The organism is Streptomyces sp. NPDC048643 (assembly GCF_040650615.1).
Lineage (GTDB): Bacteria > Actinomycetota > Actinomycetes > Streptomycetales > Streptomycetaceae > Streptomyces.
The window spans coordinates 14,086-71,756 of sequence record NZ_JBEZHO010000031.1 but is presented as its reverse complement, the minus strand read 5'-3'; the positions used below and the strand labels follow the sequence as shown (position 1 = coordinate 71,756).

The 57,671-nt window shown below is 72.7% G+C and carries 34 protein-coding genes (1 of these 34 running past the window's edge); 10 read left to right on the top strand and 24 right to left on the bottom strand.

Annotation, left to right across the window (positions count from 1 at the left end; all coding sequences use genetic code 11):
- The 4 genes in view from AB0C62_RS26945 to AB0C62_RS26930 are tightly spaced (at most 53 nt apart) and all read right to left on the bottom strand, a layout consistent with a single transcriptional unit that may run on beyond the window.
- Positions 1 to 2,785 carry the 5' portion of a type I polyketide synthase gene (locus tag AB0C62_RS26945; protein WP_362977333.1) on the bottom strand. It extends 365 nt beyond the left edge of the window, so the window shows 2,785 of its 3,150 coding nt (coding positions 1-2,785); its start codon is at positions 2,783 to 2,785; its stop codon lies beyond the left edge, outside the window.
- A gap of 53 nt (positions 2,786 to 2,838) precedes the next feature.
- On the bottom strand, positions 2,839 to 3,576 hold the full coding sequence (locus tag AB0C62_RS26940) for an alpha/beta fold hydrolase (protein ID WP_362977331.1): 738 nt from the start codon (positions 3,574 to 3,576) through the stop codon (positions 2,839 to 2,841).
- Entirely contained in the window at positions 3,573 to 4,823 is a 1,251-nt protein-coding gene (locus AB0C62_RS26935; protein WP_362977329.1) for a cytochrome P450, read from the bottom strand. The genes AB0C62_RS26940 and AB0C62_RS26935 overlap by 4 nt, the downstream gene beginning before the upstream one ends.
- Positions 4,820 to 5,134: a phosphopantetheine-binding protein gene (locus tag AB0C62_RS26930; protein WP_362977327.1), complete on the bottom strand. Its 315-nt coding sequence runs from the start codon at positions 5,132 to 5,134 to the stop codon at positions 4,820 to 4,822. The genes AB0C62_RS26935 and AB0C62_RS26930 overlap by 4 nt, the downstream gene beginning before the upstream one ends.
- A 436-nt stretch (positions 5,135 to 5,570) precedes the next feature.
- On the opposite strand from AB0C62_RS26930, the gene AB0C62_RS26925 reads away from it, so the two are divergent.
- On the top strand, positions 5,571 to 7,082 hold the full coding sequence (locus AB0C62_RS26925; protein ID WP_362977325.1) for an FAD-dependent monooxygenase: 1,512 nt from the start codon (positions 5,571 to 5,573) through the stop codon (positions 7,080 to 7,082).
- An 87-nt stretch (positions 7,083 to 7,169) separates the two neighbouring features.
- On the opposite strand, the gene AB0C62_RS26920 is transcribed toward AB0C62_RS26925, so the two are convergent.
- From AB0C62_RS26920 to AB0C62_RS26905, 4 genes are all read right to left on the bottom strand, one after another.
- A complete protein-coding gene (locus AB0C62_RS26920) occupies positions 7,170 to 7,373 on the bottom strand; it encodes a helix-turn-helix transcriptional regulator (RefSeq protein WP_362977355.1) in 204 nt (67 codons plus the stop codon).
- A 23-nt stretch (positions 7,374 to 7,396) separates the two neighbouring features.
- On the bottom strand, positions 7,397 to 7,969 hold the full coding sequence (locus AB0C62_RS26915; protein WP_362977323.1) for a Uma2 family endonuclease: 573 nt from the start codon (positions 7,967 to 7,969) through the stop codon (positions 7,397 to 7,399).
- A gap of 190 nt (positions 7,970 to 8,159) precedes the next feature.
- A complete protein-coding gene (locus AB0C62_RS26910; RefSeq protein WP_362977321.1) occupies positions 8,160 to 8,900 on the bottom strand; it encodes an alpha/beta fold hydrolase in 741 nt (246 codons plus the stop codon).
- A gap of 70 nt (positions 8,901 to 8,970) precedes the next feature.
- On the bottom strand, positions 8,971 to 12,864 hold the full coding sequence (locus tag AB0C62_RS26905; RefSeq protein WP_362977320.1) for an amino acid adenylation domain-containing protein: 3,894 nt from the start codon (positions 12,862 to 12,864) through the stop codon (positions 8,971 to 8,973).
- A gap of 152 nt (positions 12,865 to 13,016) precedes the next feature.
- On the opposite strand from AB0C62_RS26905, the gene AB0C62_RS26900 reads away from it, so the two are divergent.
- Positions 13,017 to 14,210: an RNA-guided endonuclease TnpB family protein gene (locus tag AB0C62_RS26900; RefSeq protein ID WP_362977319.1), complete on the top strand. Its 1,194-nt coding sequence runs from the start codon at positions 13,017 to 13,019 to the stop codon at positions 14,208 to 14,210.
- A 38-nt stretch (positions 14,211 to 14,248) separates the two neighbouring features.
- Here AB0C62_RS26900 and AB0C62_RS26895 read toward each other — a convergent pair whose 3' ends face one another.
- From AB0C62_RS26895 to AB0C62_RS26860, 8 genes are all read right to left on the bottom strand, one after another.
- Positions 14,249 to 22,006: an amino acid adenylation domain-containing protein gene (locus AB0C62_RS26895; RefSeq protein ID WP_362977317.1), complete on the bottom strand. Its 7,758-nt coding sequence runs from the start codon at positions 22,004 to 22,006 to the stop codon at positions 14,249 to 14,251.
- Positions 22,007 to 22,009: 3 nt separating this feature from the next.
- Positions 22,010 to 29,803 carry an amino acid adenylation domain-containing protein gene (locus AB0C62_RS26890; protein ID WP_362977315.1) on the bottom strand — a complete coding sequence of 2,598 codons (7,794 nt, stop codon included), beginning with the start codon at positions 29,801 to 29,803 and terminating at the stop codon, positions 22,010 to 22,012.
- Positions 29,804 to 29,848: 45 nt separating this feature from the next.
- Positions 29,849 to 31,036, bottom strand: coding sequence for an NAD(P)/FAD-dependent oxidoreductase (locus AB0C62_RS26885; protein WP_362977313.1), 1,188 nt, complete (start codon positions 31,034 to 31,036; stop codon positions 29,849 to 29,851).
- Positions 31,037 to 31,326: 290 nt separating this feature from the next.
- Positions 31,327 to 31,557, bottom strand: a complete 231-nt coding sequence (locus tag AB0C62_RS26880; RefSeq protein WP_362977311.1) for a phosphopantetheine-binding protein — start codon at positions 31,555 to 31,557, stop codon at positions 31,327 to 31,329.
- A gap of 38 nt (positions 31,558 to 31,595) precedes the next feature.
- Complete coding sequence (locus tag AB0C62_RS26875) at positions 31,596 to 33,182, bottom strand: amino acid adenylation domain-containing protein (RefSeq protein ID WP_362977309.1); 1,587 nt, start codon at positions 33,180 to 33,182, stop codon at positions 31,596 to 31,598.
- A 93-nt stretch (positions 33,183 to 33,275) separates the two neighbouring features.
- Positions 33,276 to 33,914, bottom strand: a complete 639-nt coding sequence (locus AB0C62_RS26870) for an LmbU family transcriptional regulator (RefSeq protein WP_362977307.1) — start codon at positions 33,912 to 33,914, stop codon at positions 33,276 to 33,278.
- A 305-nt stretch (positions 33,915 to 34,219) separates the two neighbouring features.
- Positions 34,220 to 34,435, bottom strand: coding sequence for an MbtH family protein (locus tag AB0C62_RS26865; protein ID WP_362977305.1), 216 nt, complete (start codon positions 34,433 to 34,435; stop codon positions 34,220 to 34,222).
- A gap of 1,244 nt (positions 34,436 to 35,679) precedes the next feature.
- Entirely contained in the window at positions 35,680 to 35,844 is a 165-nt protein-coding gene (locus AB0C62_RS26860) for a hypothetical protein (RefSeq protein ID WP_355879803.1), read from the bottom strand.
- Between the two features lie 719 nt (positions 35,845 to 36,563).
- Between AB0C62_RS26860 and AB0C62_RS26855 the strand changes: the two genes are divergently transcribed.
- From AB0C62_RS26855 to AB0C62_RS26840, 4 genes are all read left to right on the top strand, one after another.
- Positions 36,564 to 37,307, top strand: coding sequence for an alpha/beta fold hydrolase (locus AB0C62_RS26855; protein WP_362977303.1), 744 nt, complete (start codon positions 36,564 to 36,566; stop codon positions 37,305 to 37,307).
- 126 nt (positions 37,308 to 37,433) lie between these two features.
- Positions 37,434 to 38,615, top strand: coding sequence for a serine hydrolase domain-containing protein (locus AB0C62_RS26850; protein ID WP_362977301.1), 1,182 nt, complete (start codon positions 37,434 to 37,436; stop codon positions 38,613 to 38,615).
- A gap of 222 nt (positions 38,616 to 38,837) precedes the next feature.
- Positions 38,838 to 39,743, top strand: coding sequence for an LmbU family transcriptional regulator (locus AB0C62_RS26845; RefSeq protein WP_362977299.1), 906 nt, complete (start codon positions 38,838 to 38,840; stop codon positions 39,741 to 39,743).
- A 268-nt stretch (positions 39,744 to 40,011) separates the two neighbouring features.
- Positions 40,012 to 41,169 carry a transposase gene (locus AB0C62_RS26840; protein ID WP_362977297.1) on the top strand — a complete coding sequence of 386 codons (1,158 nt, stop codon included), beginning with the start codon at positions 40,012 to 40,014 and terminating at the stop codon, positions 41,167 to 41,169.
- 73 nt (positions 41,170 to 41,242) lie between these two features.
- On the opposite strand, the gene AB0C62_RS26835 is transcribed toward AB0C62_RS26840, so the two are convergent.
- Entirely contained in the window at positions 41,243 to 41,893 is a 651-nt protein-coding gene (locus AB0C62_RS26835) for an FMN-binding negative transcriptional regulator (protein WP_362977295.1), read from the bottom strand.
- A 343-nt stretch (positions 41,894 to 42,236) separates the two neighbouring features.
- Here AB0C62_RS26835 and AB0C62_RS26830 point away from each other — a divergent pair, with 343 nt between their 5' ends.
- The 3 genes from AB0C62_RS26830 (at position 42,237) to AB0C62_RS26820 (ending at position 46,149) form a co-directional block, all read left to right on the top strand.
- Positions 42,237 to 43,589, top strand: coding sequence for a lysine N(6)-hydroxylase/L-ornithine N(5)-oxygenase family protein (locus AB0C62_RS26830; protein ID WP_362977293.1), 1,353 nt, complete (start codon positions 42,237 to 42,239; stop codon positions 43,587 to 43,589).
- Between the two features lie 737 nt (positions 43,590 to 44,326).
- Positions 44,327 to 45,235: an acetylglutamate kinase gene (gene argB, locus AB0C62_RS26825; protein ID WP_362977291.1), complete on the top strand. Its 909-nt coding sequence runs from the start codon at positions 44,327 to 44,329 to the stop codon at positions 45,233 to 45,235.
- A gap of 113 nt (positions 45,236 to 45,348) precedes the next feature.
- Complete coding sequence (locus AB0C62_RS26820) at positions 45,349 to 46,149, top strand: hypothetical protein (protein WP_362977288.1); 801 nt, start codon at positions 45,349 to 45,351, stop codon at positions 46,147 to 46,149.
- 91 nt (positions 46,150 to 46,240) lie between these two features.
- Here AB0C62_RS26820 and ddaH read toward each other — a convergent pair whose 3' ends face one another.
- From ddaH to AB0C62_RS26785, 7 genes are all read right to left on the bottom strand, one after another.
- Positions 46,241 to 47,089, bottom strand: coding sequence for a dimethylargininase (gene ddaH / locus AB0C62_RS26815; protein ID WP_362977286.1), 849 nt, complete (start codon positions 47,087 to 47,089; stop codon positions 46,241 to 46,243).
- Positions 47,090 to 47,489: 400 nt separating this feature from the next.
- The gene (locus AB0C62_RS26810; protein ID WP_362977284.1) at positions 47,490 to 48,335 is read right to left on the bottom strand and encodes a 4'-phosphopantetheinyl transferase superfamily protein; all 846 of its coding nucleotides are present in this window, start codon (positions 48,333 to 48,335) and stop codon (positions 47,490 to 47,492) included.
- The gene (locus AB0C62_RS26805; protein WP_362977282.1) at positions 48,335 to 50,665 is read right to left on the bottom strand and encodes a polyketide synthase; all 2,331 of its coding nucleotides are present in this window, start codon (positions 50,663 to 50,665) and stop codon (positions 48,335 to 48,337) included. The genes AB0C62_RS26810 and AB0C62_RS26805 overlap by 1 nt, the downstream gene beginning before the upstream one ends.
- A gap of 11 nt (positions 50,666 to 50,676) precedes the next feature.
- Positions 50,677 to 51,426: an acyl carrier protein gene (locus AB0C62_RS26800; RefSeq protein ID WP_362977280.1), complete on the bottom strand. Its 750-nt coding sequence runs from the start codon at positions 51,424 to 51,426 to the stop codon at positions 50,677 to 50,679.
- Between the two features lie 884 nt (positions 51,427 to 52,310).
- Entirely contained in the window at positions 52,311 to 52,646 is a 336-nt protein-coding gene (locus tag AB0C62_RS26795) for a hypothetical protein (protein WP_362977278.1), read from the bottom strand.
- A 213-nt stretch (positions 52,647 to 52,859) separates the two neighbouring features.
- Positions 52,860 to 54,950 carry a condensation domain-containing protein gene (locus AB0C62_RS26790; RefSeq protein ID WP_362977276.1) on the bottom strand — a complete coding sequence of 697 codons (2,091 nt, stop codon included), beginning with the start codon at positions 54,948 to 54,950 and terminating at the stop codon, positions 52,860 to 52,862.
- A gap of 713 nt (positions 54,951 to 55,663) precedes the next feature.
- Entirely contained in the window at positions 55,664 to 56,125 is a 462-nt protein-coding gene (locus tag AB0C62_RS26785; RefSeq protein ID WP_362977274.1) for a nuclear transport factor 2 family protein, read from the bottom strand.
- Positions 56,126 to 56,296: 171 nt separating this feature from the next.
- Here AB0C62_RS26785 and AB0C62_RS26780 point away from each other — a divergent pair, with 171 nt between their 5' ends.
- On the top strand, positions 56,297 to 57,472 hold the full coding sequence (locus tag AB0C62_RS26780) for an SRPBCC family protein (protein WP_362977272.1): 1,176 nt from the start codon (positions 56,297 to 56,299) through the stop codon (positions 57,470 to 57,472).
- Positions 57,473 to 57,671: the final 199 nt, after the last annotated feature.

The window sequence follows — 57,671 nt, the reverse complement described above, 5'->3', positions numbered from 1 at the left end:
CCGTCTCGGCGCACACCAGGGCCAGTACCGCTGCCTGCGAGGTGAAATCCGCGGTCCTGGTGTCCGGGGCGGGTGTGGCGGCCGCCGGGGTGTCGGGGCCGTCGGGGGCGGTCAGCCAGTACCGGCGGCGCTGGAAGGGGTAGGAGGGCAGGGGGACGGTGTGCGGGCGGTGGGCGGTGAACGCGGGTGTCCAGTTCACCGGCACGCCCCGCACGTGCAGTTCGGCCAGTGCGGCCAGTACCTTGCCGGCGCTGCCGTCGCGGCGGTGCAGGGTGCTCGCCAGCAGCGGCGGGGCGGCCAGCGTGTCCGCGGCCTCCTCCATCGCCACCTGGAGCACGGGGTGCGGGCTGACCTCGACGAACACCCCGCCGCTTTCGCGCATCAGGGTGTCGACGACGTCGCCGAAGCGGACCTGCGAGCGCAGGTTGTCGTACCAGTAGGAGCCGTCCAGGGCGCGGGTGTCCAGGGCGGTCGCGGTGACCGTGGAGTGGAACGTCACCGCGGACTCGCGCGGGGTGATGCCCGCGGTGTCGGCGAGGAGCCGCTCCCGGATGCGTTCGACGTGGTGGGAGTGGGAGGCGTAGTCGACCTTGACCCGCCTCACCCGGACCCCGTCGGCGGCGGCCGCGGCGGCGAACTCGTCGAGTGCCTCGTCGTCCCCGGAGATCACCACGGACGCGGGCCCGTTGACGGCGGCCGTCGACAGCCGCCCCGGCCACTGTTCCAGCCGTTTTTGGACCCAGGTCCGGGGTGCGGCGACCGCGCTCATCCCGCCGAGTCCGGCCAGCGCCTTCAGGGCCTGGCTGCGCAGGGCGACGACGCGCGCCGCGTCCTCCAGGGTGAGGGCGCCCGACACGCAGGCCGCGGCGATCTCGCCCTGCGAGTGCCCCACCACGGCGTCGGGGACCACGCCGAGGGAGCGCCACAGTTCGGCCAGCGACACCATCATCGCGAACAGGGCCGGCTGGACGACGTCCACCCGTTCCAGCGAGGCGGCCGACGGCGCGCCGGTCACGACGTCCACCAGCGACCAGTCCACGAACGGTTCGAGGGCGCGGGCGCACGCGTCGATCGAGCGGGCGAAGACCTGTGACTGCGTGTAGAGCTGCCGGCCCATGCCGGGCCACTGGGATCCCTGGCCGGGGAAGACGAAGACGACCGGGCCCGTCGCGCCGGTGACCGTGCCGCGGACCGTGCGGGCCCCGTCGGCGCCGGAGGCGAGCAGGTCGAGGCCCTCCAGGGCTTCCTGGCGGCTCTCGCCCAGGACCACGGCGCGGTGCTCGAACGGCGAGCGGGTGCGGAGCAGGGAGTGGCCCACGTCGGCGGCGCTCAGCGAGGGGTCGGCGGCCACGTGGTCGCGCAGGCGGGCCGCCTGGTCGGCGAGGGCCTGCCGTGTGCGGGCGGACAGCACCCACGGGAGCGTCCCGAAGCCGCCCGCCGGGACCGTGTCCCCTTCGCTGGAAGGAAGTTGGGATGCGGGTAGGGGGGCGGGTGCGGGGGCCTGTTCGAGGATGACGTGGGCGTTGGTGCCGCCCATGCCGAACGCGGACACGCCGGCGCGGCGTGGCCGGCCGGGTGTGCTCGGCCAGGGCCGCGGCGCCGAGAGGACCTCGAAGTCGTCGTGGAAGTCGGGGATGGCGGGGTTGGGGGCGTGGAAGTTGAGGCTGGCCACCAGGTGGCCGCGTTCCACGCACAGTGCCGTCTTGACGAGGCCGGTGATGCCCGCGGCCGGCTCCAGGTGTCCGACGTTGGTCTTCACCGAGCCGACGACCAGGGGGCGGCTGCGGGCGCTGTGTTCGGACACCGCGCGCAGGCCGGCGATCTCGGCCGGGTCGCCGAGCCGGGTGCCGGTGCCGTGGGCCTCGACGTAGTCCACGCTGTCGAAGGGCAGGTCCGCGCGCCGCAGGGCGGCCCGGACGGCGGCGGCCTGCCCTTCGGGGCTGGGGTCGGGCATCCGGGTCGAGGCTCCGCCGCTGCCCACGCCCCAGCCGCGGACCACGGCGTGCACGGGGTCGCCGTCGGCGACGGCGAGGTCGAGGCGTTTGAGGACGACGAACGCGCCGCCCTCGCCGCGGGCGAAGCCGCTGGCCCGTTCGTCGAAGGTGAAGCAGCGGCCGTCGGGTGACAGGGCGCCCAGGTTGGCCAGGCCGAGTCCCGCCTGCGGGTCGACGATCAGGTGCACGCCGCCGGCGATCGCCATGTCGACGGCGCCGCCGGCGATCCGGTCGCACGCCAGGGCCAGCGACACCAGGGAGGAGGACTGGCCGGAGTCCGCGCAAAAGCTCATGCCGCGCACGTCGAACAGGCCGGAGATCCGGTTGGCGATCAGTGCGCCGCTCGAGCCGAGCGCGGCGTAGTGGTCTTCGCTGTCGGCGCCGGACAGGGTGCGCAGCAGTTCGTAGCCGGAGGGGGCGGTGCCCACGACGACGTCGATGTCGCGGCCGGCGAGCGTGTGGGCGGGGATGCGGGCGTCCTCGACGGCCTCCCAGGCCAGTTCGAGTCCCAGGCGCTGGGCGGGGTCCATGGCGGCGGCCTCGGCCGCGCCGGTGGTGAAGAAGTCGGTGTCGAAGCCGTCGACGGCGTCGAAGAACGAGCCCGCCGCGACGGTGGCGGCGTCCGGGTGGCCGGCGGGGAACGGGCGGGCGTCGGCCGCCCGCTGCGGGGGGAACGTTCCTAGGGTCGACTTCCCCTCGGTCAGAAGGCGCCAGAAGGCGTCCAGGCCGTTGACGCCGGGGAAGCGGCACGACATCCCGATGACGGCTATACCAGTGGCTGCGCCACTCATTCGAAATCCTTCCGGTTGCCTCGGCACACGGGCGCCGGGCCGCGGCGCGCTCATCACCCGCGGGCGAGCGTGGTGAGCAGTTCCTGCGGCGCGTCCATGAAGTCGTAGTGGCCGCCTTCGACGACCCGGATCTCGACGGAGTCGGCGTACCGGCGCCAGCCCTGGAGTTCTTCGAGGCTGACGTCGTCGTCCTCGCGCCAGTGCAGGACGACGACGGGGCAGTCGATGCGGGCGGGTTCGGTGCGCCGGTAGGCGCCGGCGGCGGCGTGGTCGCGCAGCAGCACGAACATGCCCATGTCGATCATGTCGGGGCGGGGTTCGATGCCCCGGCCGCGCAGGAACGTCTCCAGTTCGGTGCGCAGTTCGTCGTCGGTGAGGGAGAGCATCCGGTCGCGGGCGGCCTCGTGGGGGGCGGGCTGGCCCGACACGAACAGGCACTGCGGGGTGGGCAGGCCGAGTTCGGCGAGGAGCAGGACGCTCTCGTAGGCGGGCAGGGCGCCCGCGCAGTGCCCGAAGAACGCGAACGGGGTGTCCAGCAGGGGTGTGAGGGCGTCGACGAGGGTGGCGGCGAGGTTCTCGTAGGTGCCGTAGTGGGGGTGGGCCAGGCGGTTCTCGCGGCCGGGGAACTGCACCGGGCAGACCTCGGCGTCGCCGATGGTGGCCGGCCAGGCGCTGAAGGCGGAGGCCCCGGAGCCGGAGAAGGGGAAGCAGAACAGGCGGGCGGCGGCCCGGCCGGGTGCGGGGGGCCGCACGAACCACGGCGAGGGGGTGGTGGCGGGGGCGGCGGTCATGGGGTGGGCCGTTTCTGAGCGGCGATGGGCAGGTGGGTCATGCCGGCGATGAAGTAGGAGCGCAGGTGCTCCGGTTCGCCGGCGAGGTCGAGGGAGGCGAACCGCTGGAGGAGTTCCTCGAAGAAGACGCGCAGGGTCAGGCGGGCCAGCGGTGCGCCGATGCAGAAGTGCGGGCCGAAGCCGAAGGCGACCTGCCGTTTGGCGTTGGGGCGGGTGATGTCGAAGGTGTGCGGGTCGGGGAACTGGGAGGCGTCCCGGTTGGCCGATCCGATCCACGCGACGACGGCCGCGCCGGCCGGGATGACGCCGCCCGCGATGGGGACGTCGGTGACGGCGTAGCGCATGAAGTTGCAGGCGGCCGAGGTCCAGCGCAGGCCTTCCTCGACGAGGTTGGGGATCAGCGTCGGGTCGGCCTGGGCCTTGTCGAACTGTTCGGGCCGCTCGATGAGGGCCTGCACGGTGCCCGAGACGGTGTGCGGGGTCGTCACGTTGGCGCCGAGCAGGATGCTGTAGCCGTCGAGGGCGATCTCCTGGTCGGTCAGCGGTGCTCCGCCCGGGCGGACGCTCATCAGGTGGTGGAGCAGGCTGTCGTCCTCGTCGCCGGAGGCCCGGCGGTGTTTGACCCACTCGGTGACGTAGGTGACGAGTTCGTGGTGGGAGATGGCCAGGGTGGCGGCCTCGCTGCCCAGTTGGAAGTGCGGGTCCGAGGGTGCGGTGACCATCGCGGTCAGCTGGACGAGTTCGGCCCAGTCCTTGTCCGGGATGCCCAGCAGCGGGCCGGTGACGATCGCCGGGAGGAGCAGGGCGCGCTCCGCGAGGTCGAACGCCTCGCCGTCCAGGGCCGGTTCGAGGAAGCGCACCACCGTCCGGCGGATGGAGTCCTCCCAGGAGCGGACGGCGCGGGCGGTGAGCTTGGAGCCCAGCGGCCTGCGGACCTCGGTGTGCCGGGGCGGGTCGGTGGAGGTCAGCAGCACGCCGGCGGCGACGTCGTCCTGCCCGAGGTGGGTGGGCACGGTGCCGCGTTCGGAGGTGAACTCGCGGTGGTCGCCCAGGACGCGGCACACGTCCTCGTAGCGGGTGACCGACCAGAACTCCCGTCCGTCGGGCAGGACCTGGTGGTGCAGGGGCGCCTTGGCGCGCATCAGGTCCCAGACGGGGTGCGGGTCGCCTGCCGTGTAGAGGTCCAGGTCGAACAGGTCGACGGCATCGAGGTCGATGTCGTGCGCGGGACCCGGCGTCAGTCTCATGTGCGGGCCCTTTCCCGCTCGATCAGTTCGGCGACGCGGGCCGGGGTCTGGGCCAGGTAGAAGTCGCGTACGGACAGCTGGACGCCGTAGTCCTGCGCCACCCGTTCGATGATCTTGATTCCGGTCAGTGAGTTGCCGCCGAGGGCGAAGAAGTCGTCGTCCCGCCCCGCTTGGGGGCAGTTGAGGAGTTCCCCCCACAGCGCGGCGAGTTCGTCCACCAGCGGCACCGGGCCGCCCGAGGGCGCGTCCTGGCGTGGTGCGGTCTCGTCCTGTCCACCTCGCGGGTGGATCACCTGCGGCGCCGATTCCATGGCCAGTGTTTCCTTCCTCCGCCGATCGAAAGTGCCCGCTCGCGTCCTGCGGCCAATCCGTCGGGCCGTCGTCGTCCGCGCGGCCACCGGGGTCGGGTGTGCTGTCCCGCCGGCGAGACACGTTCGCCGCATGGCCGACTGGAGTGTCACCCGCCGGCGGCCCCGCCCACACCGGGTCCGGCAGCGCCCCGGTGGGGGCCGGCCGGTGGGGTTGAGGGTGGACGGGCGGGCCTGCACGCTGCCCCGCCCGTCCACCCCGCCGCTCCCGCGAGGGGGATGTCACGCGGCTCGGGTGTCCCGCCGGCGGGACGGCACAAGGGCGCCCGTTCCGCGCCCCGGGCGGGCGCGGGGCCGCGTTGACCGGCCGGTGGCGGGGGCGTGAACGTGAAGGCGACGCACCGACGTTGAAGGCCCGGCGGAATCGAGGGGGAACGACGTGACAGACACCGGCATGGACGCCGAGGTGGTGATCGCGGGCGCCGGGCCGACGGGCCTGATGCTCGCCTGCGAGCTGCGGCTGGCGGGCGTCGACGTGATGGTCCTCGAACGGCTCGCGGAGCGTACGGGCGAGTCACGGGCCGGCGGGATCCACTCGCGCACCCTGGAGGTGCTGGACCAACGCGGCGTCCTCGACCGGTTCCTGGCGGCCGGTGAACTGCAGCCGGTGGGCCACTTCTCCGGCCTCTACCTGGACTTCGAGGAGGCGGAGTCCCGCCACCCCTACCCGCTGATGATCCTGCAGTCCGTCATCGAACGGCTGCTGGAGGAGTGGGCGGGCGAACTCGGCGTGCGGGTGCTCCGGTCCGCCGAGGTCGGCGGGATCAGCCAGGACGAGAACGGCGTGAACGTCGCAGTGGGCCCGGCCGGCCCCGGACAGCGGACGCTGCGCGCCCGCTACCTGGTGGGCTGCGACGGCGGACGCAGCACCGTGCGCAAACGGGCGGGCATCGGCTTCCCCGGCACCGAGGCGACGATGACGGCGCTGATCGGCGACGTCGAACTGCCCGGCCTGCCCGAGGAGTACGTGTGGATCCGGCGCTGCGCGGGCGGCGACTTCTCGGCGATCGCCTTCGAGCCCGGCTGGTACCGGGTGATCACCTCCGAGTACGACCGGGTCGCCGACCGCGACGAGGCGCCCACCTTCGAGCAGCTGCGCGACTCGCTGGTACGGCTCGCGGGCACCGACTACGGCATGCACAGCCCGCGGTGGATCTCCCGGTTCAACGACGCCGCCCGCCAGGCCGACCGCTACCGCCAGGGCCGGGTGCTGCTCGCCGGGGACGCCGCGCACATCCACTTCCCCGCCGGCGGCCAGGGCCTGAACATGGGCGTGCAGGACGCGGTCAACCTGGGCTGGAAGCTGGCCTCGGTGGTCCGCGGCCGGGCTCCGGAGAGCCTGCTGGACAGCTATCACACCGAGCGTCACCCGGTCGCGGAGCGGGTGCTGAACAACACCCGGGCGCAGTCGGCGCTGGCCCGTCCCGGCCCCCAGTCGGACGCGCTGCGCGAGGTGTTCGGCCAGCTCATGGTCTTCGACGACGTCAACCGGCATCTGCGGCACATGCTCAGCGCGCTGGACATCCGCTACCCGGCCGACGACCGGCACCTGCTGTCGGGCCGCCGGGCCCCCGACGCCGACCTCAAGACGGCGGGCGGCATCACCGGCGTCAGCGAACTGCTGCACGCCGGCCGGCCCGTGCTGCTCGATCTGGGCGCGGGCGCCCAGGTGACGGCGGCCGCCGCCGGCTGGGCCGATCGCGTCGACGTCGTCGAGGCGGTCAGCGAGGACGAGCACTGGTTCGTGCCCGCCGCCGGTGAGATCCCCGCCCCCGCCGCCCTGCTGATCCGTCCCGACGGCCACGTCGCCTGGGCCACCACCAACAGCCCCGACATCGCCGCCCTGCGCCGGGCGCTCACCACCTGGTTCGGGCCGACCCTGCCCAGCTGAGACAGCGCCGAAAGCGATCGGTCCATGGGCCGCGGCCGGTCGTTTCCGAGCGCTTGGGTGGCGGCGGCTGTCAGGGCCCCGTCGTTCTCACGACGAGGATGGCGACTGCTCGGCACTGGAGGCGAAGGCCAATGTGAGCTGGCATCCCAGTGCCGAGGCAATGCGTTCCAGGAGTGCCAGCGTGGGCTGGCCACGGCCGGACTCGATGCGTGAGATGGCAGCCTGTCCGGTCCCTGCGAGCTCGGCCAGGCGTGCCTGTGACATGCCCCGCCGTCCACGCCAGTACCGCACCAGTTCACCGGTGTCGTTCACGGTCAGGAGTCCGCGCCGTAGCGCGGCAGAGCCGCGGTATCGATCGTCCAGTCACCGATGCTGATGACGTCCCCGAAGGCGTAGTGCTGCCTGTTTTCGTATGCGGGCACGCCGCTACGGCGGGTGGGCGCCCAGTGGTGGACTGCGGTGCCGTCCCGGGGATCGACGATCAGGTAGTGCGGCACGCCCATGGCCGGATAGTCCCGCAGTTTGGCCTCGTAGTCGTTGCCGGGATTCGAGGGCGAGACGATCTCGATCACCAGGTGAGTACGGCGAGGATCGATCGCGTCACCCTGCGCCGTAGCTTCTTCCTCGTCGACCACGACGAGGTCGGGGACCCGCAGCACCCCGAGCCCCGCGTCCTCCATATCGGTCTCGATCATGAGAACGAGCTCCGCCCCGAGCTGGGGCTCCAGTTTGGTGCGCAAGCGGTGTGCGACCAACTGGTGGCGCTTCTTCGGGCTCATCATCATCAAAAGCTGACCGTGACTGATCTCCGGCCAGGCCAACGGTTCGGGCTTGTCGAAGGCCTCACGGAACTCACGCAGATGACGATAGACATCCTGTTCGGTCACACTCCCACCGTACATGACGAAATCGTCATAGCCCCGACGGCGTTTGGGCTCTTCGGGACACCGCAGGATGCGGCAACGGGGAGGGGGCCGCAGCCTGTGTGCCCAACCGTTCGACGCCCCCATTTCTCTGTGATCCCAGCGCAGCGCGCCTGGACGGTCGTCCAGGCGCGCTCACACCGGCATCGTTCGCTCAAGATCTCCCGTCGCCGGCGGAGCGGGCCGCGATGGTGTCCAGGATGTCGCGGCCGTGGTCGACGAGGTACATGTGGTCGCCGGGGAGCTCCGCGTAGGTGAAGCCGGCGGTGGTGGCGTCCTGCCACTGGCGGGCCTCGGCCGCGGTGACCAGTCCGTCCCAGGCGCCGCGCAGGGAGCAGATCGGCACCGCGAGGGGGGTGTCGGTGGAGGGGACGTAGTTCTCGTGCATCTCGCAGTCGGCCTCCAGGACCGGCAGGATCAGCTCCCGCATCTCCGGGTGGTCCAGGGCCTCGTGGCGAAAGCCCGCGAACTCCTCGACGCGGGCGAGGAACTCCTCGTCGGGCAGGCCCGTCGCGCGGCGTTCGCGCTGGGTCCAGGGGCCCGGTGAGCCGCTGACGACCAGGCGCTCCACGTGTACGCCCCGGGTGGGGAGCAGGTGCGCGAGTTCGTAGGCGAGGACCGCGCCCAGGCTGTGTCCGAACAGCACGGTGGAGGTGCCTTCGCCGAGGTCGGCGACGATGTCGTCGATGGAGCCCTTGGCCGCCTCGACGACGTTGCGGTACGGCGTGTCCAGGATCCGCCGTTCCCGGCCGGGCAGTTCGACCGAGGTGACGCGCCACCGGCCGGCGGACAGTTCCCGCCAGGGGTGGAAGAACGAGGGTCCTGCTCCCGCGAACGGCACGCACAGCAGCGTGGTCTGCTCCGGGTCTTCCTGCGGTGTCCAAGGTCCGCTCACCGCGGCCCACCCCCATCCGTTCGGTGTGATCGTGTGTCGGTCCGGTGCCGGGCGCCGGACGGGCGGCCGGTCATGCCAGCCTGTCGCGGGCGATCTCGAAGAACTCGGCGACCGGCGCCGGCATGTGCATCTCGTGGTGCGAGGCGTTCATGGTGTGCACGTCCAGGGCGCCCAGGACGTAGGGCCGCCACAGGTGGGCGTAGGAGGTGTCCTCCTGGGCCGCGTTGAAATACAGCACGTCGCCGCGGTAGGCGGGCGATTCGAAGTCCATCATCAGGGCGGCGTTGTTGGCGAGGACCTTCGCCATGGTGTCCAGGAAGCCCTGCCGGCCGCCCAGGCGGATGTACTGGCTGAAGTCGTCCTCGAGTTCGGCCCGGTAGTCGGCGGAGTCCTTGCCGGCGTGGACCTCGCGGAATCCGTGGCCGCCGGGCTGGGCGTCCAGGATCGCCACCAGGGCGACCTGGTGTCCGAGCCGGTCCAGGGCGTCGGCGACGGCCTGGACGACCGTGCCGCCGTAGGACCAGCCGATGAGGTTGAAGGGGCCTTCGGGCTGGGTGCGGAGGATCTGGGTGACGTAGTCGTCGATCATCTCCTTCGCCGAGGAGGCGAGGGTGTCCACGCCGTCGGAGCCGCGGGACTGCAGGGCGTAGGCGGGCCGGTCCTGCAGGTGCGTGACGAAGCTGTAGTAGGCCCAGCCCAGGCCGCCGCCGCCGTGGAAGAACCACACCGGCTTCTTGCCGGTGCCGGGGTCGCTGTTCAGGGGGAGCACGACCGCGAAGGAGTCGGCGTCGTCGGCGGGGACACCGCCGGCGAGCATCAGCGCGGCCAGTTCGGCGACCGTGGGGTACTTGATGATCGTCCTGATGGGGATGTCGATGCCGAACTCGCCGCGGACGCGGACGCTGAGCCGGGTGGCCAGCAGCGAGTGCCCGCCGAGCGCGAAGAACCCGTCGTCGACGCCGACCTCCTCCAGGCCGAGCAGCTCACCGAACAGGGCGCACAGCCGCTCCTCGTAGGAGTTGCGCGGTTTGCCGCCGGTCGCGGCGGCGGCCGTGTCCTCGGCGGGCAGGGCGCGCCGGTCGAGTTTGCCGTTGGAGGTGAGCGGGATGTGTTCCAGGGTGATCAGGGTGGCGGGGACCATGTAGTCGGGCAGGCGTTCGCGCAGGTGGCCGGCGAGTGCGGCGGTGTCCGGGGCGGTGCCGGGTTCGGGGACGACGTAGCCGATCAGGCGTTTGTCGCCGTCGCCGTTCTCGCGGACCAGGACGGCCGCCTCGGCGACGTCGGGGTGGCCGGCCAGGGCGTGTTCGATCTCGCCGAGTTCGATGCGGAATCCGCGGATCTTCACCTGGGAGTCGGCGCGTCCGACGTACTCGAGCTGTCCGTGCCGGCTGAGGCGGACGAGGTCGCCGCTGCGGTACATGCGCTCGCCGGGCGTGCCGAAGGGGCAGGCGACGAAGCGGGCGGCGGTCAGGCCGGGGCGGCCGTGGTAGCCGCGGGCCAGTCCGTAGCCGGCGACGTACAGTTCGCCGGTCACGCCGGCGGGCACCGGTTTGAGGTTGTGGTCCAGGACGTGGGCGGCGAGGCCGGGGATCGCCGGGCCGATGACGCTGGCGCGGTAGCGGGCGGCGGCGTGCTCGTCGAGGTCGATGCGGGTGACGTGCACGGTGGTCTCGGTGATGCCGTACATGTTCACCAGGACCGGCGCGTCGCCGTCGTGGCGTTCGTACCAGTCGTTCAGGCGGTTCAGGTCCAGGGCCTCGCCGCCGAACACCACGTAGCGCAGGGCCAGTTCGCGGTCCGGGTGCTGGGCGTCGGCCTGGATGAGCTGGTAGAAGGCGGAGGGGGTCTGGTTGAGGACGGTGACCTGTTCGCGGGCCAGGAGCCGCAGGAAGTCCTCCGGGGAGCGGGAGACGTCGTAGGGGACGACGACCAGGCGGCCGCCGTGCAGCAGCGGGCCCCACAGTTCCCACACGGAGAAGTCGAACGCGTAGGAGTGGAAGAGGGTCCACACGTCGTCGGCGCCGAAGGCGAAGTCCTGGGCGGCGGTGAAGAGTCCGACGACGTTGCGGTGCGGGACGAGGACGCCCTTGGGGCGGCCGGTCGACCCAGAGGTGTAGATCACGTACGCGGGGTGGTCGGGGTGCAGCGGGCTGCGGCGTTCGGCGTCGGTGAGGTTGCCGGCGTCGCTGTCCGCGGTGGTGGGGGTGCCGCTCTCGTCGAGGTGCAGGCGGGGCAGGTGGGGGGCGAGGTCCTGGACGGCGGCGGTGCCGGTGGTGGTCAGCAGGAGGACGGGGGCGGCGTCCTGGATGAGGTAGGCGATGCGGTCGGCCGGGGAGTCGGGGTCGATGGGCAGGTAGGCGCCGCCGGCCTTGAGGACGGCGAGGATCGCGACGACGAGGTCGGCGGAACGCTCCAGGCAGATGCCGACCAGGGACTCGGGGCCCACGCCCTGGATGAGGAGGTGGCGGGCGAGGCGGTTGGCGCGGGCGTTGGCCTCGCCGTAGGTGAGGATGGTGTCCTCGCAGACCACCGCGACGCTGTCGCTGTGCCGGGCCGCCTGACGTTCGAAGAGGGCGACCAGGGTGGTGTCCTCGATCGGGGCGCCCGCGGTGGTGGCGTCGGTGAGGCGCTGGTGTTCGCCGGCGCTGAGGACGTCGATGTCACTGACGCGCAGGGACGGATCGGCGGCGAACTGTTCCAGGACGCGGGTGAGGCGGGCGGAGATCTCCTGGGCCGTCTCACGGTCGAAGAGGTCGGTGGCGTACTGCAGGTCGCCGCACAGTGCTCCGGCCTCGTCCATGGTGAGGAAGAAGGTGAGGTCGACCATGGCGGTCTCGGGGATGGCCTGTTCGAAGCGGACGTCGAGGCCGTCGAGTTCGAAGCCGGGCTTCTCGTAGCTCTGCCAGGAGAAGATCACCTGGAAGAGCGGCTGGTAGGCGGCGGAGCGTTCGGGGTTGATGGCCTCGACGATCGCGTCGAAGGGCACGTCCTGGTGCTCGTAGGCGGCCAGTGCCTTGTCGCGTACCTGGGCCAGCAGGCTGGTGAAGGCGGGGTTGTCGGACAGGTCGGCGCGCAGGACCTGGGTGTTGACGAAGCAGCCGATCAGGTCGGCCAGGGCTTCGTCGGTGCGGCCGGCGATCGGGGAGCCGATCGTCACGTCGTCGCCGCCGCCGAGTTTGCCGAGCAGGACGGCCAGGGCGGCCTGCAGGAGCATCGACATGCTGGTGCCGCGCTCCTTGGCGAGCGTCTGCAGGACGGTGGTCGTGGCGGTGTCGACGTGCAGGGGGACGGTGTCGCCGTGCGAGCCGGCCTCGGCGGGCCGGGGCCGGTCCAGGGGCAGGTTCAGCGGCTGCGGCACGCCGGCGAGTTCCTTGCGCCAGTACTCGACCTGCGCCGCGGCGAGACTGCCCGCGTCCCCCGGCTCGCCCAGGACCTCGCGCTGCCACAGCGCGTAGTCCTTGTACTGCACAGGCAGCGGCTCCCAGTCGGGTGCGCCGCCCCGGGTGCGGGCGGTGTAGGCGGCGAACAGGTCGCGCATCATCGGGGCGCTGGAGCTGCCGTCGGAGGCGATGTGGTGGATGACCAGGACCAGGACGTGTTCGTTCGGGGAGCAGCGCAGGATGTCGGCGCGCCAGGGCAGTTCGGCGGTCAGCTCGAAGCGGTGCGCGACGGCCGCGTCGATGACCGCGGGCACGTCGGCGGGCGGCACGTCGCGCACCCGTACCTGCTGTGCGGTGTCCGCCGCGGCGACGAGGCGTGAGCAGGGTTCGCCGGCGTCGTCGAGGGCGTACAGGGTGCGCAGGATCTCGTGCCGTTCGGCCACGTCGCGCAGGGCGTCGGTGAGGGCGTCCTGGTCGAGGGGGCCGGTCAGTCTGAACGCCGCCGATATGTTGTAGGTCGCCGCTCCGCCCTCCAGTTGGTGCAGGAGCCACATGCGGCGTTGGGCGTATGACAGCGGGATCATCGGAACTCCTCCGTGGGCAGCCCGGCCTTCAGACCGGGAAGATAGCGGTCTCCTGCGGAGCAGGGTGTGGGCTGATGTGACGTCGAGGCGGAGTACAGCGCTCTGACCAGCGCGTTAGATTTCTTACAAACGGTGGCGCTAGTTTGTGAGCCGTGACCACTGTCGTGAAGCGGGCGTTCAAGTACCGCTTCTATCCCACCGATGCGCAGGCAGCCGAGTTGTCGCGCACGTTCGGGTGTGTACGGAAGGTCTACAACCTGGCGCTGGCCGCTCGGACGCAGGCGTGGGCGCGGCAGGAGCGGGTGAACTACAACCAGACCTCGGCGATGTTGACGCTCTGGAAGAAGTCGGAGGAACTGGCCTACCTGAACGAGGTGTCGTCGGTTCCGCTGCAGCAGGCACTGCGGCACCTGCAAGTGGCGTTCACCAACTTTTTCGGTAAGCGGGCGAAGTATCCAAGGTTCAAGTCCCGGAAGAGGTCGCGGAAGTCCGCCGAGTACACCACCAGCGCGTTCCGCTTCCGGGACGGCAGGCTGACGCTCGCGAAGATGCGTGAGCCGCTGGACATCGTCTGGTCCAGGGCGCTGCCCGCCGGCGTGTCCCCTTCGACGGTGACAGTCTCCCAGGATTCGGCCGGACGCTGGTTCGTCTCGATGCTGTGCGAGGATGCGTCCGTCCAGCCCCTGCCCGCCACGGACACGGCCGTGGGTATTGATGTCGGCCTGAACCACCTGCTGACTCTGTCGACCGGCGAGAAGATCACCAACCCCAGGCACGAGCGCCGCGACCGTGCCGCCCTGGCCAAAGCACAGCGCAGACTGGCAAAGAAGGCCCCCGGTGACGGCGCGAACCGGGTCAAAGCCCGCCGCAGAGTCGCGAAGATCCACGCCCGCATCACCGACCGCCGCCGTGACACCCTGCACAAACTGACCACTCGACTCGTACGTGAGAACCAAACGCTCGTGATCGAGGACCTGACCGTCCGCAACATGGTCAAAAACCGGAACCTGGCCCGAGCCATCTCGGACGCCGCATGGGCAGACTTCCGCGGCATGCTGGAGTACAAAGCCCACTGGTACGGACGCAAGGTGATCGCCGTCGACCGGTGGTTCCCCTCCTCTAAACTGTGCTCCCACTGCGGCACCCTCAAGAAGCGGATGCCGTTGCATGTCCGCACCTGGACCTGCGACTGCGGCACGACCCACGACCGGGACGTGAACGCGGCGAAGAACCTGCTGGCCGCCGGACTGGCGGTGACAGCCTGTGGAGCTGGTGTAAGACCTCAACGGAGCACTCCGGGCGGGCAGTCGGCGACGAAGCAGGAAACCCCACAGCGCGAGCCGTAGGACGCCCCTTCCCTGAGGAAGGGCGGGAAGTCAATGCTTCACTCCTTTGCGAACATCTGGCGCAGGCTGGGGCGGCGGGGGGCGGCCGATTCCTGCGACCACGTGGCGAGTTCGGCCACGGTGGGCAGGTCGAAGATCGTGCGGATGGGTATCTCGATGCCCATCTCCGCGCGGGCGCGGGCGATGAGGCGGGTGGCGAGCAGGGAGTGTCCGCCCCGTTCGAAGAAGCCGTCGTCGATGCCGACCCGGTCCAGGCCGAGGACTTCGGCGAACAGGGCGGCCAGGGTTTCCTCGCGGGGGGTGCGGGGGGCCCGGTAGGGGGCGCCGGTGTACTCCGGTTCGGGCAGGGCGGCCCGGTCGAGTTTGCCGTTGGGCATCAGCGGCAGCCGCGGGAGCAGGACGACGGCGGAGGGCACCATGTAGTCGGGCAGTTGCTGGGCGGCGAAGCGGCGGATCTCCTGGGCGGTGGTCTCCTGGGCGGGCACCACGTAGCCGATCAGGCGGGTGGCGGTGCCGGTGCCGCGGGTGATGACGGCGGCCTGGGCGAGGTGCGGGTGGGTGGTGAGGACGGCCTCGACCTCGCCGGGTTCGACGCGGAAGCCGCGCACCTTGACCTGGGCGTCGTCGCGGCCCGCGTACTCCAGCCGGCCCTCGCCGGTGAGGCGGGCCAGGTCGCCGGTGCGGTACATGCGGGCGCCGGGCGCGCCGTGGGGGTCGGGGACGAAGCGGGCGGCGGTCAGGGCGGGGCGGTCGTGGTAGCCGCGGCCGATGGTCCCGCCGACGTACAGTTCGCCGACCGCGCCGGGCGGGACCGGGATGAGGCCGGGGCCCAGGACGTAGGCGCGCATGTTGGCGAGCGGGGTGCCCAGCGGGACGCTGCCGCCCGCCCCTGTGTCCTGGGGGGTGTCGGCGGCGGTGTGGGTGGTGGCGTAGAACGTCTCGCTCTGCCCGTAGGCGTTGACGACGCGTACGCCGGGGAATGCCTGGCGGGTGCGTTCGACGAGGGCGGTGGGCAGGGCTTCGCCGGCGAAGACGACGCTTTCCACCTGGGTGCGGCCACTGATGTGGTCGAGGAGTTCGGCGAAGGCGGAGGGCACGGTGGAGATGACGCTGCCGCTCCACTGCTCGCGTTCGCCCAGGACCAGGACGTCGCGGACCAGTTCGACGGTGCCGCCGGTGGCGAGGGTGGTGAAGATCTCGAACGCCGAGACGTCGAAGTTGACCGACGCTCCCGCGAGGAGTCGTTTGCCCGGTCCGAGGTCCAGCCGGTCGGCGAGGTGCAGTACGCCGTTGACGACGCCCGCGTGGGTGATGGCGACGCCCTTGGGCCGGCCGGTGGAGCCGGAGGTGTACATCACGTACGCCAACTGCTGTGCCCGCACGTGGTGTTGGGGTGGTGCGGCGGAGGGGTCGGGCAGGGCGGGCAGGTCGAGGGTGTCGAGGAGGAGGGTGGGGGCGCTGTGGTCGGGCAGGAGGGCGGCGGTCGCGGTGTCGGTGAGGACGAGGGCGGGCCGGGCGTCGGTGAGGATGGCGGCGAGGCGGTGGCCGGGGTACTTGGGGTCGAGCGGCAGATAGGCGCCGCCCGCCTTCAGGACGGCGATCAGGGCGATGACCAGGTCCGCGGTGCGGGGCAGCGACAGGGCGACGAGTGACTCCGCTCCCACGCCGCGTGCGGCCAGGTGGTGGGCGAGGCGGTCGGCCCGGCTGTTCAGCTCCTGGTAGGTGAGCGTGGTGTCGTCGGTGACGAGGGCGCTCTCGTAGGGGGTGCGGGCCGTCTGCTGCTCGATCAGGGCGCCGATCGTGGTGTCGGGGGTCGGGGCGGCGGTGTCGTTGAAGTCGACGAGGAGCCGCTGGCGTTCGCCGCCGGTCAGGGTGTCGAGGCGGGCGGCGGGCAGGTCGGGGCTGTCCGCGAGCCGGGCCAGGACGCGCACCAGGCGGGCCGCGTAGTCCTCGACGGTGTCCCGGTCGAAGACGGAGCGCGCGTACTGCAGGGTGAGTTCGAGGCGGGGTTCGACCAGCGCCATCAGGGTGAGCGGGTAGTTGGTGCCGGTGGCGTGGTCCAGGCCGGTGACGGTGAGGCCGCCGGTGGCCTCGCCTGCGGCGCTCAGGCCCTGTTCGTCGACGGGGTAGGACTCGAAGACGACGAGGGTGTCGAAGAGGGCGGGCAGGCCGGTGGGCTGCTGGATGTCGGTGAGGCCCACATGGTGGTGGTCGGACAGGGCGGCCTGGCGGCTCTGCAGGCCGCTCAGGAGGTCGGCGAGGGTCTCGCCGGGGGCGTGCGCGACCCGGACCGGCAGGGTGTTGATGAACATGCCGACCATCGACTCGACGCCGGTGACCTGGGCCGGGCGGCCGGAGACGGTGGCGCCGAACACCACGTCCTGGCGTCCGGTGAGCCGGCCGATGAGCAGCGCCCAGGCGCCCTGGAGCAGGGTGTTGGCGGTGACGCCCAGGCGGGTGGCGCACCGGCCCAGTTCGTTCGCCAGCTCGGGCGGGAGCGGGACGTCGACCTCGTCGAGGCCCTGCTCTCCTGTGTCGCCGGCGCCGGGGGCCAGCAGGGTGGGTTCGCTCAGGCCGTCGAGTTCGCCGGCCCAGGCCCGCGCCGACTCCTGCTCGTCCCTGCGGGCGCGCCAGGACAGGTAGTCGCCGAAGTCGCGGGGGGCGGGCAGGGCGGCCGTGTCGCCGCCGGACGCGTACAGGAGCAGGAGGTCCTGCAGCAGCAGGGGGGTGGACCAGCCGTCGAACAGGGCGTGGTGGGCGGTCAGTACGAGTTCGGTGCGCCCGGGTTCCAGGTCGAGGAGGGCGATCCGCAGCAGGGGCGGTGTGGTGATGTCGAAGGGGGCGGCCCGGTCCTGGCGAAGGAAGTCCTCGAACGCGGCGGTGCGCCGGGTGGGAGGGTGGGCGGTGAGGTCGAGGTGCTGCCAGGGCAGGGGCACCGTCGTGGGGATCACCTGGAGCGGTTCGCCGTCGGCGCGGTCGACGAACGCGGCGCGCAGGCCGGTGTGGCGGTCCAGGAGGGCCTGTCCGGCCCGGCGCATGCGCTGCGGGTCGACGTCGCCGCTGAGGTGGAACACCAGTTGCATGCGGTAGGCGTCGAAGGTGGACGCTCCGGCGAGCAGGGTGTGGAAGAGCATTCCGGACTGGGCCGGGGTCACCGGCCACACCTGGGTCAGGGGGCCGAAGCGGTGTTCCCAGGTGTCGATCTCCGGCTGGGACACCTGGGCGAGGGGGACGTCGCTGGGGGTGAGGCCGCCGGCGCCGTCGGTGGTGGTGTGGTGGGCCAGGGCGGTCAGGGCCTTCACCCACAGGTCGGCGAGTTCGCCGACCTCCGTGCGGGTCAGGACGCCGGTGGCGAAGCCGAAGTAGGCGCTCAGTTCGTCGCCCTCGTCGGTGGTGGCGGCCACCGCGTTGATCTCCAGGGCGGACAGGACGGGCATGTCCGGGTCGGCGGCGGCGATCAGGTCCTGGTGGCCGGTGTCGGGGGTGAAGCCGGCGCCCCGCAGGTGTTCGGGCAGGTCGGCGGCGGAGGCGCGGCCCAGGTAGTTGAAGCCGATCTGCGGCTGGGGCAGGGCGGCCAGCACGGTGGCGGTGCGGGGGTTGAGGTGGCGCAGCAGGCCGTGGCCCAGGCCGTTGTCGGGGACCGCCCGCAGGTGTTCCTTGACGGCCTTGAGTGCTGATCCGGCGGCGGGGCCGCCGGCGAAGGCGTCCGCGAGGTCGAGGCCGGTCAGGTCCAGGCGGACCGGGTACATGGCGGTGAACCAGCCGATGGTGCCGGTCAGGTCGGCGCCGGGGACGAGGTGTTCCTCGCGGCCGTGGCCCTCCAGGCGGACCAGTGCCGGGGACGCGGGGGCGCCGCGGGTGGCGCGCCAGCGGGCGAGGGCGAGGGCGAGGCCGGTGAGCAGGGCGTCGTCGGCGCCGCCGCGGTACAGGGCGGGCAGGGTGGTCAGCAGGGTGTGGGTGATGTCGGCGGGCACGCGGACGCGGACGGTGTCGGTGGTGGCGGCGGTGTCCCTGGCGGGGTCGGTGCGGCGGCTTCCCAGGGGTGGTTCGCCGTCGCGGAGGATCTCCTGCCAGTGGGGCAGTTCCGCTTCCCGTTGGGGGGTGTTGGCCGTCTCGGCCAGGGCGTGGGCCCAGCGGCGCAGGGAGGTGGAGGCGGGGGCGGGCGGGGGTTCGAGGCCGTCGCGGACGTGCTGCCAGGCGTCGGCCAGGTCGGGGAGCAGGATCCGCCAGGACACGCCGTCGACGACGAGGTGGTGCAGCACGATGAGGAGCCGGCCGGGCCGGGTGTCGTCGGTGAGGTGCACGAACTGGGCCATCACGCCCGCCTCGGGGTCCAGGCGGGCGGCGGCGGCGTCGAGTTCGGCCTGCACGGTTGCCGGGTCGTGGAGCGTGCGGTGGAGCAGGTCGGCGGCGTCGATGCTGCCGGGCGGCTGCATGCGCAGGCCGGGCTGGAGGCGCACGAGGCGGGAGCGCAGCACGTCGTGGCGGTCCACCAGGGTCTGCAGGGTGGCGGTGAGCTGCCCGGGGGTGATGCCGTCGGGCAGGGTCAGCAGCGCGGACATGCAGAACCGGCCGGTGCCCGCGCCGAGGGCCAGGACGTGGGCGGCGGTCGGGGTCAGCGGGGCCCAGCCCACGCCGGCGCCGGGCAGTTCGGCCAGGACCGGCCGCTCCTGCACACCGCGGGCCTCGATCAGTTCGGCGAGCCGGGCGATGGTGCGGTGCTCGAAGATGTCGCGGGTGCTGATGTGCACGCCGCGTGCCGTGGCCCGGGCGACGACCTGGATGGAGCGGATGCTGTCGCCGCCGCTGGTGAAGAAGTCGTCGTCGATGCCGGCCTGCCGGTTGCCGAGGACGTCGGCGTACACCTCGGCCAGGACGTGTTCGGTCGCGGTGCGCGGTGCCCGGTGTGCTGCGGTGGTGAAGCGGGGTGCGGGCAGCGCGGCGCGGTCGAGTTTGCCGCTCGCGGTCAGCGGGAGGCGCGGAAGGACCACGAGGGCGGCGGGCACCATGTAGTCCGGCAGGTGCCGGGCGGCGAAGCGCCGCAGGTCGGCCTCGGTGATCGGCGGGGGTGGGGCGGCGCCGTCGGTGGTGGCCGGGGGTGCCAGGTGGGCGACCAGGCGGGGGCTGCCGGTGACGTCCTGGTGGACGGTGACGACGGCCTGGCCGACGGCGGGGTGGCGGGCCAGGACGCTCTCGATCTCGGTGGGTTCGACGCGGATGCCGTTGATCTTCACCTGGGTGTCGGCGCGGCCCGCGTAGACGAGGTGGCCGTCCCGGTCGAAGCGGGCCAGGTCGCCGGTGCGGTACATGCGCTCGCCGGGCGCGCCGTGGGGGTCGGGGACGAAGCGCTGTGCGGTTGCCGCCGCATTGTCGTGGTAGCCGCGGGCGAGGACTCCGGCGACGTGGAGTTCGCCGATCACGCCGGGCGGGACGGGGGTCAGGTCGGGGCCCAGGATGTGGGCGCGCATGTTGGCCAGGGGCCTGCCGATGGGCAGCGCGCCGGTGGGGGCGGCCTCGTCGGGGAGGGTGTGGGTGGTGGCGTAGAAGCTTTCGGTCTGGCCGTAGGCGTTGACGATCCGTACGCCGGGCAGCACGTCGTGGACCTTTTCCACCAGGTCGGCGGAGAGGGCTTCGCCGGCGAGGACGAGGGTGTCCACGGCGAGGCGGAGGCTGCCGGGGTGGTGGGTGATGTGGTCCAAGAGGGCGGAGAACACGGCGGGTACGGCGCTGATGGTGCTGCCCGACCAGGCGTCGCGTTCGGCGAGTTCGAGGACGTCGCGGACGATCTCGACGCTCGCTCCGGTGGTGAGGGCGGTGAAGATCTCGAACACGGAGACGTCGAAGTTCACCGAGGTCGCGGCGAGCATCCGCTGTCCGGGCTCGACGCCGGTGATGCGGCGCAGGTCGGCCACGCCGTTGACGACGCCGGCGTGGGTGACGGCGACGCCCTTGGGGGTGCCGGTCGAGCCGGAGGTGAACATCACGTAGGCGAGGTGGTCCGGCCGCACCCGCACGTCGGGACCGGCGGGGGCCGGGAGGTCGAGGTCGAGGTCGTCGAGGTGCAGGACGGGGGCGGCGGCGGGGACGGGGCCGGCGGCGGTGGCGCGGTCGGTGAGCAGGAGGGCCGGCCGGGCGGCGGTGAGCAGGAGGCTGGTGCGGGCGGCCGGGTGCTGGGGGTCGACGGGCAGGTAGGCGCCGCCGGCCTTGAGGACGGCCAGGAGGGCGACGACGAGGTCCGCGGTGCGGGGCAGGGCGACGGCGACCAGCACGTCGGGGCCCACCCCGTGCGCGCGCAGATGGGCGGCGAGGTGTGCGGCGCGGTCCTCCAGCTGCCGGTAGGTCAGGGTGGTGGTGCCGCAGACGACGGCGGTGGCGTCGGGGGTACGGGCGCTCTGGGCGGCGACGAGTTCGGGCAGCGTGGATGCGGTGAGGCCGGTCGTGGTGTCGTTGAGGTGGGCCTGGCTCTCGCGTTCGGTGTCGGTGCGCACGTCGAGGGCGGCGAGGGGGGCGTGGGGGGCGGCGACGACGTGGCGCAGGACGCGCACGAAGCGGTCGGCGATGGCGACGGCCGTGGTGTGGTCGAAGAGTTCGCTGGCGTACTCCAGGCGGCCGTAGGCGCCGCCCGAGGCGTCGGGGACGATGTTGAAGAACAGGTCGAACTTGGCGGCCTTGGTGTCGGCGGCGAGCGGGGTGGCGTTCAGGCCCGGCAGGTGGATCTGCGGCCACACGAACTGCCAGGCCAGCATGGTCTGGAACAGCGGCTGGTAGGAGGTGGCGCGGTCCTGGCCGAGGAGTTCCACCAGGCGTTCGAAGGGCAGGTCCTGGTTGTCGTAGGCGGCGAGCGCCTTCTCCCGTACCTGTTGGAGCAGGTCGGCGAAGGTGGGGGTGGTGGACAGGTCGGCGCGCAGCACCCAGGTGTTGACGAAGAAGCCGATGAGGTCGTCGAGTTGTTCGTCGGCGCGGCCCTCGATGGGGCTGCCGATCGTCACGTCCGCTCCCCCGCCGAGTTTGTGCAGGAGCAGGGTGAGGGCGGCCTGGGCGGCCATGGGGGCGGTGGCGCCGTGGTCGGCGGCCAGTTTCCCGATGCCGGTGAGGAGTTCGGGTTCCAGGGTGAAGGAGACGTGGCCGCCGTGGTGTCCGGGCATGGTGGGCCGGGGCCGGTCCAGCGGCAGCTGCACCGGCTGGACCACGCCGTCCAGTTCGTGTTGCCAGTAGTCGGTCTGTGCCGCGGCGACGGACTCCGGGTCGTCCTCGTCGCCGAGGAGCTGGCGCTGCCAGAGCGTGTAGTCCTTGTACTGGACCGGCAGGGGTGTCCAGTGCGGTGCGTGTCCCTGGCGGCGGGCGGTGTAGGCGGTGACCAGGTCGGTGAGGAAGGGGGCCATGGAGGCGCCGTCGACCGCGATGTGGTGGAAGACGAACGCGACGACGTGTTCCTGCGGGGAGAGCCTCAAGACGGTGGTGCGCAGCGGGAGTTCCGTGTCCAGGTGGAAGCCGTGGCGCAGGACCTCCTCCAGCCGGCCGTCCAGGTCCTGGGGGGTGGTGTCGGTGATGTGGAAGGGCAGGACGGCTTCGGCGGGGGGCAGGATCCGCTGGCCCGGTGTGCCGTCGGCGTCCTCCACGATCAGGGTGCGCAGGGTTTCGTGCCGGGTGGCGACGTCGGTGACGGCGGCGGCCAGTGCGGCGGTGTCCAGGGGGCCTTCCAGCCGGAGCGCGAAGGGGATGTTGTAGGTGGCGGAGGGGCCCTCCAGGCGGTGGAGGAACCACAGCCGGCGTTGGGCGAACGACAGCGGGATCATCGGCTACTCCTGCACAGTCATCTGGCGCAGCTGGGGGCGGTTCGCGCGGCGCGGGCGGCTCTGGTCGGGGGCGGTCAGTTCCTCGATCCGGACGGCCAGTTGGGCGACGGTCGGGTTGCGGAAGACCATCGTGACCTTGGAGTCGATGGCGAACTCCTTGCGGATGCGGCCGCTGAGGCGGGTGGCCAGCAGGGAGTGGCCGCCGCAGGCGAAGAAGTCGTCGTCGACGCCGATCTGTTCGCGGCCCAGGAGGTCGGCGAACAGCCGGCACAGGGTTTCCTCGCGCTCGTTGGCGGGTGCCCGTCCGCTCACCGCTTCGCCGTGGTCGGGGGCGGGCAGGGCGCCGCGGTCGAGTTTCCCGCTCGGTGAGGTGGGCAGGGCGGCGAGCGGCACGATGGCGGCCGGGACCATGTACTCGGGCAGGCGTTCGCGCAGCAGGGCGGTCAGGGCGGCGGTGTCCAGGGTGGTGGGGTCGGCCTTGCCTGCGGGTACCGCGTAGGCGACGAGGCGCTGGTCGCCCTCGCGGTCCTCGCGGACGATCGCGACGGCCTGGGCCACGGCGGGGTGTTCGGCCAGGACGTGTTCGATCTCGCCGAGCTCGATGCGGAATCCGCGGATCTTGACCTGGAAGTCGGTGCGCCCGATGTACTGCAGGCGGCCGTCCTCGCCCCAGCGGACCAGGTCGCCGGTGCGGTACATGCGCTCGCCGGGCGGGCCGAAGGGGCAGGCCACGAAGCGGGAGGCGGTCAGGTCGGGGCGGCTCTGGTAGCCGCGGGCCAGGCCGTCGCCGGCGATGTACAGCTCGCCCTGCACGCCGCGCGGGGCGGGGTCCAGGCGTGCGGTCAGGACGTAGAGGCGGGTGTTGCCGATGGGGGTGCCGATCGGCGGGACGCCGGTGTCGGGTTCGACGTGGGCGCTGGTGGACCAGATCGTCGTCTCGGTGGGGCCGTAGACGTTGGCGACGTCGGCGGCCTGGGCGGCCAGGGTGCGGGCGAGGCGGGGCGGCAGGGCTTCGCCGCCGACCAGGATGCGCAGGCCGCGGGCGGCGTCGGGTTCCTCCATGAGGAGGATCTGCCAGAAGGCGGGGGTGGCCTGGACGACGGTGACGTGGTGGTCGCGCATCGTCTTCAGGACGGCGGCGGGCTGGGCGATGGTGTCCTTGTCCGCGAGGACGATCGCCGCGCCGCGGATGAGCGGGAGGTACAGCTCGAGGCCGGCGATGTCGAAGGAGACGGTGGTCACGGCGAGGAGCCGGTCGGCGGGGGTGAGGGGGAAGCGGCGGGCCATGGTGGCCAGGAAGTTCGCGAGGCCGCGGTGGGTGACGGCGACGCCCTTGGGCTTGCCGGTCGAGCCGGAGGTGTAGATGACGTAGGCGCTCTGGTCGGGGTGGACGACCGTGCCCGGCGGGGTCGCCGGGTGGGCTGTCAGGTCGGCGGCGGCGAGGGTGTCGGCGTCCAGGACGAGGGCGGGTCGGGAGTCCTGGAGGATGTGGGCGATGCGTGAGGCCGGGTGGTCGGGGTCGACGGGCACGTAGGTGGCGCCGGTCTTCAGGACGGCCAGCAGGGCGATGACGAGGTCGGCGGTGCGGGGCAGCCGGACGGCGACCAGTTGTTCGGGTCCCACCCCGCGGCCGGTCAGCCAGTGCGCGAGCCGGTTGGTGTGTTCGTCGAGTTCGCGGTAGGTCAGCGACCGGTCCTGGGCGGTGAGGGCGAGCGCGTCGGGGGTGGCCTGCGCGTGCCGGGCCAGGGTGTCCACGAGGCCGGGTTCGAGGGTGGGTTCGCGGGTGTCGTTGACCTCGTCGAGCAGCCAGTGGCGTTCGGCCTCGCCGAGGACGTCGACGGCGTCGAGGCGGGTGTCCGGGTCGGCCAGGAGCTGGTCCAGGACGCGTACGAGGCGGGCGGCGATCTCCTCGGCGGCGGGGCGGTCGTAGAGGTTGTTCTGGTAGTCCAGGGAGAGCCGCAGGTAGGGGTCGGCGGAGTTGAGGGTGAGCGGGTAGTGGGAGCCGGCGAACGGGCGGATCCTGTCGATGGTGAAGCCGGCGGAGGTGTTCGCGTCGACGATGCCCTCACGGTCGATGGGGTAGTTCTCGAAGACGATGAGGGTGTCGAACAGGGCGGGCAGGGCGATGTCGCGCTGGATGTCGGCGAGGCCGTAGTGGTGGTGGTCCAGCAGGGCGGTCTGGCGGTCCTGGAGGTCGGTGATGGCCTCGCCCATGCTGCGTTCGGGCAGGCAGCGCACCCGGGTGGGCAGGGTGTTGATGAACAGGCCGACCATCTCGTCGGAGCCGGGCAGGTCGGCGGGGCGGCCGTTGACGGCGGCGCCGAACACCACGTCCTGCCGGCCGGTCAGCTGGGAGAGGAGGATCGCCCACGCGCCCTGCAGGAGGGTGTTGAGGGTGACGCCGAGTTGGGCGGCGCGGCGGGCCAGTTCGCGTCCCTTGTCGATCGACAGCGGCACCTCGACGCGTCCCAGGGCCGAGGAGGTGCCCTTCAGGGCGGCGTCGGGGGCGACCAGGGTCGGCTGGTCGAAGCCCTCCAGCTCGCTCTTCCAGCGTGCGGCGGAGGCCTGCTGGTCCTGCGCGGACAGCCAGGTCAGGTAGTCGCCGTAGCTGCGGGCCGCGGGGAGGTCCTCGGCGCTGGAGTACAGGCGGACCAGGTCGGTGATCACCATCGGTGAGGACCAGCCGTCGAAGAGGGTGTGGTGTGCGGTGACGATGAGTTTGGCCTGCTGGGGTCCGCAGGTGAGCAGGGCGAGGCGGATCAGCGGGGGCCGGGTGGGGTCGAGCTGGTCGGCCCGGTCGGCGGCCAGGGCCTGGTCCAGGGCGGTGTCCTGTGCGGCGGGGTCCTGTCCGCTCAGGTCGAGGTGGTGCCAGGGCAGGGTGACGTGGTCGGCGACGATCTGGACGGGCTCTCCGCTGTCGGCGGCCAGGAACGCGGAGCGCAGGTTGGGGTGGCGGTCCAGGAGTGCCTGGCCGGCGGCCCGCATGCGGACCGGGTCGACGTGTCCGCTCAGGTGCAGCACGAACTGCATGTGGTAGACGTCGAAGGAGCCGTCGGCAAGCGCTGCCTGGAACTGGATGCCGGACTGTCCCGGGGCCTGCGGCCACACCTCGCTGAGCGGGCCGTAGGTCTGCTCCCAGGCCTCGATCTCGTCCTGGCGGACGGTGACGAGCGGGGCGTCGGAGGGGGTCAGTCCGCCGGTGTCGGGGCGCTTGGCGTGCGCGGCCATGCCGTGCAGCACCCGTACCCACAGGTTCGCGAGTTCGGTGGTCCGCTCGCGGGTGAGGAGTCCGGTGGGGAACATGAACGCGGCCTGCAGCCGGGTGCCCTCGGGGGTGTCGGTGGCCAGGGAGTTGACCTCCAGGGCGGACAGGGCGGGCAGGTCCGGGTCGGGCTGCGGGATCAGGTCGGCGGACCAGGAGGCGGGCCCCCATCCGTCGGCGCGCAGGTGTTCGGGCACGTCGGCGGCGGAGATCCGGCCGAGGTAGTTGAAGCCGATCTGCGGGGCGGGGTATTCGGCGAGCTGGTCGGCGGTCTCCGGGTTGAGGTGGCGCAGCAGGCCGTAGCCCAGGCCCTTGTCGGGGACGGTGCGCAAGTGTTCCTTGACCCGCTTGATGGCCTGTCCGGCGGCCGGGCCGCCGGTCAGGGCGTCGGCGAGGTCCAGGCCGGCGACGTCGACGCGGGCCGGGTACATGCTGGTGAACCAGCCGATGGTGCGGGAGAGGTCGGCGCCGGGCACGACGTGGTCCTCGCGGCCGTGGCCCTCCATGCGCACCAGGGTGGGGTGGTCGGTGCCGCTCCAGCGGCCCACGGCCAGGGCGAGGGCGGCGAGCAGGACGTCGGTGCCGGTGGAGTTGAACGCGGCGGGCAGGGTGGTCAGGACCGCTTCGGTGACGTCGGCGGGCAGGTCGATGCGGACGGTGTCCAGGGTGGACATCACGTCGAGGGCCGGGTCGAAGGGGCGGCTGCCCAGTGGGGGGTTGGGTGCTTCGAGCAGGTCGCGCCAGTAGTCGAGTTCGGCTTCGCGCCGCGGCGAGAGGGCCTCGTCCTGGAGGGCTGCGGCCCAGCGGCGGGCGGAGGTGCCCACGGCGGGCAGGTCGGGTGGGGTGGCGGAGCGGACCTGCTGCCAGGCCTCGGCGAGGTCGGACATGAGGATGCGCCAGGAGACGCCGTCGACGACCAGGTGGTGCAGGACCACCAGGAGACGGCCCGTCCCGGTGGTGGGGGCGAACCAGACGAAGTCGGCCAGGGTGCCGGCCGTGGGGTTCAGGCGGCCGACCGCGTCGTCCAGTTCCTGTTTGGCCGCCCGGAGCAGGGGCTGATCCTCCCAGCGGCCGTCGCAGGCGACGCGGTGGATCAGGTCCTGGGCGCGGACGCTGCCGGGCGGTCGCACGAGCAGGGCGGGTTCGCCGGCTTCGTGGATGAGGCGGGCGCGCAGCAGGTCGTGGCGGTCGAGGACGGCGTCCAGGGTGGCGGCCAGGGTGGCGGCGTCGATCGTTTCGGGCAGGTCCAGGGCCATCGCCATGGCGAAGCGGTCGGTGCCGCCGCCGTGTTCGAAGACGTGCCGGGCGACCGGGGGCAGTGGCAGTGTGCCGATGCCGCCGCCGTCGAGTTCGGCCAGGACGGGGGTCTGCTCGCGGCGGGCGGAGGCCACTTCGGCGAGGCGGGCCGCGGTGCGGCACTCGAAGATCTCGCGGGTGGTCAGGTTCAGGCCGCGGGCGCGGGCGCGGGCCACCACCTGGATGGAGCGCAGGCTGTCGCCGCCGACGGCGAAGAAGTCGTCGTCGATGCCGACGCGTTCCACACCGAGGACGTCGGCGTAGGCGGCGGCGATGACGGTTTCGGCCTCGGTGCGCGGCCGGCGGTAGGTCTCGCCCTGGAACTCCGGTTCGGGCAGCGCGGTGCGGTCGAGTTTGCCGGTCGGTCCGAGCGGCAGGCGGCCCAGGGCGACGAACGCGGAGGGCACCATGTAGTCGGGCAGGCGGGCGGCGACGAACTTGCGCAGTTCGGCGGCCGAGGCGCCGGACTGCACGTCGACGTCGCCGATGCCGCCGTCTCCGTCGTCGCCGACGGCGCCTTCGCCGGTGTGCACCACGTAGGCGACGAGTTGGCGGCCGCCGGAGGGCACGGTGCGGCTGATGACGACGGCCTCGCTGATCCCGGGGTGCTGGGTGATGGCGGCTTCGACCTCGGCGGTCTCGATGCGGAATCCGCGTACCTTGACCTGGCCGTCGCCGCGGCCCACGCACTCCAGGTCGCCGTCAGCGTTCCAGCGGGCCAGGTCGCCGGTGCGGTACATGCGCTCGCCGGCGGGGCCGTACGGGTCGGCGACGTAGCGGTCGGCGGTCAGCGCGGGCCGGCCGTGGTAGCCGCGGCCCAGGCAGCTCCCGGCGACGTACAGTTCGCCGATCACTCCGGGCGGTACGGGGGCGAGGCCCGGGCCCAGCACGTAGGCGCGCATGGCGGGCAGCGGGGTGCCGATCGGGGTGACGTCGCCGTCGGGGAGGGTGTCGGTGGCGGGCAGGGCGAAGGTGGTGGCGTAGAAACTCTCGCTCTGTCCGTAGGAGTTGACGATTCTCACGCCGGGCAGCGCCTCGCGGACCTGGCGTACCAGGCGGGCGGGCAGGACGTCGCCGGCGAGGACGACGGTGTCCACGTCGGGTGCCTTGTGGAGGTGGCTGACCAGTTCGCCGAGCACGGAGGGGACGGCGCTGATGATGTGGCCGTCGACGTGGTCGCGTTCGGCCAGTACCAGTGCGCTGGGCACGAGTTCGGCGGTGGCGCCGGTGGTCAGGGCGGTCAGCAGCTCGAAGACGGAGACGTCGAAGTTGACGGAGGTGCCGGCGAGGATGCGGCGGCCGGGGCCGGCGTCCACGGTGCGGGCCAGTGCGCGGATGCCGTCGAGGACGCCCCGGTGGGTGATCGCGGCGCCCTTGGGCTTGCCGGTGGAGCCGGAGGTGTACATGACGTAGGCGAGGTTGGCGGGCCGCGGCACGGTCCTGGGGGCCCGCTCGCCGGCCGTGTCGGGGGTGTCCCGGTCGGTGCTCTCGTCGAGGAGCAGGGCCTGGACGGTGTTGGGGGGAAGGTCCTGCCAGGTGGCGGTGTCGGTGACCGCGAAGCGCGGGGCGGCTTCGTCGAGGACCGTCCGGGCGCGGGCGCTGAGGTACTGCGGGTCCATCGGTACGTAGCCGGCACCGGACTTGAGGATGCCGAGCAGGCCGGCGACGAGGTCCTCGGTGCGGGGCAGGGCGAGCAGGACGAGGTCCTCGGGGCCGGCGCCGCGGCGGGTGAGCTCGCGGGCGATGCGGGCGGCCCGTTCGTCGAGCTGGCGGTAGGTCAGGGTGCGGTCCTCGCACACGATCGCCGGGGCGTCGGGGGTGCGTTGCACCTGGGCCTCGAACAGGTCGGGGACCGTCTGTCCGGTGCTCCGGGTCGTGGTGGCGGGGGTGGTGAAGGTGAGGAGCCGGTCGCGTTCGGTGTCGTCGAGGACGTCGATGCTGCTGACGCCGCGTCCGGTGTCGGCGGTGAGCCGGCCCAGCACGCGCACGAAGCGGGCGGCGATGGCGCGGACGGTGTCCTGGTCGAAGAGGTCGGTGGCGTACTCCAGGCGCACCCCGGCGCCGCCCGAGCTGTCCGGGATCATGTTGAAGAACAGGTCGAACTTGGCGGTGCCGGTCTCCAGGGTCTGCGAGGTGACGTCCAGGCCGGCGAAGTGGAGCTCGCCCAGCGGCTCCTGCCAGGCGAGCATCACCTGGAAGAAGGGGTGGTAGGCGGTGGAGCGGTCGGGGTTGAGGCGTTCCACGAGCCGCTCGAAGGGCATGTCCTGGTTGTCGTAGGCGGCCAGCGCCCGCTCGCGTACGCGGTGCAGCAGCTGGAGGAAGGTCGGGTTGCCGGAGAGGTCGACGCGCAGCACCCAGGTGTTGACGAAGAAGCCGACGAGGTCGCGCAGATCCTCGTCGGTGCGGCCGGCGATCGGCGCGCCGAGGGGGATGTCGTCGCCGCAGCCGAGGTGGTGCAGGAGGACGGCGAGCGCGGACTGCATGACCATGGAGACGGTGATGTCATGCTCGGCGGCGAGTTTCTCCACGGCGCGCAGCAGGCCGGGTTCGACGGGGAACTCGACCAGGTCGCCGCGTGAGCTGACCGCACGCGGGCGGGGGTGGTCGGTGGGCAGGGCCAGCGGCTGTGCGAGGTCGGCCAGCGCCTGCCGCCAGTAGTCCAGTTGGCGGGCGGCGAGGCTGTCGGGGTCGGACTCCTGGCCCAGGACGTCCTGCTGCCACAGGGTGTAGTCCGCGTACTGCACCGGCAGCGGCTCCCATCGCGGCGCCTGGTTGTCGCGGCGGGCCGTGTAGGCGGCTGTGAGGTCGCGCAGCAGGGGGCCCAGGGACTCGCCGTCCAGGGCGATGTGGTGGACGACCAGGACCAGGGTGTGGTCGCGGGGTGCGCAGCGCAGCAGGACGGCCCGGATGGGTACGTCGGTGGCCAGGTCGAAGGTCTGCTTGGCCGCCTGGTCGACGGCCCTCTCCCGCGTCTGGGGGGTGACCTCGGTCAGGGGCAGGGTGACCTGTTCGTGTCCCTGGGGCAGGACCTGCTGGTGCGGGACGCCGTCGTCGTCCTCGACGATGACCGTGCGCAGCACTTCGTGCCGGTCGACGACGTCGTGGAGCGCTGCCCGCAGTGCGTGCACGTCCAGCTCGCCGGTCAGCCGCAGGGCGAACGCGCCGTTGTAGGTCGGCGAGGGGCCTTCGAAGCGGTCCACGAACCACAGCCGGCGCTGCGCGAACGACAACGGGATCATCTTGTCTCCAAATTCGGCGTTACCAGGGAGCGGGTCGTCAGGTCGTCAGCTCTGGTCGAGCAGGGTCAGCAGTTCGTCGTTGTAGAAGTCGTCGATGGAGCAGGCGCCCGACAGCGTGGAGAAGTAGCGGTCGATGTGCTGCTGGTGGCCGACGAGTTTGCGCAGCATGTCGGTGCGTGACTCGGGCTTGAGTTCGGCGACGTTCAGGGCGCCCTGGTAGTGGTTGAGGGCCTCGTCGCCCAGGCTGTTCTCGTAGCGGCGCAGCGCCGATTTGAGGGCGGTGTCCTCGTGGAGGTTCTGGCCGATGGTGTCGGTGAGGGTCTGGGCCTGGACGAAGGCTTCGGTGATGCCGCGGGCGGTGATGGAGTCCTTGTGGTTGACGGCGTCGCCGACCAGTACCCAGCCGGGGCCGTAGGCCTTGCGGAAGTAGTTGTCCTGGTGGCCGGTTCCGTAGAGCTGTTCGACGCGCTCACCGGACTGCATCCGTTCGTACAGTTCGGGGGCGGTGGTGCGGAAGGCGTCGAGGTAGGCGGGCTCCACGGCCTTGCGGACCTGGCCGAAGTCCTCCTGCGGGAAGTACGCCATGAGCAGGGTGAGGTCGTCGTTGGTGGGCAGGACGCCGATCCAGCGGCCGGTGCGCTCGTAGAGCTCGAAGTCGGAGGGGACGCCTGACCAGTAGCTGTAGTAGGTGCAGGTCATCCGCGGGTGTTCGATGACGTTGGGGGCGCCGGTCTTGCGGGCGACCAGGGAGCGCATGCCGTCCGCGCCGACGACCAGGCGGGCCTGTTCGGTGGTGACGGTGCCGGCGGGCGTGGTGTAGCGCACGCCGGTGACGCGGTCGCCGTCGAAGAGGAGGTCGTTGACGGCGCAGCCCTGCTGGAAGTCCACGCCGGCCGCGACCGCGCCGTCGGCGAGGATCGGGTCGAGGACGTAGCGGCGGGGGGCGTAGGTGGTGCGCAGGCCGTCGATGGGCAGGGAGAAGCCCTCGATGCGCACGCCGGGGCCCTCGTAGCGCTGGTGGGTGATCGGCTGGGCGCCCGAGTCGCGGATCTTGTCCAGCAGGCCCCACCGGTTGAGCAGGGCGATGCCCTGCTGGTGGATGTAGTGCGAGGAGAGGGTGTCCTGGGGGAAACGTGCCTTCTCCAGGAGCAGGACGCGATAGCCCTGCTGTGCGAAAAGCATGGCCGTCGGCGAACCCGCACAACGGGCACCTATGACAATCACGTCGTACATGGCGCCTCTCTTACCGGATGGTTTTTGGGCACGGTTCGGCCGCGGCCGAATGTGCCGGGGTGATGGGGGTGCGCTGTTCGCTGCGGCCGGCCGAAATGAAGGAAAGAAAGGGGGGCGGTGACCGTGGACGAATTCGAGGCTATCCGGCCCGGGTGGGCGGGATGAAGAGATCCTGCGGGCCGTGAAAGGGCTTCGGCGGGAGGGGAGTTGAAAGGAGTGCGGGTATGCCGGGGTGTCCCGCCGGCGGGACGGCCCCGGGCCTGCCGGGGCGCGTCGAGGGTGGTGGCGGTTTACGGGGCGAGGGCGGCCTGGGAGTCGATGTAGGCGGCGATCGACGCCACGGTCGGGTTGAGGAACATCTGGTCCATGGGGACTTCGGCGTCCAGTTCCTCGATGAATGCGCCCTGAATCCTGACCATGATCAGGGACTGGCCGCCCAGGGCGAAGAAGTCGTCGTCCGGCGTGATGTCCTCACGCTGGAGTTCCCGGCACCAGATGGCGCGGACGCGGTCGGCGGTCATCGCATTCCTCTCGGTTGTCGTCACGTCAAGGGGCCCGGTCATACCGCGGAGTTGCTGCCGGCGTACTGGGTGCGGCAGATGCCTGCCAGGGCGGCGCGGTCCACTTTTCCGTGCGGGCTCAGCGGAAGGCGCAGGATGTTCGTGAACCGGGAGGGCACCATGTTCCGCGGCAGGGTCCACAGCAGGCGGGTGCGCAGGTCGTCCTCGGCGAGGTCGTTGCCCGAGGGGACGACGAACGCGTTCAGTTCGGCTTCGCCGCCGTCGTTGTAGGTGACCACCACGGCTGCCTCGCGGACGCCGGCCAGCCGTCCCAGGGCGCGTTCGATGTCGGTGGGGTCGATCCGCATGCCCCGCACCTTGACCTGGGCGTCCATCCGTCCGGCGACGACGAGTTGGCCGTTGTCGTCGATCCGGCCGCGGTCTCCCGTGCGGTACAGGCGCAGCGGCGTCCCCTGGGCGTCGATGGTCGTGAACTTGGCGTTCTCGGGGCCGCTGCCGCCCAGGTAGCCCGCGCCGACGCCGGCCCCGGAGATGCAGATCTCGCCGTACTGGCCGGCCTCGACCTCGCGCAGTTCGGCGTCCAGGAGGTGGATGGCGGTGTTGTGGGCGGGCCGGCCGACCGGGGCGATGTCGTGCTCGCCGGGCCGGTAGTGGGCCAGGTCGTAGGAGGTGGCGACGTCGGTGCACTCGGCGACGCCGTACTGGTGCAGCAGGGTGCAGGTGGTGCCCGGGCGGCGCGCGAAGTGGGTGAGGCGTTCGCTCTTGAGGGCCTCACCGCCGAACAGGACGTAGTCGAGCCGGGCGAGCGCGTCGCCGCCGCGCGCGTTCTCCCAGTCGACCAGCAGGTACAGGGTGCTGGAGGCGCAGTGCACGACGCGGATGTCGTACTGGGTGAGCATGCGGTGGGCCAGCATGGCGTCGAAGTTGCGGCTGGCCATCAGGTGCTGGGTGGCGCCGCAGAACAGGGGTGTCATCAGGGCGCGTTGGGACAGGTCGAAGCCGAAGGCGGAGACGACCAGGTTGTGGGAGCCGCGGTGCAGGCCGTACTCGAGCTGGAGCCAGTTCATCAGGTTGAACCAGCCCTCGTGGCGGACCGCGGCCAGCTTGGGGGTGCCGGTCGAGCCGGAGGTGAACACCGCGTAGCAGAGGTCGTCGCCGGTGACGTCGACGTCGGGGGCGGTGGCCGGGAGGGTCGCGAGGTGGCCGGCGAGCTGTTCGAGGTCGATGACCTCGACGCCCGCGGACTCGACCATCGTGGACGTCGCCGGGGAGGCCACGATCAGGGCGAGGTCGGGTACCTGCCCGAGCAGCAGCTGCAGGCGGGCCGCGGGGTAGGCGGGGTCGAAGGGCACGTAGGCGGCGCCGGCCTTCAGGGTGCCGAGGATGGCGACGATCATGTCGATCGAGTAGTCGAGGCAGACGCCGACCTTCGCGCCGCGGCCGTGGCCGCGTGCGGTGAGCAGGTGCGCGAACCGGTTGGCCCGTGCGTCGAGTTCCGCGTACGTCACCTGCCGGCCGGACCACACGACGGCGAGGGCGTCGGGGGTGGCCCTGGCGTGCTCCTCGAACCGCCGGTGGACGACGGGCGAGGGCGGCAGCGCCACCCGCTTTCCCTGAAGGATCATCAACTGACTCCGATGTGTGAGGTGTCCGGTCGGGCGGGCCGCCGCGGCACCCGGGCAGAGGGTTCGCCCCGGGCGCACCGGGGCGGTGCGCTCTCAGGCGCTCTGGCGTTCGGCGCTCGCCAGCATCCGGGCCACCCACTTGTCGACGGGCAGTCCGTGCGCGGCGGCGGCCTTGGAGCAGTACTCCAGCTGGCCGGCGGACAGCTCGATGGTCAGCGTGGTGACCTTGCTTCCGCCCTGCCCGCCTTGCCCCGCGGTCTGCGGCGTGGCCGCGGCGGTGGCGTCCTGCCCGCCGTCGTCGGCGCTGTCGGGGAGCTCGGCCCGGTCGCTCTGCACGGCCAGGCTGGCGCGCACCGCGCGGCGCAGTTCGTTGCGCGACCACTTCTGCTGCTCCGCCTTGCGCAGCCAGTAGTCCTGCTCCGGCGGGGAGAGCCGGGTCACCTCGGCGTGGTGGGCGAAGCTGAGGCTGTCGCGCCGCCGGTCGTGCTCGAAACGGCGGGCCACCCAGGCGTAGTTGCGCAGGGTCTGGTAGTCGAGCCCGGTCCGCTCCACGGCCTCCTTGTAGCGCCGCCACCCGTAGGTGGACTCCCCGTAGATCAGCCAGTCGGCGAGCCACCAGGCCGAGGAGTTCACCAGCTCCCGCAGGTTGGCCCCGATCTGTTCCCAGGACCGCTCGGAGAGGTTCTGCGGGAAGACCATCCCCGACTTCTGCACCGTGGCGTGCGTCCCCACGAAGGACAGGACCACATCGCGCTGGGCCGGCTCCCCCGTGGTGTGCGGCCTCGGCTTGTACCTGCTCGCAGTTCTCGCAGCGCCCGTCACAACGTCATCTCCCAACTCGCAGTGTTCGCCCGGTCTTGGACCGATCCCCCGGGCGGGCCGGGCGGCGGTCGCTGCCGTCGGTCCGGGCCGGCCCGCTCGCATCGCTCGCGTGTGCCGGGACGCGGCCGTGCGGGCCGGCGTACCCGGGCACCGCGGGGCCCGTTACGGACCCCGCGGTCTGATGCTGCGTCAGCCCGGTTCGGTGGGTCCGGTGTTCAGTCCGCGGCCATCGCCTCGCGCAGGCTGCGCGGGCGCAGGTCGGTCCAGTTCGACTCGACGTACTCCAGGGCCTCGGCGCGGGCCGCCTCGCCGAAGACCACACGCCAGCCGGCGGGCACCTCGGCGAACGCCGGCCACAGGGAGTGCTGCTCCTCGTCGTTGACCACAACGTAGAAGCGGCCGTCCTCGTCATCGAAGGGGTTCGTGCTCAACTGGCACCGTCCTTAACCGTCATGAGGTGACTCGGGATGGGCTGTCCCCGGGCCGGGTGCGAGAGCGCACCGGGCGGGGTTCACCGGCCGGCGTTGTCCGGTCGACGGGACACCCGGGCGTCCGGTCGAGCGGACACCCGGCGTCGGTACGACCCCGGCGTTGCCACGACCGTATGGAGCGGGCCGCCGGCACGACAAGGGCCGCCGCCACGCCGCCCGCCCTGTCGGGGAAAGGGCCCGCACCCGGCCGGATCCTCTGTACCGGGCCGGGTTCCTGTGCCACGATGCGCGGCCGCCCCGAGCCGGGCGTGGTGACCGGAGCGCGGCTGGAGGCCGGGTTCAGATCGGCTTGACGAGGGGGCCGAACACGACGCGGGCGACGGGTGGTTCGCCAGCGTGCGGCCAGGTGTGTCCTGTGTCCCTCCGAGGGGTGTCCCCGGTGTTCCGTACGGGGGCGGGGGTTCGTGCGTGTGCCGCGCGCGGGCCGGGTGCCGGAGGGCGGAGGTGGGCTGCGCACGGGATGTGGGGCGCGCTGCTCGCGGTGGGGCCGGAGGCGGTGGCGGGCGGGCGGGAGCGCTGCATCCCTCAGGCAGCGGGCGGGCCACCGGTGCGGGTCCGCGGGGCGCGCTCCGACCCAGGAGCCCATTCGCCTGCTCGGGGCGTGACGTGACGCAGGCGGAGCCGGGTCGCCTCCGTGGCCGGCCGCGCCCAGCCCAGCCCTGAGCGGCGCGGGGCCGGTTGTGTTCGGGCAGCGGGCCGTCGGGCGCGAGGTGGGTCGGCTCGGGCGTACGGGGGCTCAGCAAACCGGAGTTGGTCGGGGTCGGGGGCCGGGCGGTGGTTCTGTGCCGGCGGGGCGCCTGCTCGCCCCGATCGGAGGGGGTGGCCGTTGCGCCGGGCGGAGTCACGTCGTGGCTGCCGGCCGGGCGCGGTGCGCGTGAGGGGCGGCCGGGCTCGCGGGTCGCTGCGGCCTGCGGGGCCTGGGTGTCCGCGCTGCGGTGTCACGCCGCAGGGTGCTCCGCGCCGCGCAGGCGGTGCTCGGAGCAGGGGCGGCGGCAGGGACGTACGGCTCCCGGCTGCGCGAGCGGAGCTGCGCCCCGCAGGCCGCACGGCCCCGCAGGCCGTGTGGCATGCGGGGCCGGGATGCCGGGGGCAGCTACGGCAGTCGGGGTGCCGCTGCGGCCAAGGGCGTCGCACCCCGCCCAGGGAAGGGAAGGAGACCTGGTGGACGGGGAGGCGATCGGAGGTCAGTCGATGCCGCGGACTATGTGCGGTTCGGCGGAGACCGCCGCCTCGTCGTCCGCTCCGGCGAGCCGCAGCGGCGGGGCGCCGGCCTGTGCCGTGCCGCCGACGTAACTGTGGGTGTGGGCGTGGCGCAGTGGCTGGTCGAGTTCTTGCCAGTCGTCGTTCACCGGTTCGTCCCTTCGCCGGACTTCGCTGTCCTGGGCGCAGATTGGCCGATCGGACACCACGGCGTCGAAGGGCGCTCGCGTTGTCTCGGGAGCGGCCCGGGACCGGGGCGGTGCCGCCGGTCCGTGACGTAGGGATGCGAGATCGTCTGCCTTGCGGTTCTGGAGCTGGGCGGGAGCGTACGGCAGCCAGGCCCGTGTGGCGTCCGCTCCGGTTCGAGCGGTGGTGGGGACCCCTGGCCTTGTGGGCGGGTCCGCAGGTGTCGTACGGGCCTGGCCGGCCGCGTCGCTGGTGCCAACGTCCGTCAATCTAGCGATGGTTCGTGCGGTGCCGGTCGAGTCCTGGTCGAGACCGCGGGGCGGGGCCTGCCCGGTCCGCGACGCCGGCGGCAGCCGGGCCCGGGCACTGTGTGCCGCAGCCGGCGGGCTGCGGCTGGTGGGGGCGGAAAAGAGCAGGCGCACGGCTCGTGGGGACGGCGTGGCCGGCCGGGGTGCGGCTGGTGGCGGGGCGGCCGGTCCCGGATGTCGGGGTGGCGGTGGCGGGGATGGCCGGGGCCCGGTGCGCAGTGGAGGCGGGCGGTCCGGGGCGGGTGGCGCGGTGGTGCGCCTGAGGGCCGCTCGAGAGCCGCCACAGCCGCGGCACAGGGCGCCCGGTGGCCGGAACATGACGGGCCGGCGCCGTTCTATGGTCCCCGGGACGCGGCCCGATCCGAGGGAGAGCGATGAACAGCACACGACCTGCCCTGCGCCTGTTCGTCCTGCACCATGCGGGCGGCTCGCACCTGCTCTACCGCACCTGGCCGGCCGGCCTGCCCTCGTCGTGGGACGTGCGGCTGCTCGACGCCCCGGGCCACGGGCTGCTCCTGGACAGGGCGCAGATCACCGACGCCGGCCGCCTCGCGGATCACCTGCTGGACGGTATCGAGGCGGAACTGGACTGCCCCTACGCCCTGTTCGGACACAGCATGGGCGCCCTGCTGACGTACGAGATCACCCGGCGGATTCTGGCGCGGGGCCTGCCGCTGCCGGTGTGGGCGGGGCTCTCGGCGCGGACCGCACCGCGGCCGGGCGGCCAGGGGCAGCGCTACCACCAGCTGCCCGACGCCGAACTGCGGGAGCGTCTGAAGCTGCTCGGCGGCACGCCTGGCGACGTCTTCGAGGACCCCGACCTGTGGGCCCTGTTCGAGCCGGTCATCCGGGCCGACCTGCGCCTGGTGGAGACCTGGCGCCCCGATCCGGAGGCCGCCGTACTGCCGGTGGCGCTGTCCGCCTACGCGGGCGGCTCGGACCACTCCGCCCCGCCCGCCTCGGTGACCGGCTGGGCCCGGCACTTCGAGCACTTCCTGGGGCTGCGGGTCTTCGACGGCGGCCACTTCTACTTCGCCGACGATCCCTTGCCGCTGCTGGCGCAGATCCAGCGGGACGTGACCACCGCGCTCGACGCGGCCACCGCCCGCCCCCGCTGAACCCGACCCCCGGGCGGACAGCGCGCGTTCACCGCCCGGCCCCCGCACTTCGAGGGCCCCGTACCGCACTGCCTACGGACCCCGTAGGCGGCCACGTACCGACAGACGAATGTCAGGAGCCAGAACATGAGGACAGGCAAGAGATCCCGGGCCGGTGCGGTCGGTGTGGCGGCGCTCGCGCTGACAGCAGGGGTGTTCACCGCTCCCGCCCAGGCGGCGCGGGACACCACTCCCGCGGCCGCCGCCCACCAGGCGACGCAGCGGGCACTGGAGGCGGCCGTCGCGGCCGGTGTCCCCGGCGTCAGCGCCGAGGCGCGTGACGCCGCCGGGGTGTGGAAGACGGCGGCGGGCGTGGGCGACCTCGCCACCGGGGCGGCGCGCGGCACCAACGACCGGTTCCGCGTCGGGAACATCACCGACACCTTCGTCGCGACGGTCCTGCTGCAGATGGAGGCGGAGAAGAAGCTGCGCCTGGACGAGAGCGTGGACCGCTATCTGCCGGGCCTGGTGAGCGGCAACGGCAACGACGGCCGTGCGATCACCGTGCGCCAGCTCCTCAACCACACCAGCGGCCTGTTCGACTACGTCATGGACCCGGTGTACGGGCAGACGTATCTGGCGGGCGAGGGGTACCTGCGCCACCGCTACGACACGCTGACGCCCGCGGCGCGGGTGAAGGTGGCCCTCGCGCACCCGCCGGCGTTCCAGCCGGGCGTGCGGCACTGGTTCTCCAACACCAACGACGTGCTGGCCGCCCTCGTGGTGGAGAAGGTCGGCCACCGCTCCTACGAGGACGAGGTGCGCCGGCGGATCATCGAGCCGCTCGGGCTCACGGCGACGTCGAATCCCGGTGAGCGCACCGGCCTGCCCCGGCCCAGCAGCCGCGGCTACTCCCGGCTGTTCGCCGCGCAGCCGGAGCGGATCGACGACGTGACCGCGGTGAACGGGTCGCAGAGCTGGGGCAACGGCGACATCATCTCCAGCGCCGGGGACCTGAACCGCTTCTTCGGGGCGCTGCTGCGCGGACGGCTGCTGCCGGCGCAGCAGGTGAAGGAGCTCACGACGACCGTCGACAACCCCGACTTCCCCGGCTCGTCCTACGGGCTGGGGATCGAGCGGCTCACGCTGGGCTGCGGCACCACCCTCTGGTACCACGACGGCGGAGCGGTGGGATGGCTGTCGCTGTCCGCCCTGACCGAGGACGGCAGCCACCAGCTGACGTTCAACTACAACAGCAACTGGGGCGCGGAAACGGTCCTGCCCGTCCTGGACGCCGAGTTCTGCCCGGCGCCGTCCGCCGCGCACTGACCCGGCGGCCGTGGTGGTACGTCGTCCCGGCCGCGGCGCGTCGTCTTGGCGGCGGTCCCGTCGGCGGGACGACTCCCCCACTCCCCCGCCGGGGCGGGGGGCGTGTCGTAGAGGTGTTCGCCGTGCGGTAGTTCGAGTTCGGCTCCGGTTCCTCTCCAGCCCACGCTGGAAGAGTCTTCGCCGGTCGTATGCCACAACCCCCCTTTTTTTTCTACTGGAGGCATGATGGAGCGTCAGGCCGGTCGAACCGCGGGGTCGCACGGCGGCCCGGCCACCGCTCCTGCGCAGGGAGCGCCACAGCCGTCGCGCGCGGTGGGGTCGGGGGCGCGCCGGGGTCAGGTGCTGACGACCCGGGTGGGTCTGCAGATGCCGGAGCTGATGGCGTACGACGAGTGGGAGCGGGCCGGGCGTCAGCTCGCGGATGTCCTCGACTCCTCGTCGTGGTGGCTGGGCGACTGGCTGGTCTACGGCAAGGACCACTACACCGACCGCTACCAGCGCGGGATACGCGCGGTGGGTCTCTCCTACCAGACGCTGCGCAACTACGCGTGGGTGTCACGGCGTTTTCCTCATCCCCGGCGCCGGGCGGCGCTGAGTTTCCAGCACCACGCCGAGCTGGCCTCGATGCCGGCCGAGGAGCAGGACCGGTGGCTGGAGCGGGCCGAGCGGCAGGAGTGGACGACCAAGCAGCTGCGCAGTGCGCTGCGCGCCGCGCGCCGTAGTGAGCAGCAGCCGCCACTGGCGGCGGAGGCCGGTCAGCGTCTGGATCTGCCCGGCAGCCGTCTGCAGTGGTGGCACAGGGCGGCGGAGCAGCTGGGTGTCGACTTCGAGCAGTGGGTGACGGCGACACTGGACCGTGCGGCCGCGACCGCGCTGCAGGACCCGGACGCACCAGGTGACGCAGAGAACGGGCAGCACGCGGAGGTCGGAGAACTCGGGCAGCACGGGGAGCACGCAGAGGTCGGGGAGTTCGGGGGCCGGGAGGAGGCCGCCGGGCTCCGGGGCGCCGCCGCCGCACCGGTTGCCGCTTCGGCTGTCGCGCCGGCCGCAGGCAGTGCTGAGGGCCGGGACGGTGCGGCCGGTGGCGGCAGGGCGGTGCGGGTGCGGGCGGTGGCCGTCAGCGCGTAGAGGCCCCGACGCCTGCGACCGCGACCGGTCGCCGTTGTTCACTTGCCCGGAACGCAGAACCGGCGTCTCACGGCCGGGAGTGTGGCTCTGGCCCGCGGCAGCCACAGGTCTGCCACTGCTGACCTCGGCCGGGTCGTTTCAAGTTCTTGATGTGCTCCTTGAACCTCCAACGGAGTTCCGCCCTGCGAGGCCTCGAGATTTGAAGGCGCCCAGGACTGATCGCCCCACAGAGACTCGCGGTGGCATCGCTCAATGGCACAATCACGCCATGAAACTCGTGGTGCAGGTGAAGCTGGTGCTGGAGGCCGAGCAGGCCGCCACGCTGTCGGAGACCCTGCGCATGGTCAATGAGGCCGCGAACTGGGTGTCGGCGGTGGCGTTCGAGCGGGGTGTGCCGCGCGAGTACGAGCTGCGCAAGCACACCTACGCGGAGCTGAAGTCGCGGGGGCTGGGGGCGCAGGCAGCCCAGCACACGATCAAGAAGGTCCGCGATGCTTACACGACGCTCAAGGCAAACATAGAGGTCGGACACGTCGGCAAACCGGGCTCGAAGCGGCGTAGAAAGGCCGAGTCCAAACCGATCGTCTTTCGGCACGCAGCAGCCCAGCCCTACGACGACCGCTGCCTGAGCTGGCAGTTCGACACGCAGACGGTGTCCATCTGGACCACCGGCGGGCGTATCCGAGGTGTGGGGTTCGACTGCTCCGCCGACGGCCTCAAGCTGCTGCGCGAGCACCGGCAGGGCGAATCGGATCTCGTGGAAAGCGGTGGAGCGTTCTACCTGATCGCCACCTGTGAGGTTCCCGAGGCGCAGCAGTACGAGCCAGACGAGTTCATTGGCGTCGACCTCGGCATCGTGAACATCGCCACCACGTCCACCGGCTACCAGGCCGCCGGGCGCAACCTGAACCGGCGCCGCCAACGCCACAGCGCTCTTCGCACCAAGCTTCAGCGTAAGGACACCAAGTCCGCCAAGCGACTGCTGAAGAAGCGCAGCCGGCGCGAACAGCGACACGTCTCCAACACCAACCATGTCATCGCGAAAACGATCGTGACCGAGGCTGAACGCACCTCGGCCGGAATAGCCTTGGAAAACCTGGGCGGCATCCGGCAGAGGGTACGGCTCCGCAAGCCCCAACGGGTCACACTCCACTCCTGGGCCTTCGCCCAGCTGGGGCGATTCATCGCGTACAAGGCGCGCCGCGCAGGCGTACCCGTGGTCCACATCGACCCTGCCCACACCTCGCAGACGTGCTGCGAGTGCGGGCACGTCGACAACAAGAACCGGGCCGGCCAGGCCCTCTTCATCTGTCGGAACTGCGGGGTCGTTGCCCACGCGGACCGGAACGCTTCCCATCTCATCGCCCAGCGCGGCGCCGTGATGTGGAATGCGGGGCGTGAGTCACGCGTCCCTGCCACCCCGTAGAGGGTGTCTGGACGGAGGAGTCCACCCAGCAGCCAGCTGGGCACTGCCTCCAAGCCGGCCGTTCAGGACCGGATCAAGTTGACGGCAGCCGGCTCATCAGGCCGGCCGTCTCGCGCTTGTAGGTGCAGGCGCTCTGTCCGAACGACTCCCGGACCCGCTCGCGGACTTCGCCGGGCTGTTCCTGGCTGAGCTTGAACATGCCCTCGGCGCCCGTCACGGTGAAGCGGAAGGCTCCCACGGCCGGTGCGATCTTGCGGAAGTAGCCGAGGGAGGCGGTCATGTCCCAGCCGTTGCCGAACCGTCCCTCGAAGGCGCGCACGGTGGACTCCACGACGCCCAGGGTCTCCTGCACCGAGTCGATCTTCTCCACCACGCCCCGTACGTGGACGGCGGTGAAGTTCCAGGTCGGGGCGGCCGGGGTCACCTCGTAGACGGTGGGTGAGACGTAGGAGTGCGGGCCGGTGAAGGTCAGCAGCAGGACGCTGCCCGACTCCAGTGCCGCCCAGTGCGGGTTCGCCCGGTTCATGTGTCCCAGGAGGGTGGCGCCGGGCAGTTCACCGGTCCACTCCCCCGAGGTGTCGGGGTCGAAGATGACCGGCAGGTGGGTGGCGAACGGGCCGTCCTCGGGGCGGCCGTTGGCGGCCGCGAGGGCCAGTGGATTGGCGCGGATCAGGTCCACCATCCACGAACTGTCCGGTTCGCGGTAGGAGCTGGGCACGAACATGCGGATTCACCCTTTCGGAAAATGGCTCGGGGCATGACGGTGGCTCGAAGAGCGGTTTCGGTTCGGGGCGTGGCCGAATGACCGATCGGATCGCACGCGGGCCGGTATTGCTCCGGGCATCTCGCCGTCGGCGGTGCCGCGCGGAGTTCTGAAAATTTGTGCCGACCATATCGCCGTCCCGCCGGCAGGACAACGCTTTCCGGTTGCCGCGCACTTCGAGAACTTCTCGAACGGTCTTCATGCCATCTTCAAGTTGGCTTTGAGAGGCTCTCCACAGCAACACTGCAGAACGGTCTCTCGGGCCACCGGCCGAGTTTTCCAGACGCAAGCGGGAGAGTTTTCTATGGGCATAACGGGCAGGCGCAGCCAGGAGATCTACGACGTGGTCGGTATCGGGTTCGGCCCGTCCAACCTGTCGCTCGCGATCGCCTTGGAGGAGCACGGGGCGAGCGCTCCGGAGCATCCGGTCACGTCCCATTTCTTCGAGCGGCAGCCTTCGTTCGGCTGGCACCGGAACATGCTGCTGCCGTCGACGACCATGCAGATCTCCTTCCTCAAGGACCTGGCGACCTTCAGGAATCCGATGTCCCGGTTCAGCTTCATCTCGTATCTGCACGCCGCGAACCGGCTGGTGCAGTTCGTGAACAACCAGGACTTCTTCCCGACCCGCCAGGAGTTCCACCAGTACCTGGAGTGGGCGGCCGCGAGCCTGAGCGACCGGGTCACCTACGGCGCGGAGGTCACCGCGATCCGGCCCGGCACCGAGGGCGGGGTGGCGAGTCCCGACCTCATCGAGGTCGAGGTCCGCGCGGGTGACGGCACCCTCAGCCGGGTCACCGCCCGTAACGTGGCCATCTCCACGGGCCTGGTGCCGCGGCTGCCGGAGGGGGTGGTCGCCGACGAACGGGTGTGGCACAGCTCGCAGTTCCTGGGCCGCTTCAACGAAATGGACCCGGCCGGGCTGAAGAGCGTGGCGGTGGTCGGCGCCGGGCAGAGCGCGGCCGAGATCACCCGGTTCCTGCACGACGCGCTGCCCGAGGCCCAGGTCTCCGCGGTCATCCCCTCCTACGGCTACTCCGTCGCCGACGACACCCCGTTCGCCAACCAGGTCTTCGACCCCGGCGCGGTCGACGAGTACTACTTCGGCAACGAGCGGGCCCAGGACGCGTTCTGGCGCTACCACCGCAACACCAACTACTCGGTGGTCGACGCCGACGTCATCCAGTCCCTCTACCAGCGGCTGTACGACGAGCAGGTGCGCGGCAGCCGGCGGCTGCACTTCCGTAACCTGACCCGGGTCGCGGAGGTCAAGCGGGCCGGGAACGAGACGCGGGTGCTGCTGCGGTCGCTGCTGGACGACTCGACGGAGGAACTGGCCGTCGACGCGCTGGTGTTCGCCACCGGCTACGACGGCCTGGACCCGGCCCGTCTGCTCGGCGACTTCGACCGGCACTTCCAGCGGGACGCGGCGGGCCGCCACCGGGTCGAGCGCGACTACCGCCTGGTTCCCGCGTCGGACCTGACCTGCGGCGTCTACCTTCAGGGCGGCACCGAGCACAGTCACGGCCTGTCGTCGGCGCTGCTGTCGAACATCGCCGTGCGCAGCGGTGAGATCGCCGACTCGATCGTGCTGGGGCGCACCGAGCGGGAGTTGGAGCACGGCTGCCCGGTGCAGGCCGAACCCTCGACCGTCTGATCGGGCACCATCCCCCCGGGCGGGCGACGCCGGGGCCCCGGGTGCCGTGTGCGGCACCCGGGGGACCACGAGCGGACCGCTGGGGCCTTGGGCGCGCCGGTTCGCCGTGGACGGCGTCCTCGGGCCCCGCGGAACACTCCCGCGCGCGAACCGTTCCCGAGCGAAAAGCGAGCGGTCTGCGAGTTGAATGCGAGCGGTATGCGAGGGAAATTCGAGCGGGATCCGTTCCTCCGGTTCAACAGGTCGAAAAGGGTGGAGGAAATGCCCGTACGAGGATCGGCGGTACCGGCGGGAACGCCGGAATCGGTTGGTCGGGCGGCGTGTCCGGTCACGGAATCGTCGGGGCGCTCGCCGTCGTCGCGGATTCCGCGGGAATTCCTCCGCCCTCGGTCACGGCGGGTTCCGCCGACTGTCCTGTCGGCAGGACGTGAGCGCCCGCGGCGGCGGCATGCGGAAAAGAGCGAAGAAGCCGCTCGCGTGCGTGTGTTGAGGGGAATCGGCTTCCGTCGGTCCGTGTGCGGCGCGATGATGGCGGCGCGTTCGGCGGGCGGGGCCGGCAGGTGTTCACCTTCCCAAGAGGGCGCCGCACAGCCAAGTCCTTTCGTGCCGTCTTCAAGCGCATGTCCACCGGCCTGCGGGGCCCGCCCCCGCGGGCCGGGGTCCTTTACAGAAGGAGTCGTGCCTATGAGCGCCAACCGCCCCGCCGGCGGCCCCGCCCCTCGGCGTGCGAGGTTCTCATGACCGTCAGCGTGCACCCCGCCCAGGCCAAGGCCTCGGCTGTCGGGGAGGCCCTGCCGTGGCTGGCCCGCCACCAGGGCCGCACGGTCGTCATCAAACTCGGCGGCCACGCCATGGTCGACGCCGGCCTCACGGCGGCCTTCGCCCGTGACGTCGTCTTCCTGCGCTACGCCGGGCTGCGGCCCGTGGTGGTGCACGGCGGAGGCCCCCAGATCGACGCCGAGCTCGCGCGGCGCGGCCTGCAGCGCGAGTTCAGGGCCGGGCTGCGGGTCACCTCACCGCCCGCGATGGAAGTGGTGCGGATGGTCCTCGCCGGGCAGGTGCAGCGTGAACTGGTCGGTCTGATCAACCGGTTCGGGCCGCTGGCCGTCGGAATGACCGGCGAGGACGGCGACACCCTCACCTCGGTGCGGCACGTGCCGTGGATCGACGGGGAGCCGGTGGACATCGGCCGGGTCGGCGACATCACGGGCGTGAACACCGGTGTCATCGAGGGCCTGTTGGCGGACGGCCGGATCCCGGTCGTCTCACCACTGGCCCGCAGCAGCGAGGACGGCCTGGTCCACAACGTCAACGCCGACACCGTCGCCGCCGCCCTGGCGCGGGCGCTGCGGGCGCACGCGCTCGTCATGCTGACGGACGTCGCGGGCCTGTACGCGGGCTGGCCGCACAGCGACGAGGTCATCGAGCAGCTGACGGCCGGCGAGCTGGAGAAGCTCCTGCCCGAACTGAGCGAGGGCATGGTGCCCAAGATGACCGGCTGCCTGCACGCGGTGCGCGGCGGGGTGGGCGCGGCCCGGGTGATCGACGGACGGGTCCCGCACGCGGTGCTCCTGCAGATGTTCGCCGGCCACCGGGCGGGCACGCTCATCGTGGCGGACCCGGACGAGGCGGAGCCCCGGCCGTGAACCACCGACCACATGAGCCACACCCACAGCAGCGGTGCGGGCGGGTTGTCCGGGCGAGCGGGCCCGTCGGCAGCGCGGACGACGCCACCAGAGCGAAGGCGAGGGCCGTGCCCGTGACCGACACCCCCTGGGCTCCGTTCCCGCCCGGCGCCGCCCTGCACGCCCTGCCCTCCCCCGGGCCCGCACTCCGCCCCGCCGACCTCCAAGGCCAAGACCAAGGTCAAGGCCAAGGCCAGGACGAGGGTCTGGGGTTGGGGTTGGGGTTGGGGTTGGGGCCTGGGGCGGATCTCACGCCGCGTCGGGCGGCCGAACTGGCCGTCGCCGCCGAGACCGACGGCGGCCAGGCCCGCGAACTGGCCCGCCGGCTGGCCCTCTCGCTGTCCCCCGAGGCCCGCCGGATCCTGCTGAGCGCCCTGACCGAAGCCGACCCCTACGACGCGTACGACGACGGGGACGACGACGGGGGCGGGGGCCCGTACGGGGAGTACGGGGAGTACGGGGACGACGTGGGGGCGTACGGCAGCGGGGGCGGTCCGCTTCGGGGGGTGTCGGGTGCGGCGGCTGCTGCTCGTCCCGCGGGGCTGAGTCTCGTACCGGCACGCCCCGAGCGCGGGCCGGGCCGGGAGAGCGGCCACGTCGGGGGCGGGCGTGGGGCGCCGGAGGGGGTGGTGCGGCTGCGGTTCGCGGACGTGGCGGCGCTCGATCGTGCGGGGGCCGCCTTCGGCGCTGGGGCGGGTGGGGGTGCGGTCAGCGACCGCGCGACGCTGACCCTGCGGATTCCCGGGGAGGCGGGCGCGGAGTCGCTGCGGGCGGTGCTCGACGTGCTGGACGCGGCGGCGGTCACGGCCGAGTCGCTGACCGTGCACTCGCACGAACTCGACGACGTGTTCTCCGCGTTGACCGGCCTGTCCTGAAGACTGCGGACGCCACCCCGCCCCGCCCTGCCTCCTTCCCGGACGGTGCAGGGCGGGGCGGGGTGGCCCGGTCGTCGTGTCGGGTGCGGGGTCAGGAGAGGTCGAGGGTGCAGCACTTGACGCTGCCGCCGGCTTTGAGGAGTTCGCCGAGGCTGACGCCGATCGGGTTGAAGCCGCGTTCCTTGAGCCGGCCGATGAGGCCGGTGGCCGCCTGGGGCAGCAGGACGTTGAGGCCGTCGCTGAAGGCGTTGAGGCCGAAGACGGCGGCGTCCTGGGCGTGGGCGAGGACGGCGTCGGGGAACATCTCCCTGAGCACGGCCTGGCTGCCGGGGCTGAAGGCCGCCGGGTAGTACATGATCTCGTCCGGGGAGAGCACCGCGAGCGCGGTGTCCAGGTGGTAGAAGTCGGGGTCGACCAGGGTCAGGCCCGTCACGGGGAGGCCGAAGAACTCCTGGGCCTCGGCGTGGGAGCGGGCGTCGGTGCGAAAGCCGGTGCCGGCCAGCATCCGGCGTCCCACGCGCAGGTAGTCGCCCTCGCCCTCGTTGATGTGCTCGGGCCACAGCAGTTCGCGGTAGCCGTTGCGGGCGAACCAGTCGAGGTAGGCGGGTCCCTCGGCGGTGCGCTCGCGGTGGCGGAAGCGGGCGCCGAGGACCTTGCCGTCCACCACGGTGGCGCCGTTGGCGGCGAACACCATGTCCGGGAGGCCCTCGACGGGCTCGACGACCTCGACGGTGTGTCCCAAAGACACGTACAGCTCGCGCAGTTGCTCCCACTGGAGCAGGGCGGTGGCGGTGTCGGTCGGCTTGTCGGGGTTCATCCACGGGTTGATGCTGTAGGTCACGTCGAAGTACTGCGGGCGGCACATGAGCAGGCGGTGCGGTGTCGCGGTGCGCGGGGTGCGGGGTGTCTGTTCCTGGACTGCGGTGCCGGTCGAGGGCATGGCGGGTCCTCCTGTGTTCTTCGTGGGAGAAGGGTGCGTGCTCGGCGTCGCGGGGTGTGCGGCGCCGGGCCCGGCCGGGCCCGGTGGCGGGCCTTCGTGCGCGACGGGTGCGGGTCCCGGATCCCGGGGGTGACGGGGTGCTCGGGCGGGGTGGCCGCGCGGCACGCCCGGCGCCCCGGCCATCCGGTTCGGAGCCGCGCCGGACACGGTCGACGGACTCCGTCAACTTCCCTGTATTCAGGGGTGGTTGACCTTTCCAGGCTAGCCGGATGCGGCCGGTGGGGGCGGGTTGCTCGATCGGTGTTCAAGCGATCCCCCACGGCGGCGTTCCCCCACGGTGGTTGCCCGGCTCTGCGGCGCTGCCCCGGCCGGCGGCGTGCGGGGCGGGTCGGGTCGGGTGTCAGGGCAGGATCGGTGCCGGGTCGGGCAGGGCGATCAGCTGCGGCACGCTGCGGCTCCAGGGGAAGCCGTGGTGGAGCTGGAGCACGGCGGGCGAGGTGGGGTCGACGATGACCGCGACGGCGGCCAGCACGTCGGGGGCCGGTTCCAGTTCCAAAAACCGCCAGCGCGGGGCGCCTTCACTGTCGTCGTGGGGAGGGGTGAAGCCCACAACGCCGTTGTCCTCGGCCAGTTCGAAGGCGAACGAGTCGAAGGGCAGGCCAAGGCCCAGGCCGCGGGCCTTGGAGTAGGCCTCCTTGAGCGTCCACAGGCGCAGCACCCGGCGGTCCTGCGGGCGGCCGGGGGGCGCCTTGGCCACCCACTGCTGTTCCATGGGCGCGAAGGTGTCGACGATGGCGCTCAGGCCGCGGTCGCCGCGGTCCAGGCGTTCGACGTCCACGCCGATGCGGTGGCGGCGCACCATGCCCAGCAGGTTGTGCCCGTGGGTGTGGGAGAGGTTGAAGTCGAGTTTGCGGCCGCCGCGCAACAGGCCCTCGGGGGGCTTGCGGAAGAAGGGGCGCCCGCGGGGCGAACGCCAGATCACGGCCTCCGACTCGGGCACGCCCGTCTCCAGGGCCAGCACGCGGCGCACCAGGACGTGCGCGATGAGGTACTGGTGACGGTCGCGTTCGAACAGGAAGCGTTCGGCGAGTTCCCGTTCGGGTGCGTCCAGCCAGGCTCCGGCCAGGATCTGGGCGAACTCGGCGGCGAGTTCCTCGTTGGTGCAGAACCACAGTTTGACCGGCGGGGCCCGGTCGGGTTCACCGGGTCCGGCCGGGTGGCCGCGGCGCAGGGCGGTGGGCTGCATCAGATCGGCTCCCCCGCTGCACCGGCCCGACCGGCCTCGTCCGCCGGGGCGGCGGTCGGGTGGGTGTCCTCCAGCCACAGCGGGCGGCTCAGGAAGGGCGACGGAGGCAGCGGCACCACCATGGCGCCGGCGCCGCCGCGCCGCTCCAGCGCGGCCCAGTCGACGGGCAGGCCGGACAGCCACAGCCGCCGCAGCTGCTCCAGACGCCCTGCGTGCCACAGCGCGGCCAGGTAGTCGCCGGTCTCGGGCACACCGGCGAGGGCGTAGGGGTCGTGCGGGTCCGAGCGCAGGTCGGCGCTGTGGATCTCCTCGTCCGGCACGCTCTGCACGGTCTGCGGGTCGGCCGCGAACCGGGTGAGTGCCGTGTGGAGCTGGGGCAGGTCGCGGACGGTCAGGGCCAGCCGGCAGGGCAGGGCGGCGCGGCCCGTGCGCAGGGTCCGGGCCAGGGCACCGAGCGAGGGCAGCGGTCCCGGAGCGGGGTCTCCGGCCGGCCTCGGGCCGGAGGCGGACGCCGGGGCGGGGGGCGTGCCGGTCTCGGGGGTGGTGTCCGGGGCGGGGGGCGTGCCGGGGGTGGTGGGCGGGTCGGTGGGGTGGGCGGTTTCGGTGGTGGCGGGGGCGATCCAGTCGGCGAGGCGGGCGGCCAGGGCGGCCAGGTGGGCCGGGCTGGGTGCGGACAGCAGCACCAGCTCCTCCCCCGCCGCCGCCTGCTGCCGACCGGACCCCGGCCCCCGCACCTCCACCTCCAGCTCCACCTGCCCTTGTGCAGGTGCCGGTGCCGGTGTGTGTGTCGGCTGGGGGGTGGTGGGGCCGGTCCGCGGGGGCGGGAACTCCTCCAACAGGGCGGTGTGGTGGGGTCCGTGGGCGGGGGCGAGCTCGATGAGGGCGGTGCGCGGCAGTTCCTGTCCGTGCGTGGTGCGGGGGCGGGGCCAGGCCCTTGCGGCGGAGCGGTCCCCGGTGGGCGCGAGGGTGGCGGTGCGCAGTTGCAGGACGGCGGAGGTCAGGGCCGCGATCCCGGTGGCCGCGCCGGCGTCGCCGATGCGTCGCACGGTCGTCGCGTGGGTCTCGCGGAGGACGGGGTCGGGTGCGGGCGGGCCGGACTGTGCGCCGGGTGCGGGGTGTTGGGGGCTGCCCCAGGTGGTGCGGCGCAGCACGGCGTGGATGTGGTCGCCGTCGGCGAGGGCCCGGGCGAGGGGTTTGAGGACGAGGGCGCCGACCCCCTCGCCGGCCGTGTCGCGGGCGCGTGAGGGGTGCAGCAGGAGTTCGACGCCGCCGGCGACGGCGGCCGCGCATTCCCCGCGGCGCAGGGCGCCGACGGCGAGGTGCAGGGCGGCGAGTGCGGAGGTGGCGGCGCTGTCGACGGCGTGGGCGGGGCCGTTGAGGCGAAGGCGGGCGGCCAGGTGGGCGGCGAGGTCGCCGTGGCCGCCGGCGGGCATCGGCCGGCCTGGGGTCCAGTCCTGGGCGGCCAGCAGGGCGTAGTCGGCGGAGCTCACGCCGGCGAACACTCCCACGGCGCGGGGGCTGCCGTCGGGTCCGGTCAGGGAGTCCAGGCGGGAGCCGGTGCAGCCGGCGTCCTCCAGGGCCTCCCAGACGATCTCCTGGAACAGGCGTGCCTGGGGGTCCATCAGGGCGGCTTCGGCGGGGTCCAGTCCGAAGAACTCCGCGTCGAACTCGGCGGCCCTGTCCAGGAAGTGGCCGCGCAGGCCGGGTTCGAGGGGGGATCGGCCGGGCCGCTCCAGCGGCCCGGGTGAGGAGGTGTCCCGCCCCTCGCGCAGGTTGTGCCAGTGCAGGTGCAGGTCGGCCGCGCCGGGATAGCGTCCGGCGATCCCCACCACCGCGTACCGGTCCAGGTCCGCTTCGGGCCCGTCGGCGCCGGCAGCCGGTGTTCCCGAGGCGTCGGCGCCCCGCACCGGCCGGCCCACCGGGGCGAAGGCCTCCCGGCCCACCGGGGCGGAGATCTCCGGTGTCTCCGGGGCGGACGGCGTCGTGGGTGCGGGCGCTGGTGTGGTGCGTGCGGCGGGCGCGGGCACGCCCGGTGCCGCCGGGGCATGGCTCACCGGGGCAGGCGTCGCCGACCGCGCCTGCCCCGGCGTCACCTCCCCCGCCGGTGCCGCGTTGTACGCGGGACCGGTCGGAGCGAACTCCGCGATACCGGTACCGGCGGGCGGCTGAGTACCGAGGGCCGGCAACGGCTGCTGCGGGCCCGGGTGTTGGGAGGTGCCGGTGGACATCAGGGCCGTGAGGATCCGGACGGCCTGTGCCCGTTCCAGACGTCCCGCCTTGAAGCGGGTGAGGACTTCGCGTTCGTCCATGTGATCCGCGGTGACGTCCATGGGTCGCTTCTTCAGTCCCGGTGCGCGAGCTGGCCCAGCGCGTCGTCGATGGACAGCCATCCGGCGCGCACCGCGTCCAGCAGGGCGCCGATGCCCAGCGGGGCGGCTCCCGGCACCGTCATGCCCAGCAGGGCGGGCAGGATCTCGGGAACCTGGTGCGGAGGAGCGGCCGCGACGATGTGCACCGCGAGGCTGACGAGGTCGGGGTGGTCGTAGAGGGTGCCGGCGGGTTCCTGCAGCCCGTAGATCCGGTTGACGGCGGCCACGAACTCCGAGGCGATGACGGAGTCGACGCCGAGCAGGGTGAAGGGGGCCTCGGTGTGGATGTCCCAGGGGTCGCAGCACAGGATGCGGGCGAGTTCCTCGCGCAGCGTCTCCAGCACCGGCCCGACCGCGTCGTCGTGTGCCTCCGCCGACAGTGCGGGGGACGCCATGGGACGGGCGGGCGCCGGAGGTCCGGCCGCGGCGGCTGCGGCGTGCGGGAGCACGGTGCGGGCCAGGTGCCGGGCCAGAGCGGCGGGTGTGGGGTGGTCGAGCATGACGTCGACCCGCACGTCGGTGCCGTAGTGGCCGTTGAGCGCGGCGACGAACTGGACGGACAGCAGCGAGCCGAGGCCCAGCAGCCGGAAGGTCTCCTCCGGGTCGATCCGCTCCGGCGTGATCCGCAGGACGTCGGCGAGGACCACGACGAGTGAGCCGAGCAGCTGCTCGTGCGCGGCGTCGGAGGCGGCCGGGCGGGAGAACTGGCTTTCATCGTGCATGAGTTGGCTCCAAGGGTTCCGTCCTGCAGGCCGATGGCGGGAACAGCAGCGGTACGTCCCGTCGTGCGGACGCCCGCCCGGCCGGGTCCGGCCGGCCACACCGGCTCTGGATGAACTGTGCGAACCGGTAGTGCGGTCGGGCTTCCTCAAGACCAAACCATACCCGCTGTTTTGGAAGAGTTCCAGGTGCCGCCTCAAGCCCGCCTGGAGAGATTCGATCCCGAGAGTCCGTCCCCAAGTCAGCTCAAATAGTCCTTAATTGGGGCAGTCGGCATCCAAAAACCAGCAGACCGTGCGTCCTGTTTATGTCTCGCTACGGGTCGCCGGTCGGGGCGTAATTCCTCCGGCGATGGATCGACCCTTACAGGAGGAGCGAGAAACAGGCACGGCGGTCTGCATTGAGGGTGGGAGGCGGCCCGCAAGGGAAGCCCGGTCGAGGACCGCCGGGGTGAAGAGGGCCCGGGCCGGCCCTGCCTGAGCCCTCGTCATGCCGGCGACAGCCCTGCACAGGCCCCCGGCACACGGATGCGCCCGCCCCCGGTCAGCGGATGACGGGGACGGGCGCGGAGCGCGGAGCGTGGCACGGGGTGCGGTGGAGTGACGTGGCGTGGCGCGAAGTGCTGTGGAGTGGCGTGGCGTGGAAGGGCACCACGGGCGGGGAGGACGTGGACAGGGGTGTCGGGAGGGGCGGTTCGGTGCGGGCCCCGCTTCCCTGGCGGGGGGGGGCGGGCCCTCGGCTTCCCTGCGCGGCCGGCTCCCCGCGCGGTCACTCCCGCGTTCGGACTCGCCCGTACGGACTCACGCGCGTGCGGGACAAGGACCGGTGTGCGGGGGTAACTGCCCTGCGTGGGAGAGGAGTTCGGGGGCGGATTGCCGGGGGCGGTTCAGGCGGCGTTGCCGGGGGTGCGGGTCTCACGTGGGTGCTGCTGGGCGGCGTAGACCGTGACGAAGACGGCCAGTGCGCGCGGGTCGCCGTGCGGGCCCAGTGCGGTGAGCGGCACGCTCGGGCCCGGTCCCCGGGTCAGTGTGCGGTGGGCCTCCAGGGCGGCGGCCATCAGTTCGCCGCGGGGGCGGTGGGCGTGGTCGGGGTGTGCGCAGGCCGTCGCCAGTGCTTCGGCCCAGGCGTGGGAGGCGATCTCGTCCCGGCGTGTGCGCGGGTGCGGGATCGGGGCCGGGGCCGGGGCCGGGGCCGGGGCGACGGTGGGGGTGGGGTCCGGCATGGCTGCCTCCTCGGCGTCCGGCTGCTCTCGGCTGGGCTTCCTGCCCGGTGCCGTGCGGTGTGCGGTGCGCGGTGAAGTGCGGTGCTGCGCGGCGGGACTGCGCGGTGCGGTGGTGAGGCGGGCTGTGCGGTGAAGTGCGGTGGCGCCGTGCGGTGGTGTGGGGTGCGGGCCGGGGGTGCCGCCGGGTGTGGGGGTTGTCGGGTGTGGGGGTGGTCAGGGGTGGGGGCGGGTGGCTGCGGCGAGGCGGTGGGCGAGGTCGTCGGGCTCGGTGGCGGTGGTGTCGAGGACGACGGCGCGGGGCTGGTGGCCGTCGGCGGCGGCGAGGCGGGCGAGGGTGCAGGCGGCGACGCCGTCTCCGCAGAAGGCGGCCAGGACCGGTCCGCCGGTGCCGGGGCGCAGGTGGGGGGCGAGTGCGTCGTAGGCGGCGCGGACGGCTGTGGCGGCGTGGGCGCCGCCGGCGGGCAGGGGGGTGAGCAGGAGGAGGTTCTCGGGGCCGGGGTAGGCGCGGGCGATCCGGTCGTAGAAGGCCCGGGTCCGGCCGGGTGCCTGGAGCAGGGCGAGGGTGGCGGCGCGGGGGTGGGTGGGCGGACGCAGCACGGCGGGCAGGGGTGTGGTCTCCGGCTCTGCGGCGAGGATCGGGCCGGGGGCGGGGTCGGTGCCCAGGTGGGTGAGGAGGGCCAGGACGTCGCCGAGGGTGGTGTTGCGGCCGGCGCCGCGGGGGAGTTCGCGCAGCAGCAGGGCGGCGTGGGCGAGGAGTTCGGTGATCTCGCCGAAGCGGGCCTGGTCGTAGGAGGCGGTCAGGACGAGACGGTCGCTGCGGTCGTGGTGGGCGGTCAGGGTGAGCGGGTAGGCGGTGTGGGCGCCCAGGGTCTGGGGCGGTTCCACCTCGATGCCGTGGGCGGCGAGTTCGGCGTCCAGTTCGCTCAGGGCGTGCGGCAGGGTCTCGAAGGTGAGCAGGGTGTCGGCGGGCGGTGCGGGGCGGCGTGTCCAGGCGTGGATCTGGCCGGCGGTCACCCATTCGTAGGCGGCCTGGTCCAGGCAGTGGTCGCGCAGGTGGGCCATCAGCTGGGGCACGGTGGCGTGCGGGTCGACGAGGACGGACTGCGGCAGCGGGCCGGCCAGGGCTCCGGGGGTGCGTTCGACTCCCTCGAAGAGGATGCCGCGGCCGGCGGTGGTGGTGGCGAAGCGGACGTGACAGGGGCCCTCGGCGCGGCCGGCTCGGTAGAGGAGCAGGGACCACACGGCCTGCAGGGCGGTGGACTCGCCGCCGCCCCAGGCGGCGGCCCAGTCGGCGAGGCGGGCGGTCTCCTCCTCGGTCAGGCGCAGCCGGGAGCGGCCCTCGGTGCGGTGGGCGGTGTCGGTGAACAGCGGCGGAACACGCACCGCGTCCACGTCGTCCGCGCCGGTGGCGGCGGCGGTGTGGGTGAAGAAGTCCTGGGCGGCGGTGGTGTCCTGGGTGGCGAGCCAGGCGGTGTAGTCGCTCATGTCGGGGCGGCGGTGGCCGCCGGGCAGTTCGCCGCCGGCGAGGTAGGCGCGGTAGAACTCGCGGACCAGCAGGCGCACCGACCAGCTGTCGAGCAGGGCGTTGTGGTAGGTGAGCAGGACGCGGGCGGGGCCGGTGCGGGCGGTGACGGCGGCCTCGGTGCTCTCGCCGCCCAGGAGGGTGACGCGCAGTGGGGCGGGGCGGCGGGGGTCGATGCCGCGGCGGCGGTCGCAGGCGACGAGGGTGTGCCATTCGGCGCTGTCGTGCGGCAGGTGGACGACCTGTGGGTCGGGCCGGTCGTGGACGATGAGGGTGCCTTCGCTCTGGTCGTCGAAGGCGGTGCGCAGGACTGATTCGCGGGCGAACACGGAGTGCCAGGCGGTGGTGAAGCGTGGCACGTCGAGGGGTCCGTGCCAGTCGAAGGAGGCCTGTTCGACCTGGCGGCCGGGGCCGGGGTGGGCGTCGGCGGCGGCCAGGAGTTCGCGTTGCAGCAAGGTCGCGTTCTGGTGGCGGGCGGTGAAGGCGCCGCGGCCGGCGCGGGTGAGGAGGTCGGCCAGTGCCCCCAGGGGGAAGTCGGCCCGCTCGGGGCCGTCCGGGGTGGAGAACCGCAGGGTGTGCCGGCCCGGTCCGGGCTGGCGCAGGTCGGTCTTCCAGGCGCGGGCGTCGGGGTGGCGTGCGGTGATGCTGTCGAGGGCGGCCTCGATGCGGGTGGCGGGCAGCGGGCCGCACAGTTCCAGGACCGGTGCGGCGTCGGGGTCCAGGTCCACGATGACGGTGATCGGCTCGCGCTGCGGCAGACGGGCGAAACGGTTGGTGGTCATCGGCAGTCCGGAGGCACGCGCCGATGAAGCCCCCTCCCCCTCTCCTCACGAGGCGCTGCCCAAGCATGGGCCGGCCCCGCGACAAACCCCTGACACCTCCCTGACATCCCGCTCGACCCGGCCCGCGCACGGTGCGCCCGGCTGACCGGGGGCGGATCGGGGCGCGGGGAGACGGGGGCGGACGGGCCCAGGGCGGAGCGTGCGAAGGGTGGAGGGGGTGCCGTCTGCCCTGCCGGGCGGGCCGCAACGCCCGCGCCGGGACAGGAGTGTTGGAGTGGGGGCCCGGGGCCGGGTGGTGTTGGTGCTTGGGGGCTGGGGCGTGGGGCGGATGGGGGGTGTGGCGGATGGGAGGTGGGCGCTGCGGTGCCGGCCACGGTGCGGCCGGGTCGTCGTGCCGGCCGCCGGAGTTCGTGCCGGGCCGCGTGCGGGAGCGGGTGCCGGGCCGCGTGCGGGGGCGGGTGCCGGGCTGCGTGCGGGGGCGGGTGCCGGGCTGCGTGCGGGGGCGGGTGCCGAGGCGTGCGGGGCCCGGGAGCAGGTGCGGGGCCGGGTAGGGGCGCTGTGGTGCCGGCCGCGGCGCGACCGGGGTTCGTCGTGCTGCCCGCCGGTCCGGGCCGGGTGCGGGTCCGGGGCGGGGTGCGGGGCCGGGCGGGGTGGGTCGCCGGGTGCGGGGCGCCGGTTGGGGGCGCCGGTTGGGGGCGCCGGTTGGGGTGGGGTCAGGCGAGGTCGTCGCGGGTGATCCGGCGGTGGGCGGTGCGCCAGGTGTCGTGGGTGCGGACCAGGACGTCCTCCATGACGCACACGTAGAGGACCTTGGAGGTCGCGCCGGGGGGTGTGGCGTGGGCGAGGGCGGAGCAGCGGGTGTGCAGGGTGCCGTCGGGCCGGGGCCGGACGTCGAGCATGCCGACCCAGTGGTGGAGGCGGCTGCCGGCCCGCCGGCGGCGTGCCGCGACGGCGCGGGCGTAGTGGGCGAGTCCGGCGCGGGCCCGTAACGGGGCGGGCAGCAGGGGCAGTTCGACGACGGCGTCCTCGGTGAAGGTGGCCGCCCAGTGTTCGCCGCCGTCGGCGTCCAGGATCTGCATCTGGTGCGCGTAGAACTGCTGCACCTGTGCGTACAGGGCGGCGAACTCTTCTCTGTGCGGGGCGTGTTCGGCGGTCGCCATCAGTTCGACGGTCATGGTCTTCGGCCTCCTTCTGTCCGGGTCCTGGACAGTCTTTGAGGCGCGGCTCGAGCATCCTTCGAATACTCCTCGAGTGAGAGCGCCGACGGTGGAGTTCACAGGGGGTGGTGGCGAGCGCTCCCTGTTCTTGGGTGTGAAGAGCGGGACATGACGGTGGAGGTGTCTTTGATGTCTGGTGAGCGTGTGCGGCGCCTGCGGCACTCGGCCGCGGTGGCCGCGCCGGCCGAGGCGGTCTACGCCCTGCTCGCGGACGCCGTGCGCAGGCCGCTGTACAGCCCGGGTGTCCTGCATGTGGAGCGCATGGACGCCGACGGCGGCCGGGAGCGGCTGCGGGTGTGGGAGCAGGCGGGCGGGCGTGTGGACTGCTCGCTGTGGGCGCGGGTGGCTCATCCGGGCGAGCGGCGCATCGAGTTCTGGCGGTTGCGCGGCGAGGCGCCGATCGCGTCGATGGCCGGGCAGTGGACCGTCTCGGAGGCGGCAAGCGGGCACGGCTGTGTGGTGAGCGTCGTGCACGAGTTCACCGTCACAGGTGGCGCTCACGGCGCGGAGGTGGACCGGGCCGCACTCGCCGTCGAGGACAACGCCCGCAGTGCGCTGTGGAGCGTGCGCCGGATCGCGGAGCGCGAGAGCAGCGCCGGCCCGCTGCAACGGGTGCTGACGTTCCGGGAGTCGCTGCGGGTCGAGGGGCCGGGCGAGGTCGTCTACGACTTCCTCTACCGGGCCGCCGACTGGGCGGGCCGCGTGCCGCAGGTGCGGCACGTCGAGGTGAGCGAGGTCTCCCCCGGGATCCAGGCCGTCGGCTACCGTGTGCGGCTGCCGGACGGGACGGTGCGCGCCACGAGCTCGCTGCGGCTGTGTTTCCCGCACGCCGGGCGCATCGTCTACAAACAGACCACGCCCTGGGCGCCGGTGGCCGCACACACCGGGGAGTGGTCGGTCCTGCCCGACGAACACGGGGTGCGGGTGATCGCCGAACACACGGTGCTCCTCGACGAACACGTCCTGCCGGGCGGCGCCTACGCCGTCCCCGGCCAGGAGAGCGCGAAACCGTCCGGCAAGGACACGGGGCCGCCCGAGGGGAGCGCCGGCCGGTCCGAGGAGCGTGCGGCCTGTGTTCTGCCCGGAGCAAGGGAGGTGAGTGAGCGTCAGGGGCCGGGGCGGGAATCCGGCCGGGGACAGGGGCGGTCCGCGCACCGGCCTGCAGGGGACGGGCACGGGCCGGTGCCGGTGGGCGACGGGGTGCGCGGGCGGGTGCGCGAAGCCATCGGGCAGGCATCTCGCACGATCCTCGAACAGGCCGCACGGCACGCCGAGTCGGCGGTACAGGCACTGCCACGACGGTAGCGGGACAGGCCTGTCGAGGGGGCGGGGGCTCCCTTGCGGCCGGCACGTGGCCGTCCCCGGGTGCCCGAATGCGTGGCCGTCCCGAAGGGCCAACGCGCGGTGGTCCCGGTGCCCCGTGCGCGGTGGTCCTGGTGCCCCGTGCGTGGCTGCCCCGGTGGCCGGTGCGTGGCCGCCCCCGGTGGCCGGTGCGTGACCGGGA

Coding starts and splice junctions, on each gene's coding strand:
- AB0C62_RS26800 (WP_362977280.1), bottom strand. CDS start 51,426: ATGCACGATGAAAGCCAGTTCTCCCGCCCGGCCGCCTCCGACGCCGCG.
- ddaH (WP_362977286.1), bottom strand. CDS start 47,089: ATGCCCTCGACCGGCACCGCAGTCCAGGAACAGACACCCCGCACCCCG.
- AB0C62_RS26785 (WP_362977274.1), bottom strand. CDS start 56,125: ATGACCGTCGAACTGATGGCGACCGCCGAACACGCCCCGCACAGAGAA.
- AB0C62_RS26935 (WP_362977329.1), bottom strand. CDS start 4,823: ATGAGACTGACGCCGGGTCCCGCGCACGACATCGACCTCGATGCCGTC.
- argB (WP_362977291.1), top strand. CDS start 44,327: ATGACCGTCAGCGTGCACCCCGCCCAGGCCAAGGCCTCGGCTGTCGGG.
- AB0C62_RS26840 (WP_362977297.1), top strand. CDS start 40,012: ATGAAACTCGTGGTGCAGGTGAAGCTGGTGCTGGAGGCCGAGCAGGCC.
- AB0C62_RS26835 (WP_362977295.1), bottom strand. CDS start 41,893: ATGTTCGTGCCCAGCTCCTACCGCGAACCGGACAGTTCGTGGATGGTG.
- AB0C62_RS26940 (WP_362977331.1), bottom strand. CDS start 3,576: ATGACCGCCGCCCCCGCCACCACCCCCTCGCCGTGGTTCGTGCGGCCC.
- AB0C62_RS26845 (WP_362977299.1), top strand. CDS start 38,838: ATGATGGAGCGTCAGGCCGGTCGAACCGCGGGGTCGCACGGCGGCCCG.
- AB0C62_RS26890 (WP_362977315.1), bottom strand. CDS start 29,803: ATGATCCCGTTGTCGTTCGCGCAGCGCCGGCTGTGGTTCGTGGACCGC.
- AB0C62_RS26880 (WP_362977311.1), bottom strand. CDS start 31,557: ATGACCGCCGACCGCGTCCGCGCCATCTGGTGCCGGGAACTCCAGCGT.
- AB0C62_RS26830 (WP_362977293.1), top strand. CDS start 42,237: ATGGGCATAACGGGCAGGCGCAGCCAGGAGATCTACGACGTGGTCGGT.
- AB0C62_RS26905 (WP_362977320.1), bottom strand. CDS start 12,864: ATGATCCCGCTGTCATACGCCCAACGCCGCATGTGGCTCCTGCACCAA.
- AB0C62_RS26780 (WP_362977272.1), top strand. CDS start 56,297: ATGTCTGGTGAGCGTGTGCGGCGCCTGCGGCACTCGGCCGCGGTGGCC.
- AB0C62_RS26855 (WP_362977303.1), top strand. CDS start 36,564: ATGAACAGCACACGACCTGCCCTGCGCCTGTTCGTCCTGCACCATGCG.
- AB0C62_RS26795 (WP_362977278.1), bottom strand. CDS start 52,646: ATGCCGGACCCCACCCCCACCGTCGCCCCGGCCCCGGCCCCGGCCCCG.
- AB0C62_RS26810 (WP_362977284.1), bottom strand. CDS start 48,335: ATGCAGCCCACCGCCCTGCGCCGCGGCCACCCGGCCGGACCCGGTGAA.
- AB0C62_RS26805 (WP_362977282.1), bottom strand. CDS start 50,665: ATGGACGTCACCGCGGATCACATGGACGAACGCGAAGTCCTCACCCGC.
- AB0C62_RS26930 (WP_362977327.1), bottom strand. CDS start 5,134: ATGGAATCGGCGCCGCAGGTGATCCACCCGCGAGGTGGACAGGACGAG.
- AB0C62_RS26790 (WP_362977276.1), bottom strand. CDS start 54,950: ATGACCACCAACCGTTTCGCCCGTCTGCCGCAGCGCGAGCCGATCACC.
- AB0C62_RS26895 (WP_362977317.1), bottom strand. CDS start 22,006: ATGATCCCGCTGTCGTTCGCCCAACGCCGGCTGTGGTTCCTCCACCGC.
- AB0C62_RS26885 (WP_362977313.1), bottom strand. CDS start 31,036: ATGTACGACGTGATTGTCATAGGTGCCCGTTGTGCGGGTTCGCCGACG.
- AB0C62_RS26850 (WP_362977301.1), top strand. CDS start 37,434: ATGAGGACAGGCAAGAGATCCCGGGCCGGTGCGGTCGGTGTGGCGGCG.
- AB0C62_RS26875 (WP_362977309.1), bottom strand. CDS start 33,182: ATGATCCTTCAGGGAAAGCGGGTGGCGCTGCCGCCCTCGCCCGTCGTC.